This window comes from Nocardioides sp. cx-169, assembly GCF_021083605.1.
Lineage (GTDB): Bacteria > Actinomycetota > Actinomycetes > Propionibacteriales > Nocardioidaceae > Nocardioides.
On sequence record NZ_JAJNRO010000016.1, the window covers coordinates 1 to 55,496 of the forward strand.

General features: G+C 71.1%; 59 protein-coding genes (1 of these 59 running past the window's edge). 23 read left to right on the forward strand and 36 right to left on the reverse strand.

The features are described from left to right. Positions 1-17: 17 nt before the first annotated feature. Genes LRP67_RS18500 through LRP67_RS18510 form a run of 3 tightly spaced genes read right to left on the reverse strand, consistent with a single transcriptional unit; the run spans position 18 to position 2,946 of the window. Positions 18-725, reverse strand: a complete 708-nt coding sequence (locus LRP67_RS18500) for a class I SAM-dependent methyltransferase (RefSeq protein WP_231271629.1) — start codon at positions 723-725, stop codon at positions 18-20. Beyond that, positions 722-1,567, reverse strand: coding sequence for an SDR family oxidoreductase (locus LRP67_RS18505; RefSeq protein WP_231271630.1), 846 nt, complete (start codon positions 1,565-1,567; stop codon positions 722-724). Before LRP67_RS18505 ends, LRP67_RS18500 begins: the two co-directional genes overlap by 4 nt. Beyond that, the gene (locus tag LRP67_RS18510; protein WP_231271631.1) at positions 1,564-2,946 is read right to left on the reverse strand and encodes an aspartate ammonia-lyase; all 1,383 of its coding nucleotides are present in this window, start codon (positions 2,944-2,946) and stop codon (positions 1,564-1,566) included. Before LRP67_RS18510 ends, LRP67_RS18505 begins: the two co-directional genes overlap by 4 nt. Positions 2,947-2,997: 51 nt before the next feature. Between LRP67_RS18510 and LRP67_RS18515 the strand changes: the two genes are divergently transcribed. Together LRP67_RS18515 and LRP67_RS18520 are read left to right on the forward strand one after the other, a co-directional pair. Continuing rightward, positions 2,998-3,366: a helix-turn-helix transcriptional regulator gene (locus tag LRP67_RS18515; protein WP_231271632.1), complete on the forward strand. Its 369-nt coding sequence runs from the start codon at positions 2,998-3,000 to the stop codon at positions 3,364-3,366. Then, complete coding sequence (locus tag LRP67_RS18520) at positions 3,363-3,884, forward strand: SRPBCC family protein (RefSeq protein ID WP_231271633.1); 522 nt, start codon at positions 3,363-3,365, stop codon at positions 3,882-3,884. Before LRP67_RS18515 ends, LRP67_RS18520 begins: the two co-directional genes overlap by 4 nt. On the opposite strand, the gene LRP67_RS18525 is transcribed toward LRP67_RS18520, so the two are convergent. Together LRP67_RS18525 and LRP67_RS18530 are read right to left on the reverse strand one after the other, a co-directional pair. Beyond that, positions 3,863-4,552: a hypothetical protein gene (locus tag LRP67_RS18525; RefSeq protein ID WP_231271634.1), complete on the reverse strand. Its 690-nt coding sequence runs from the start codon at positions 4,550-4,552 to the stop codon at positions 3,863-3,865. The genes LRP67_RS18520 and LRP67_RS18525 overlap by 22 nt on opposite strands. A 70-nt stretch (positions 4,553-4,622) precedes the next feature. Then, the gene (locus tag LRP67_RS18530; protein WP_231271635.1) at positions 4,623-4,985 is read right to left on the reverse strand and encodes a zf-TFIIB domain-containing protein; all 363 of its coding nucleotides are present in this window, start codon (positions 4,983-4,985) and stop codon (positions 4,623-4,625) included. 20 nt (positions 4,986-5,005) lie between these two features. Here LRP67_RS18530 and LRP67_RS18535 point away from each other — a divergent pair, with 20 nt between their 5' ends. From LRP67_RS18535 to LRP67_RS18545, 3 genes are all read left to right on the forward strand, one after another. Further along, positions 5,006-5,623: a hypothetical protein gene (locus tag LRP67_RS18535; protein ID WP_231271636.1), complete on the forward strand. Its 618-nt coding sequence runs from the start codon at positions 5,006-5,008 to the stop codon at positions 5,621-5,623. A 51-nt stretch (positions 5,624-5,674) separates the two neighbouring features. Further along, the gene (locus LRP67_RS18540) at positions 5,675-5,878 is read left to right on the forward strand and encodes a hypothetical protein (RefSeq protein WP_231271637.1); all 204 of its coding nucleotides are present in this window, start codon (positions 5,675-5,677) and stop codon (positions 5,876-5,878) included. A gap of 108 nt (positions 5,879-5,986) precedes the next feature. Further along, positions 5,987-6,844 carry an SDR family oxidoreductase gene (locus LRP67_RS18545; protein WP_231271638.1) on the forward strand — a complete coding sequence of 286 codons (858 nt, stop codon included), beginning with the start codon at positions 5,987-5,989 and terminating at the stop codon, positions 6,842-6,844. A gap of 23 nt (positions 6,845-6,867) precedes the next feature. Here the strand turns inward: LRP67_RS18545 and LRP67_RS18550 are convergent, their stop codons facing one another. Beyond that, the gene (locus tag LRP67_RS18550) at positions 6,868-8,571 is read right to left on the reverse strand and encodes a fumarate hydratase (protein ID WP_231271639.1); all 1,704 of its coding nucleotides are present in this window, start codon (positions 8,569-8,571) and stop codon (positions 6,868-6,870) included. A 130-nt stretch (positions 8,572-8,701) separates the two neighbouring features. Here LRP67_RS18550 and LRP67_RS18555 point away from each other — a divergent pair, with 130 nt between their 5' ends. After that, positions 8,702-10,417, forward strand: a complete 1,716-nt coding sequence (locus LRP67_RS18555; protein ID WP_231271640.1) for a sulfatase-like hydrolase/transferase — start codon at positions 8,702-8,704, stop codon at positions 10,415-10,417. Here LRP67_RS18555 and LRP67_RS18560 read toward each other — a convergent pair. Then, the gene (locus LRP67_RS18560; RefSeq protein ID WP_231271641.1) at positions 10,414-11,580 is read right to left on the reverse strand and encodes a hypothetical protein; all 1,167 of its coding nucleotides are present in this window, start codon (positions 11,578-11,580) and stop codon (positions 10,414-10,416) included. The two genes, LRP67_RS18555 and LRP67_RS18560, sit on opposite strands and share 4 nt — an antisense overlap. Before the next feature lie 146 nt (positions 11,581-11,726). Here LRP67_RS18560 and LRP67_RS18565 point away from each other — a divergent pair, with 146 nt between their 5' ends. From LRP67_RS18565 to LRP67_RS18590, 6 genes are all read left to right on the forward strand, one after another. Next, positions 11,727-12,848 (forward strand): ABC transporter substrate-binding protein, encoded by a 1,122-nt coding sequence (locus LRP67_RS18565; protein WP_231271642.1) that lies wholly within the window; start codon positions 11,727-11,729, stop codon positions 12,846-12,848. Between the two features lie 2 nt (positions 12,849-12,850). Beyond that, positions 12,851-13,777, forward strand: a complete 927-nt coding sequence (locus tag LRP67_RS18570) for an ABC transporter permease subunit (protein WP_231271643.1) — start codon at positions 12,851-12,853, stop codon at positions 13,775-13,777. Continuing rightward, positions 13,774-14,559, forward strand: a complete 786-nt coding sequence (locus LRP67_RS18575; protein WP_231271644.1) for an ABC transporter permease — start codon at positions 13,774-13,776, stop codon at positions 14,557-14,559. Before LRP67_RS18570 ends, LRP67_RS18575 begins: the two co-directional genes overlap by 4 nt. 2 nt (positions 14,560-14,561) lie before the next feature. Next, on the forward strand, positions 14,562-15,638 hold the full coding sequence (locus LRP67_RS18580) for an ABC transporter ATP-binding protein (RefSeq protein WP_231271645.1): 1,077 nt from the start codon (positions 14,562-14,564) through the stop codon (positions 15,636-15,638). Between the two features lie 10 nt (positions 15,639-15,648). Then, positions 15,649-16,305: a DUF1707 domain-containing protein gene (locus LRP67_RS18585; protein WP_231271646.1), complete on the forward strand. Its 657-nt coding sequence runs from the start codon at positions 15,649-15,651 to the stop codon at positions 16,303-16,305. A 159-nt stretch (positions 16,306-16,464) separates the two neighbouring features. After that, positions 16,465-17,439, forward strand: coding sequence for a type IV toxin-antitoxin system AbiEi family antitoxin domain-containing protein (locus LRP67_RS18590; protein WP_231271647.1), 975 nt, complete (start codon positions 16,465-16,467; stop codon positions 17,437-17,439). A 223-nt stretch (positions 17,440-17,662) separates the two neighbouring features. On the opposite strand, the gene LRP67_RS18595 is transcribed toward LRP67_RS18590, so the two are convergent. The 5 genes from LRP67_RS18595 to LRP67_RS18615 all read right to left on the reverse strand — a co-directional run bounded on the left by LRP67_RS18595 (position 17,663) and on the right by LRP67_RS18615 (position 23,082). Next, complete coding sequence (locus LRP67_RS18595) at positions 17,663-18,934, reverse strand: ABC transporter ATP-binding protein (protein ID WP_231271648.1); 1,272 nt, start codon at positions 18,932-18,934, stop codon at positions 17,663-17,665. A gap of 4 nt (positions 18,935-18,938) precedes the next feature. Beyond that, positions 18,939-19,778, reverse strand: a complete 840-nt coding sequence (locus LRP67_RS18600; protein WP_231243279.1) for a carbohydrate ABC transporter permease — start codon at positions 19,776-19,778, stop codon at positions 18,939-18,941. A 4-nt stretch (positions 19,779-19,782) separates the two neighbouring features. After that, positions 19,783-20,733: a carbohydrate ABC transporter permease gene (locus LRP67_RS18605; RefSeq protein WP_231243280.1), complete on the reverse strand. Its 951-nt coding sequence runs from the start codon at positions 20,731-20,733 to the stop codon at positions 19,783-19,785. Further along, positions 20,730-22,064, reverse strand: a complete 1,335-nt coding sequence (locus LRP67_RS18610; protein ID WP_231271649.1) for an extracellular solute-binding protein — start codon at positions 22,062-22,064, stop codon at positions 20,730-20,732. The genes LRP67_RS18605 and LRP67_RS18610 overlap by 4 nt, the downstream gene beginning before the upstream one ends. Positions 22,065-22,149: 85 nt before the next feature. Next, positions 22,150-23,082, reverse strand: a complete 933-nt coding sequence (locus LRP67_RS18615) for an alpha/beta fold hydrolase (RefSeq protein ID WP_231271650.1) — start codon at positions 23,080-23,082, stop codon at positions 22,150-22,152. A gap of 89 nt (positions 23,083-23,171) precedes the next feature. On the opposite strand from LRP67_RS18615, the gene LRP67_RS18620 reads away from it, so the two are divergent. Beyond that, the gene (locus LRP67_RS18620; protein WP_231271651.1) at positions 23,172-24,008 is read left to right on the forward strand and encodes a triacylglycerol lipase; all 837 of its coding nucleotides are present in this window, start codon (positions 23,172-23,174) and stop codon (positions 24,006-24,008) included. Here the strand turns inward: LRP67_RS18620 and glpX are convergent. Genes glpX through LRP67_RS18650 form a run of 6 tightly spaced genes read right to left on the reverse strand, consistent with a single transcriptional unit; the run spans position 23,973 to position 29,186 of the window. Beyond that, the gene (gene glpX / locus LRP67_RS18625) at positions 23,973-24,989 is read right to left on the reverse strand and encodes a class II fructose-bisphosphatase (RefSeq protein ID WP_231243284.1); all 1,017 of its coding nucleotides are present in this window, start codon (positions 24,987-24,989) and stop codon (positions 23,973-23,975) included. The two genes, LRP67_RS18620 and glpX, sit on opposite strands and share 36 nt — an antisense overlap. 21 nt (positions 24,990-25,010) lie before the next feature. Continuing rightward, the gene (locus LRP67_RS18630; RefSeq protein WP_231271652.1) at positions 25,011-25,994 is read right to left on the reverse strand and encodes an ABC transporter ATP-binding protein; all 984 of its coding nucleotides are present in this window, start codon (positions 25,992-25,994) and stop codon (positions 25,011-25,013) included. Beyond that, entirely contained in the window at positions 25,976-26,776 is an 801-nt protein-coding gene (locus tag LRP67_RS18635) for an ABC transporter permease (RefSeq protein ID WP_231271653.1), read from the reverse strand. Before LRP67_RS18635 ends, LRP67_RS18630 begins: the two co-directional genes overlap by 19 nt. Further along, entirely contained in the window at positions 26,773-27,510 is a 738-nt protein-coding gene (modA, locus tag LRP67_RS18640) for a molybdate ABC transporter substrate-binding protein (protein WP_231271654.1), read from the reverse strand. The genes LRP67_RS18635 and modA overlap by 4 nt, the downstream gene beginning before the upstream one ends. After that, positions 27,510-27,905, reverse strand: coding sequence for a molybdopterin-binding protein (locus tag LRP67_RS18645; RefSeq protein ID WP_231271655.1), 396 nt, complete (start codon positions 27,903-27,905; stop codon positions 27,510-27,512). The genes modA and LRP67_RS18645 overlap by 1 nt, the downstream gene beginning before the upstream one ends. A gap of 24 nt (positions 27,906-27,929) precedes the next feature. Then, complete coding sequence (locus tag LRP67_RS18650) at positions 27,930-29,186, reverse strand: SLC13 family permease (protein ID WP_231271656.1); 1,257 nt, start codon at positions 29,184-29,186, stop codon at positions 27,930-27,932. A gap of 34 nt (positions 29,187-29,220) precedes the next feature. Between LRP67_RS18650 and LRP67_RS18655 the strand changes: the two genes are divergently transcribed. Further along, entirely contained in the window at positions 29,221-29,775 is a 555-nt protein-coding gene (locus LRP67_RS18655) for a DUF4245 family protein (protein ID WP_231271657.1), read from the forward strand. Here LRP67_RS18655 and LRP67_RS18660 read toward each other — a convergent pair. Further along, positions 29,772-29,990: an exodeoxyribonuclease VII small subunit gene (locus tag LRP67_RS18660; RefSeq protein ID WP_231271658.1), complete on the reverse strand. Its 219-nt coding sequence runs from the start codon at positions 29,988-29,990 to the stop codon at positions 29,772-29,774. The genes LRP67_RS18655 and LRP67_RS18660 overlap by 4 nt on opposite strands. Next, positions 29,987-31,237, reverse strand: coding sequence for an exodeoxyribonuclease VII large subunit (gene xseA, locus LRP67_RS18665; protein ID WP_231271659.1), 1,251 nt, complete (start codon positions 31,235-31,237; stop codon positions 29,987-29,989). Before xseA ends, LRP67_RS18660 begins: the two co-directional genes overlap by 4 nt. 192 nt (positions 31,238-31,429) lie before the next feature. Here xseA and LRP67_RS18670 point away from each other — a divergent pair, with 192 nt between their 5' ends. Beyond that, positions 31,430-32,431: a 4-hydroxy-3-methylbut-2-enyl diphosphate reductase gene (locus tag LRP67_RS18670; protein ID WP_231271660.1), complete on the forward strand. Its 1,002-nt coding sequence runs from the start codon at positions 31,430-31,432 to the stop codon at positions 32,429-32,431. Here the strand turns inward: LRP67_RS18670 and LRP67_RS18675 are convergent. Together LRP67_RS18675 and LRP67_RS18680 are read right to left on the reverse strand one after the other, a co-directional pair. After that, positions 32,409-32,843, reverse strand: coding sequence for a GtrA family protein (locus LRP67_RS18675; protein ID WP_231271661.1), 435 nt, complete (start codon positions 32,841-32,843; stop codon positions 32,409-32,411). The two genes, LRP67_RS18670 and LRP67_RS18675, sit on opposite strands and share 23 nt — an antisense overlap. Positions 32,844-32,869: 26 nt before the next feature. Next, positions 32,870-33,931 (reverse strand): glycosyltransferase family 2 protein, encoded by a 1,062-nt coding sequence (locus tag LRP67_RS18680; protein WP_231271662.1) that lies wholly within the window; start codon positions 33,929-33,931, stop codon positions 32,870-32,872. A 171-nt stretch (positions 33,932-34,102) separates the two neighbouring features. Here LRP67_RS18680 and LRP67_RS18685 point away from each other — a divergent pair, with 171 nt between their 5' ends. Then, positions 34,103-34,723, forward strand: coding sequence for an L-threonylcarbamoyladenylate synthase (locus LRP67_RS18685; RefSeq protein WP_231271663.1), 621 nt, complete (start codon positions 34,103-34,105; stop codon positions 34,721-34,723). A 2-nt stretch (positions 34,724-34,725) separates the two neighbouring features. On the opposite strand, the gene LRP67_RS18690 is transcribed toward LRP67_RS18685, so the two are convergent. The 4 genes from LRP67_RS18690 to LRP67_RS18705 are packed head-to-tail and all read right to left on the reverse strand — an operon-like array spanning position 34,726 to position 38,272. Further along, complete coding sequence (locus tag LRP67_RS18690; RefSeq protein ID WP_231271664.1) at positions 34,726-35,154, reverse strand: DUF6542 domain-containing protein; 429 nt, start codon at positions 35,152-35,154, stop codon at positions 34,726-34,728. 19 nt (positions 35,155-35,173) lie between these two features. Further along, positions 35,174-36,259 carry a DNA recombination protein RmuC gene (locus LRP67_RS18695; protein WP_231271665.1) on the reverse strand — a complete coding sequence of 362 codons (1,086 nt, stop codon included), beginning with the start codon at positions 36,257-36,259 and terminating at the stop codon, positions 35,174-35,176. A gap of 35 nt (positions 36,260-36,294) precedes the next feature. Further along, positions 36,295-37,071, reverse strand: a complete 777-nt coding sequence (locus LRP67_RS18700; protein ID WP_231271666.1) for an exodeoxyribonuclease III — start codon at positions 37,069-37,071, stop codon at positions 36,295-36,297. Between the two features lie 4 nt (positions 37,072-37,075). Continuing rightward, positions 37,076-38,272 carry a cysteine desulfurase-like protein gene (locus LRP67_RS18705; RefSeq protein WP_231271667.1) on the reverse strand — a complete coding sequence of 399 codons (1,197 nt, stop codon included), beginning with the start codon at positions 38,270-38,272 and terminating at the stop codon, positions 37,076-37,078. A 68-nt stretch (positions 38,273-38,340) separates the two neighbouring features. Here LRP67_RS18705 and ychF point away from each other — a divergent pair, with 68 nt between their 5' ends. Both ychF and LRP67_RS18715 read left to right on the forward strand, forming a co-directional pair. Then, positions 38,341-39,417: a redox-regulated ATPase YchF gene (gene ychF, locus LRP67_RS18710; RefSeq protein WP_231271668.1), complete on the forward strand. Its 1,077-nt coding sequence runs from the start codon at positions 38,341-38,343 to the stop codon at positions 39,415-39,417. A 158-nt stretch (positions 39,418-39,575) separates the two neighbouring features. After that, positions 39,576-39,755, forward strand: a complete 180-nt coding sequence (locus LRP67_RS18715; RefSeq protein ID WP_231271669.1) for a hypothetical protein — start codon at positions 39,576-39,578, stop codon at positions 39,753-39,755. Positions 39,756-40,311: 556 nt separating this feature from the next. Here the strand turns inward: LRP67_RS18715 and LRP67_RS18720 are convergent. The 5 genes from LRP67_RS18720 to LRP67_RS18740 all read right to left on the reverse strand — a co-directional run bounded on the left by LRP67_RS18720 (position 40,312) and on the right by LRP67_RS18740 (position 45,720). Then, positions 40,312-41,343: a serine hydrolase gene (locus LRP67_RS18720; protein ID WP_171896708.1), complete on the reverse strand. Its 1,032-nt coding sequence runs from the start codon at positions 41,341-41,343 to the stop codon at positions 40,312-40,314. A gap of 2 nt (positions 41,344-41,345) precedes the next feature. Beyond that, entirely contained in the window at positions 41,346-41,576 is a 231-nt protein-coding gene (locus LRP67_RS18725) for a hypothetical protein (RefSeq protein ID WP_139071059.1), read from the reverse strand. Positions 41,577-42,921: 1,345 nt separating this feature from the next. Continuing rightward, on the reverse strand, positions 42,922-44,220 hold the full coding sequence (locus LRP67_RS18730; protein WP_231271670.1) for a hypothetical protein: 1,299 nt from the start codon (positions 44,218-44,220) through the stop codon (positions 42,922-42,924). 580 nt (positions 44,221-44,800) lie between these two features. After that, positions 44,801-45,007: a hypothetical protein gene (locus LRP67_RS18735; RefSeq protein ID WP_231271671.1), complete on the reverse strand. Its 207-nt coding sequence runs from the start codon at positions 45,005-45,007 to the stop codon at positions 44,801-44,803. Beyond that, positions 45,004-45,720 carry a hemerythrin domain-containing protein gene (locus LRP67_RS18740; protein WP_231271672.1) on the reverse strand — a complete coding sequence of 239 codons (717 nt, stop codon included), beginning with the start codon at positions 45,718-45,720 and terminating at the stop codon, positions 45,004-45,006. The genes LRP67_RS18735 and LRP67_RS18740 overlap by 4 nt, the downstream gene beginning before the upstream one ends. A 346-nt stretch (positions 45,721-46,066) precedes the next feature. On the opposite strand from LRP67_RS18740, the gene LRP67_RS18745 reads away from it, so the two are divergent. Then, positions 46,067-46,381 (forward strand): hypothetical protein, encoded by a 315-nt coding sequence (locus tag LRP67_RS18745; protein WP_231271673.1) that lies wholly within the window; start codon positions 46,067-46,069, stop codon positions 46,379-46,381. 10 nt (positions 46,382-46,391) lie between these two features. Here the strand turns inward: LRP67_RS18745 and LRP67_RS18750 are convergent, their stop codons facing one another. After that, complete coding sequence (locus LRP67_RS18750) at positions 46,392-48,410, reverse strand: BTAD domain-containing putative transcriptional regulator (protein WP_231271674.1); 2,019 nt, start codon at positions 48,408-48,410, stop codon at positions 46,392-46,394. A gap of 361 nt (positions 48,411-48,771) precedes the next feature. Between LRP67_RS18750 and LRP67_RS18755 the strand changes: the two genes are divergently transcribed. From LRP67_RS18755 to LRP67_RS18770, 4 genes are all read left to right on the forward strand, one after another. Further along, positions 48,772-49,746, forward strand: a complete 975-nt coding sequence (locus LRP67_RS18755) for an RDD family protein (protein ID WP_231271675.1) — start codon at positions 48,772-48,774, stop codon at positions 49,744-49,746. A gap of 763 nt (positions 49,747-50,509) precedes the next feature. Continuing rightward, complete coding sequence (locus tag LRP67_RS18760) at positions 50,510-51,094, forward strand: ArsR family transcriptional regulator (protein WP_231271676.1); 585 nt, start codon at positions 50,510-50,512, stop codon at positions 51,092-51,094. After that, positions 51,085-51,543, forward strand: coding sequence for a hypothetical protein (locus tag LRP67_RS18765; protein WP_231271677.1), 459 nt, complete (start codon positions 51,085-51,087; stop codon positions 51,541-51,543). The genes LRP67_RS18760 and LRP67_RS18765 overlap by 10 nt, the downstream gene beginning before the upstream one ends. A 266-nt stretch (positions 51,544-51,809) precedes the next feature. Then, a complete protein-coding gene (locus tag LRP67_RS18770) occupies positions 51,810-52,148 on the forward strand; it encodes a hypothetical protein (protein ID WP_231271678.1) in 339 nt (112 codons plus the stop codon). 731 nt (positions 52,149-52,879) lie between these two features. On the opposite strand, the gene LRP67_RS18775 is transcribed toward LRP67_RS18770, so the two are convergent. From LRP67_RS18775 to LRP67_RS18790, 4 genes are all read right to left on the reverse strand, one after another. Continuing rightward, a complete protein-coding gene (locus LRP67_RS18775) occupies positions 52,880-53,590 on the reverse strand; it encodes a GAF domain-containing protein (protein ID WP_231271679.1) in 711 nt (236 codons plus the stop codon). A 39-nt stretch (positions 53,591-53,629) separates the two neighbouring features. Continuing rightward, positions 53,630-54,298, reverse strand: coding sequence for a LuxR C-terminal-related transcriptional regulator (locus tag LRP67_RS18780; RefSeq protein ID WP_231271680.1), 669 nt, complete (start codon positions 54,296-54,298; stop codon positions 53,630-53,632). A 219-nt stretch (positions 54,299-54,517) separates the two neighbouring features. After that, entirely contained in the window at positions 54,518-55,204 is a 687-nt protein-coding gene (locus LRP67_RS18785) for a response regulator transcription factor (RefSeq protein ID WP_231271681.1), read from the reverse strand. Positions 55,205-55,445: 241 nt separating this feature from the next. Beyond that, positions 55,446-55,496 carry the final stretch of a DUF2243 domain-containing protein gene (locus LRP67_RS18790; protein ID WP_231271682.1) on the reverse strand. It continues 483 nt past the right edge of the window, so only the last 51 of its 534 coding nucleotides appear in the window; its start codon lies beyond the right edge, outside the window; the stop codon is at positions 55,446-55,448.

Consider the following 55,496-nt stretch of genomic DNA (forward strand, 5'->3'; position numbering starts at 1 on the left):
GGTGAAACTCACGGCCCTCAGCGGCACACGAACACCGTGACGTGGCCGGCGTACTCGCGGGGGCCGTCGAACCACGGGAGGTCGCGCTGGCTGGGCTCCTCGGAGGAGGCGAGGTACGCGAGGGCCGCGGCGTGGTCGGGGAAGACCGCGCGCGGGCGCAGGTCCTCACGCCGTACGTCGGAGAAGTGCCGGCCGAGCGCCGCCTCGCCGTTCTCGCTGCTGAAGTGCGTGACCATGGGTGGCCGGCCGACGGCGCGGCGGAGCTCGGCCACGTGCTGGTCGCCGTTGGTGACCGCGAGGAACGTGCCGCCGGGGCGGAGCACCCGCCGGACCTCGGCGAGGCCACGGTGCAGGTCCGGGACGTGGTAGAGCATCCACAGTGCGGCGACGAGGTGGAAGGAGCTGTCCTCGAACGGCAGCGCCTGGGCGTCAGCCACGTGCGCGGTGACACCGCGCGCACGGGTCAGCTCGACGAACCGCTCCGAGGAGTCGATGGCGACCAGGTCGGTGGCGGGCAGGACCTCGCGGACGCGCGCCGCGAACGCGCCGGTGCCGCAGCCGACCTCGAGCATCCGTGTCGGCGCGGCGCCGACCACGGCGTCCAGGGCGAGGGCGGAGGGGTCGCGGCCGTCGGCGTCGGGGTGCCACACGGAGGATCGGACCTGCAGGTTGCCCTCGGCCGCGTACTGACGGCGCACCGCGTCGGGGCTGGTCATGTCGGTCATGCCGGCAACCCCACCAGACGCTGGCTCTCCGCCCACAGCCGACACGCCACCGCCTCGTTGCGCGCTACCGTCGACGGCTCGGTGAGCCGTCCCTCGTCGTAGTAGCCGCCGGTGCGACCCTCGACCTCGGGGCCGACGGCCAGGTACGCGAGGTGAGCACCGCCCTCCTCGGGGGAGATCATCGCGACCCGTTTGCCCAGCGCCAGCACGGGCCGCGCCCACCAGGGGGCGCCGCTCCAGATCGAGGTGGCGACGGCGCCGGGGTGCAGGCAGTTGACGGTGACGCCGGTGCCGTCGAGCTGCCGGGCGAGCTCCCGGGTGTGCAGCACGTTGGCGAGCTTGGAGCGGCTGTACGCGCGCAGGATGGAGTAGCCGCGCTCGAAGCCGAGATCGGTGAAGTCCAGGGTGCCGGAGTAGTGGCCGCGCGAGCTGGTGATCACGATCCGGGCCGGAGCGCCGGCCACGATCCGCTCGCGCAGCAGCTCGGTCAGCAGGAACCCGCCGAGGTGGTTGACCGCGAAGGTCGCCTCGATCCCGGCGTCGGTGAGGGTACGGCGCTCGAAGACCGAGCCTGCGTTGCTGACCAGGACGTCGATCCGCTCGCAGGCGGCCAGCAGGTGGTCGGCCAGCGCACGGACCGAGTCCTGGGAGGCGAGGTCGACGAGCGCCTGCTCGACCACCGCCCCGGGCGCGGACGCGCGCACCGACGCGACCGCGGCGCGGGTCTTGTCGGGGTTGCGGCCCACCATCACGACCCGGTGACCCAGCGCGGCCACCTGCCGCGCGCACTCCAGCCCGATGCCGTCGCTGGCGCCGGTGACAACCACCGTCTTGGGCGTCACGGGTGGGTCATGCTCTCCAGGTCGAGCGCCTCGTCGAGCTGCGCCTCGGTCAGGTCGCCGCGCTCGACGAAGCCCATCTCGAGCACGGTCTCGCGGATCGTGGCGCCCTCGGCGAGCGCCCGCTTGGCGATCTTGGCGGCGTTCTCGTAGCCGACGTACTTGTTCAGCGGCGTGACCACCGAGGGAGACGAGGCCGCGTAGCGCCGCATCCGCTCGGCGTCGGCGGTGATCCCGTCGACGCAGCGCTCGGCGAGCAGGGTCATCGACGTCGACAGGATCCGCACCGACTCGAGCAGGTTGCGCGCCATGACCGGCATCGCGACGTTGAGCTCGAAGCTGCCGCTGGCCCCGGCCACGGCCACCGCGGCGTCGTTGCCGATCACCTGCGCGCACACCATCAGCGTGGCCTCGGGCAGGACCGGGTTGACCTTGCCGGGCATGATGCTGGACCCCGGCTGCAGGTCGGGCAGGTGGATCTCCGCCAGGCCGGTGGTGGGGCCTGAGGACATCCAGCGCAGGTCGTTGCAGATCTTGGTCAGCCCGACGGCGAGCGTGCGCAGGACGCCGCTCAGCTCCACCAGCGAGTCGCGGGTGCCCTGCGCCTCGAAGTGGTTGCGGGCCTCGGTGAACGTCTCGCCCGTGAGCTCGTTGAGGGCGGCGATCGCGGCCTGCGCGAAGCCGGGCGGGGTGTTGATGCCGGTGCCGACCGCCGTACCGCCCAGGGGCAGCTCGCGCACCCGCGGCAGCACGGAGTCCAGCCGCTCGGCGGCGTAGCGCACCGTCGCGGCGTAGCCGCCGAGCTCCTGGCCGAGCATCACCGGGGTCGCGTCCATCAGGTGCGTGCGGCCGGACTTCACCAGGCCGGCGAACTCGTCGGCCTTGGCCTCCAGGCTGGATCCGAGCACGTCGATCGCCGGCAGGAGGTCGCCCACGACCGCGCGCGTGACCGCGACGTGGATCGCCGTGGGGAAGGTGTCGTTGCTGGACTGGCTCGCGTTGACGTGGTCGTTGGGGTGCAGCTCGACACCGGCGCGCGTGGCCAGCGAGGCGATCACCTCGTTGGTGTTCATGTTCGAGCTCGTGCCGGATCCGGTCTGGAACACGTCGATCGGGAAGTGCGTGTCGTGCTCGCCCGCAGCCACGGCTGCGGCGGCGTCGGCGATCGCGGCGGCCTGCTCCTCGGGCAGGATGTCGAGCTCGCGGTTGGCGCGCGCGGCCGCGCCCTTCACCAGCGCCAGCGCCTCGATCATCCGGCGCTCCAGCGGGGTGCCGCTGATCGGGAAGTTCTCGACCGCGCGCTGGGTCTGCGCCCGCCACAGGGCGTCGCGGGGGACGAGGACCTCGCCCATGGAGTCGTGTTCGGTGCGGTACTCGGTCATGGGGTCACGCTAACCCTTGACTAATTGGTAAGGAAGCAGTTACCAATAGGTATGGACGTCTTCGCCGCGCTGGCCGACCCGGTGCGCCGGGAGCTGCTGCGGGCGCTCGCCGCCGGCCCGGCGCGCGTGGTCGACCTGGCGGCGGCCCAGACGGTCAGTCGCCCGGCGGTCAGCCGGCACCTGCGCGTGCTCACCGAGGCCGGGCTCGCCGCGGCCGAGGACCGGGGTCGGGAGCGCCACTACCGGCTGCGCGCGGAGGCGATGGCGCCCGTCCTGGCGTTCGCCGCCGAGCTGCGACACGCTCCGCCCTTCGCGGAGTCCGCGCTGGACGGCCTCGAGCTCGAGGTCCGCCGCACCGGACGCGAGCACCGCGCCGACCGCGCCGGCGCCGGACCGGCCATCACCGAGGAGACCGCATGAGCCGCATCGCCCCCACCGGCCGTCGAGAGGCCCGCGACGGCACGTCGTACGTCGCCTACACCCGCACGTTCGCCGCCCCCATCGAGGACGTGTGGGCGGCGGTGACCGAGCCGGAGCGGCTGGCGCGCTGGATCGGGACCTGGTCGGGCGACCCGGCGTCGGGCGCGGTGTCGTTCCGGATGACCGCGGAGGGTGAGGACGTCGCGGCGGAGACCTACCGGATCGAGGTCTGCGAGCCGCCGCGGCGACTGGTGACGCACTCGGGCGGCACCGGCCCGGAGGACCCCGACGGCATGGTGTGGCAGCTCGAGTTGGACCTCGTGGAGAGCGACGGCGTCACGACCTTGACCTTCGCGCAGGTGATGAGCGACCCGTCCGTCGCCGAGAGCGTCGGGCCTGGCTGGGACTACTACCTGGACCGGCTGGTCGCCGCCGAGACCGGTCGCGACGTGGCCGGGGTCCTCTGGGACGACTACTACCCAGGCCAGGCCGGCTTCTACCGCAGCGCATTCTCCTGAGCGCGGCCGACGTAGATCCAGTAGTGCTCCTCGCGCCCCTGGAGCAGCACCTCCAGCGGCTGCGCCTGCACCTGGCCGAACACGCCGGTGAGGACGTCGGCGAGCTCGGGCGCCGGGCTCGCCGACCAGATCGCGAGCGCGCCACCGGGTCGCAGCGTCTCCCGCGCGGCGCGCAGCAGCGGCTCACGGTAGAGCTCGGCGTTGCGCTCGTGGACGAGGTAGCCGGGGCCGTTGTCGACGTCCAGCAGGATCAGGTCGTACGACGCCGGGCGGGCCTCGGCGAGCGCGACCGCCACGTCGGCGACCACGAGGCGCACCCGCTCGTCGGCGAGCAGCGCCGGGCCGTGGGGGATGGTGCCGTCGCGCATCCAGCCGACGAGGGCCTCCTCGATCTCGACCACCGCGCAGGTCTCCACGCGGGAGTCGGCCAGGACCTCGTGCATCGTGAACCCGAGCCCGAGCCCGCCGACCACCACCGCCTTCGGGTCCTCGACCAGCGCGAGCGCCGCGGTCGCGAGCGCGCGCTCGGTGCTCACCTCGAGGGTGTCCATCACGAAGGCGCCGTTGGACCGCAGCTCGATGACGGAGGGGCCATCGGCGGGGCGCCGCTCTCGCAGCACCAGCTCGCCGCGCTCGGACTCGGCCCGGGCGAGCTCGACGTACTCCATGGCCTCATCCTGCCAAGAGATGCCGGCGGGACGGGACCGGGCCCGCGGGCACGCCGTGGGCGCGGCCGGGTCAGTCGAAGATCTCGCTGAGCCAGCTCTCCTTGCGCTTCTTCTTGTAGCCCTGCTGCTGGTAGCCCCGCTCGTAGCCCTGCTCGTGGTGGCGCGGCTCCTCGTAGCGCTCGTAGCTGCGCTCGCGGGAGGGTTGCTGCGGCGCGGGCGCGGGGGGTGCCTGCTGGGCGACGGAGCGCTCGATGAGCTTGTCGAGCTCGCCCCGATCCAGCCAGACGCCGCGGCAGCTCGGGCAGTAGTCGATCTCGATACCGCTGCGCTCGCTCATCGTCAGCGTGGTTCCGTCGGTGGGGCACTGCATGATGCGCTCCTCTGGGTGGGCCTTCTCCTCGGCCAACGGACGAGGCAGGATCGGGGTTCCCATTCCCTCGTAGGGAGCACTTCATGCGCCTGGTCCCAGCCGTCGCCGTCGCCATCCTGCTCGCGGTCCTGGGCGGCTGTGCGGGCGAGAGCGAGAGCAGCCCCGAGGTCAGCGACGAGGCGCGGGAGACCTGCGATCTGCTGTCGGCCGACGACGTGGTCGCGCTCGCCGGCAAGGACCTCGGCGAGCCCGAGGCCGGGGAGGTCACCGGGCTGCCGACCTGCCGCTGGGGCTCGCCTGCCGACACCGGCGTCCAGGTGATCGACGTGCCCGTCGCCGACTGGGTCGCCAACCTCGGGCCCGCCCTCGACGCGGTCGAGCAGGAGCTCGGCGACGACCCGGGGACCGGCGCCAAGATCGAGGAGGCGCGGCGGATCCTGGCCTCCGACGAGGTGGACGACGCGGAGGGGTGCGAGCTGTTCTCGCTGTTCGTGGAGCTCCAGGGACTGGGGCCCGGGCTCGAGCGCGTGGTCAACGTGATCCCCGACCGGGAGGCGCCAGAGGCGATCACGGCTCAGGCCTGCGGCGGCGGGCGGTTCACGTCCGTGCTGCTGCAGGGCCCGGGGGTCACCGGCTCCGACGAGGAGGTGGACCGGACGGACGCCGCGCTCGACGCCGCGCTCGGCCGGTCCGGTGAGTGAGCCCGGCGCGCGGCGGGTACCGGTTCGTCCCACGACGAGAGGAGCCCGACGATGGACGACGGTACGCAGGACGAGGGCCAGGTCTCGGAGGTCGCCTCGATGGACCCGGACGTGGCCGACGTGCCGATCTCCGACGACCAGGCGGTCGCCGGCAACCCCGACGACCAGAGCGGCGAGGCCCAGGAGGGCACCGCGGGCCCCAACGCTCTGCCGCGGCACAACCCGCCCGAGGAGGGCAACGAGTCGTCGCGCTGACGAGGCGCACCGGCTCGTCGCACCGGCCGCGCGGGCCGGGGGAAGGATCCGCCGCGACCAGCGGTTCGGTCGAGTGACCCCCGTCCGCACGACCGCGAAGGACCACCCATGACCCTCCTCGTCACCGCCGCCTCCGGGCACCTCGGCCGCCTCGTCCTGGACTCGCTACTGGACCGTGGCGTCGACCCGGCCACGATCCGCGCCGGCGCGCGCCGGCCCGAGTCGCTGGCGGCGTACTCCGAGCGCGGCGTGCAGGCCGTCCCGCTGGACTACGCGGTCCCGGCCTCGGTGACGGCGGCCGTCGAGGGCGCGGACCGGGTGCTGCTGATCTCGGGCTCCGAGGTGGGCCAGCGCATCGAGCAGCACGCTGGCGTGATCGACGCGGCCGGGGCCGCCGGGGTCCAGCAGCTCGTCTACACGAGCGCCCCCCAGGCGACGACCAGCCCGTTGGTGATCGCCCCCGAGCACAAGGCGACCGAGGAGCACCTCGCCGCGCCGGGCGTCCCCGCGACGGTGCTGCGCAACAACTGGTACACCGAGAACTACGCCGATGACCTCGAGGTCGCGCGGGAGCACGGTGTGCTGGTGACCAGCGCCGGCGACGGCCGGGTGCCGAGCGCCTCGCGTGCGGACTTCGCGGAGGCCGCGGCCGTGGTCCTCACCACCGACGGCCACATCGGCCAGGTCTACGAGCTGGCCGGCGACGTCGCGTGGGACTTCGCGACCCTCGCGCAGGCGATGTCGGAGGTGCTGGGCCGCGAGGTCGCGCTGCAGCAGCTCACCCCCGAGGAGCGCCTCGCCCAGCTGCAGTCGGTCGGTCTCGACGCCGGCACCGCGGGCTTCGTCGTCGCGCTCGAGGGCAACATCCGTGACGGGATCCTCGAGCACACCGACGGCAGCCTCTCCCGCCTGATCGGCCGCCCCACCACCCCGCTCGTCGACGGGCTGCGCGCCCTCGCCTCCTGACCGACCGGTGACGGGTCGATCGGCTACTGGGCGCTGCGGACGCGGAGGCCGCTGCCGAGCAACGAGCTGAGCGGGACGGTGACGGCGCCGGAGGGGTCGGTGAAGAAGTCGTTGCCCTGGTCGTCGACGACGATGAAGGCGGGGAAGTCCTCGACCTCGATCCTCCAGACGGCCTCCATGCCGAGCTCCTCGTACTCCAGCACCGACACCGAGCGGATGCAGTCCTGGGCGAGGCGGGCCGCGGGGCCGCCGATGGAGCCGAGGTAGAAGCCGCCGTGGGCGTGGCAGGCGTCGGTGACCTGCTGGGAGCGGTTGCCCTTGGCCAGCATGACCATCGAGCCGCCGGCCGCCTGGAACTGCTCGACGTAGGAGTCCATCCGGCCGGCCGTGGTCGGACCGAAGGAGCCGGAGGCCAGGCCGTCGGGGGTCTTGGCCGGACCGGCATAGTAGACGGGGTGGTCGCGCAGGTACTGCGGCATCGGCTCCCCGGCGTCGAGCCGCTCCTTGATCTTGGCGTGCGCGATGTCGCGGGCGACCACGAGCGGGCCGGTGAGCGAGAGCCGGGTCTTGACCGGGTGGCGGCGCAGCTCGGCGAGGATGTCGGCCATCGGCTGGTTGAGGTCGATCGGTACGACGGCGCCGCCGGCGATGTCCTCGGCCACGCCCGCGTCGGGCATGTACTGCGCCGGATCCATCTCGAGCTGCTCGAGGAACACCCCGTCGGGCGTGATCTTGCCGAGTGCCTGCCGGTCCGCCGAGCACGACACCGCGATCGCGACCGGGCACGAGGCGCCGTGGCGCGGCAGGCGCACGACGCGGACGTCGTGGCAGAAGTACTTGCCACCGAACTGCGCACCGATCCCGAACGACTGCGTGAGCTTGAAGACCTCCTCCTCGAGCGCGAGGTCGCGGAAGCCGTGGGCGCTCATCGAGCCCGCGGTGGGGAGGTTGTCGAGGTAGTGCGCGGAGGCGTACTTGGCGGTCTTGAGCGCGAACTCCGCCGAGGTGCCGCCGATCACGATCGCCAGGTGGTACGGCGGACAGGCCGCGGTCCCGAGCGAGCGGATCTTCTCGTCGAGGAACTCCAGCATCCGCGTGGGGTTCAAGACGGCCTTGGTCTCCTGGAACAGGAACGACTTGTTGGCCGACCCGCCGCCCTTGGCCATGAACAGGAACTTGTACTCCGGGCGGCCCGAGGTCTGCGGCGTCGAGTACAGCTCGATCTGCGCCGGCAGGTTGGTTCCGGTGTTCTTCTCCTCCCACGTCGTCAGGGGCGCGAGCTGGGAGTAGCGAAGGTTGAGCTTGGTGTAGGCGTCGTAGACGCCGCGGCTGATCGCCTCGCCGTCGTCGACGCCGGTGAGCACGCCCTCGGTCTTCTTACCCATGACGATCGCGGTGCCGGTGTCCTGGCACATCGGCAGCACGCCGCCGGCGGAGATGTTGACGTTCTTCAGCAGGTCGAGCGCGACGAAGCGGTCGTTGCCGGACGCCTCAGGGTCGTCGATGATCCGGCGCAGCTGCGCGAGGTGCGCGGGACGCAGGTAGTGCGAGATGTCGTGCATCGCCTCCGCGGTGAGCCGCTGGATCGCCTCCGGCGAGACCCGCAGGAAGCTCTGCCCGTCGGCCTCGAAGGTGGACACCCCCTCGGTCGTGAGCAGCCGGTACGGCGTGTCGTCACGGCCGGTCGGCAGCAGGTCGGAGTAGCGGAAGTCGTCGCCGGTGGTCACCGGGGCAGGCTATCGCCGCGCCTCCACGAGACGGCCGCCGACCTCGGGCAACCTGAGTGTGCCCCCCATGCGTCTGAAAGGCAGGGGCATGTGAGGCCGGACCGCTCGGGGACCGGCCGGAGGAGGGATGATGGCCGGGTCCAGGCGTCTCGCGGCCGTGGCGGCAGTGCTGGCGGTCACGATCTCCGGCGTGCTCGCCGTCGGCGCGATGGCCGACCGGGACACCCGAGGGACCCGGTCCCCCGCGGCGGACGGCGAGCGCCCGACGGTCGTCCCGGCGCAGGCCGTCGGCACCGACGGACGCGCTGACATCGTCCTGATCCTGATGGACGACTTCTCCCTCGAGCTGCTGGCGACGATGCCGCACGCGCAGCGGATGGCAACAGAAGGCGCTACCTACGACAACGCGTTCGTCGTCGACTCGCTGTGCTGCCCCTCGCGCGCGGCGATGGCGACCGGACAGCTGCCGCACCAGACCGGCGTACTGACGAACACGCCGAACGACCCCGAGGACCCCATCGGCGGCTACGAGGCCTTCGTCGCCCACGGCAACGAGCAACGGCAGTTCAGCGTGAACCTGCAGGACGCGGGCTACCACACCGGCTTCGTCGGGAAGTTCCTCAACGGCTACCGGGGGGAGTCGGTCGCCGGGGTCGAGCTGCCCGCGCCGACGGTTCCCGGCTGGAGCGACTGGCAGGCCCTCTCGGGTGCGGCCTACAACGGATGGGACTTCCAGAGCACCTATCTCGACGCCGACGGGGAGGTGCAGCTCCAGGACCACCCCAAGCCGCCGCTCTCGGCGCCGGCGGCCCGACGCGACCGGGCGTACGCCACCACCGTCACCGCCCGCAAGGCCGTCGAGTTCCTCAAGGAGCGGCGACCGGGCGACCCGCCGTACTTCCTCGAGGTCGCGACCTACGCCCCCCACAGCTCGATGGGGGCGGCCTATCCCGGCGGCACTCAGTTCCCCGCCGCCTTCCGCGACCGGCCTCGGGGGGGCGGGACCACCGGCGGCAACTGCGGCACCCGCCCGTGCGGTGAGCTGACGCTCGACGACCTGACGGGCTACGGCGACCCGCGCGAGGACAACGCGCCCACCTACCTGCTGCCCGACGGCTCGACCGCCCCGGCGCCGCCCTGGCGCACCAACGAGATCACGCTGACCGACCAGCAGGCGCTGACCCGCTACCGCGACCGCGCGCGGATGGTGCAGTCCGTCGACCGGCTGGTCAAGCGGGTGCGCAAGGCCGCCGGCCCGGACGCCTACGTGTTCCTCACCTCCGACAACGGATTCCACCTCGGCCAGCACCAGCTCAACGGCGGCAAGGGCACGCCGTACGACTCCGACAGCCGGGTACCCCTGGTGGTGGTCGGGCCGGGCGTGGTGCCCGGCACTCGTCACCAGTTCGTCAGCAACATCGACCTCGCGCCGACGTTCGAGGAGCTGGCGGGCGTGCGGACGCCGCGCTTCCGCTCCGGGCGGTCCTTCGCCGCGACGCTGACCCGTCCCGAGGCGCCGGGCGCACGCTACGCGTTCTTCGAGCACACCTACGCCAAGTCGCAGCCGGGCGAGGTGGACACCGACGAGGGCTCGGGGGGGACCATCGACCTGATCCCGTCGTTCGTGGCGGTGCGGGGCGAGCGGGGGCTGCTCGTCCGTCTCGACCTGGACCCGTCGTGGTCCGGCACCGACCCCGCCTTCGAGCTGTACCGCTACGACCGGCCGTGGGAGGACGTCAACGTGTTCGCCGAGGACCACGACAAGCCCTACGCCCGTGACCTGATGAGGCGCCTGCTGCGGCTCGACGGGTGCCGCCCGGCGCAGTGCCGCGCCGCCGTGCGTTAGCCGGCGGGCCAGGACGCGCGCCAGACCCGCCCGGCCAGGCCGTCGTCGGCGAGCAGCAGCAGGGTCTCGTCGGTCGCGGCCACGGTCAGGACCCGTCCGCCGCCGGCGGCGGGGTTGACCGGGACCTCGACGGGGCGCCAGGAGGACGAGTCGAGCGTCGCCCAGGCGGCGTACGACGTCCCGTCGCTGGCCGTGGCCAGCGCCCGGTCGCCGGATGCGACCAGGCCCGACGGCCCGGCGAACGCGGCGCGGTCGGGGTCCAGCGGGCCGAACGACTCGCCGGCCACCCAGTCGGAGCCGGTGCGGCGCCAGCTGCCCACCGCGCCGTCGCGCAGGCCGACGGCGAGCACCCCGTCGCCCGTCGCGGCGACGCGCTGCAGCTCGGTGAACGTCTGCCCGGCCGGGACCTCCTGGCGCGACCAGGCGCGGCCGTCGGGGGAGACCCAGGCCATCGGCACGATCCGGCCCTCCACCTGGCCGCTCCCCACCACCGTCCAGCCCTCGCCGTCGTGCACCTGCGCGATCGCGAGGGTGTCGACGCGCTCGTCGCGGCCCAGGGCGGGGTCGTCGTCGACGAGCTCGAACTCGCGCTCGTCCTGCGACACCCAGACCGCCGCCCCCGAGGTGCGGTTCCCGGCGATCAGCCATTCGGACGGCCCGGCAGCCACCCGCTCGACGCTGACCGCCTCGACACCGCCGAAGAGCGGGAACGGCGCGATCACGTCGACGAAGGCGCCGTCGCCGCGCTGGTACCAGGTGCTGACCCGCGGGTTGCCGTGTGCGCCCCCGGACTTGGCGCCGACCATGACCACCCGGTCGCCGCGGCACGCCACCGAGGAGAGCACCGCGCGCCGGGCCCAGTAGGCGCGCGGCGCGAACCGCAGCGGCCGCCAGGTCCGGCCGTCGTCGTCGCTGCGCCAGGCCGCCGGCCGCGTCCCGTCCCCACCGGTGAACACCGTCCCGACCAGCCACCAGGTGCCCTCGCACGCCACGGCGTCGCGTACGCCGACCCGCCCGGCCGGTCCGTCCGGCACCGGCAGCGAGACCTGCTCCCACCCGACCGCGACCGGCGTCGGGTCCTCCGGTGGCTCGTCCGGTGAGGTGCACGCGGAGCCGCCCAGCAGCACGAGGACCCCGACGAGGGCGGTCACGGCACGGCGCACGTCCTCAGGCTAGTGCGCTGCGGCGCACTGCCCGAGATGTTCGGCAGCGTGACCGGCTGCAGTCGCGTGGGAGTAACGTCAGGGCAGGCCTCACCTGGAAAGGTGGGCGTCGACGCGCGGCCTCTCGCGCTTGAACAAGGAGAAACGTGAAGCCCAAGATCTCACTACTGGCCGTCATGGCGCTGCTCTCGACCGCCGCTCTCGCCGCGTGCGCCCCGCCCGAGGACGATGACAAGGACTCCGGCTCCTCCTCGGAGGCTGCGACCGCGACCTCGCTCGACGACTTCGGCTCGATGGAGGACCTCGTCGCGGCCGCCGAGGAAGAGGGTGAGCTCAACGTCATCGCCCTGCCGCCCGACTGGGCCAACTACGGCGAGATCATCGAGACCTTCGAGGAGAAGTACGACATCAAGGTCAACTCGGCGCAGCCTGACGCGGCCAGCCAGGACGAGATCAACGCCGCCGAGCAGCTCGCCGGCACCGACCGCGCGCCCGATGTGTTCGACCTGGGTCAGTCCGTGGCCCTGGCCAACACCGACATGTACGCGCCGTACAAGGTCGAGAAGTTCGACGAGATCCCCGAGGAGTTCAAGGACCCGAACGGCGCCTGGGTCAACGACTACGGCGGGTTCATGTCGGTGGGCTACGACTCCAGCGTGGTGCCCGAGGTGACGTCGCTGGACGACCTGCTCGGCCCCGACTTCAAGGGCAAGGTCGCCCTCAACGGTGACCCGACGCAGGCGGGCGCCGCGTTCAGCGGGGTCGTCATGGCGGCCATCGCCAACGGCGGCTCGGTCGACGACATCAAGCCGGGCGTCGAGTACTTCGCCGAGATGAAGAAGGCCGGCAACTTCCTGCCCGTCGACCCGACCTCGGCCGCCATCGAGTCCGGCCAGACCCCCGTCGTCATCGACTGGGACTACCTCAACGCCATGGAGTCGGCCAAGCTCGACACCTGGGAGGTCTACGTCCCGGACGAGGCGGCCGTCGCCGGCTACTACTTCCAGGCCATCAACGCCGACGCGCCGCACCCCGCGGCCGCCCGGCTGTGGCAGGAGTTCCTCTACAGCGACGAGGGCCAGAACCTCTGGCTCGCCGGAGGGGCGCGCCCCGTGCGCGCCGAGGCGATGGTGGAGGCGGGGACGATCGACCAGGAGCTGTACGACGCTCTCCCGCCGGTCGGCGGTGAGCCGGTGATCCCCACCAACGAGCAGACGGAGAAGATGGCCGGCTACCTCGCGGACAACTGGGCGAAGGCCATCGGCTGACCATGTCGGCAGCCGCACCGCTGGCCGCAGCGGCGACCGCCGCCCCGGAGACGGTCCCCGGGAGAGGACGGCGCCCAGGCGCCGGGCTCTCCCTGGGGCCGGCACTGGGGCTGCTCCCGTTCCTGGTCTTCATCGGGATCTTCCTCATCATCCCCACCATCACCGTCGTGGTCGGTGCCTTCCAGGCCGAGACCGGCGGCTTCAGCCTGGAGAAGATCCGGGCGCTGGGCGAGGGCACGCCGCTGCGCGCGCTGCGCGAGAGCGTGATCTTGTCGTTCACCTCGGCCGCGGTCGGTGCGGTGCTGGGCGCGCTGCTGGCCTACCTGGTCGTCACCGCCCCGCCCACCAGCGTGATGCGCCGCGCGGTCACCGCCGTGTGCGGCGTACTGGCCCAGTTCGGCGGGGTCACCCTCGCCTTCGCGTGGATGGCGACGCTCGGCTTCGGCGGACTGCTCACCGGCGTCCTGGCCGACGTGTTCGGCGCGAGCGAGACGGGGGCTAGCTGGCTCTACGAGCTGCCAGGCCTGATCCTGGTCTACTCCTACTTCCAGATCCCGCTGATGGTGATCGTCTTCATGCCGGCCCTGGAGGGCCTGCGCCCGCAGTGGCGCGAGGCGGCGGTCAACCTCGGCGCCACGACCCGGCAGTACTGGCTGCAGGTGGCGTTCCCGCTGCTGCGACCGGCCTTCCTGGGCTCGGCGCTGCTGCTGTTCGCCAACGCGTTCGCGGCCTATGCCACCGCGGCGGCGCTGGTCAACCAGGGCGCCCCGATCACACCGCTGCTGATCCGCTCCGCCCTCACCAGCGAGATCGTGCTCGGCCAGGCCAACTTCGGCTACGCCCTCGCCCTCGAGATGGTCGTGGTCGTCGCCGTCGTGATGTCGCTGTACGCCTGGCTGCTCCGCCGTACGTCGCGGTGGCTCTCGTGACCGGGGGACTGGTCTGGCGCGTGCTCCGCTGGCTGCTGCTGGCGGCGTTCGCGGTCTTCTTCCTGCTGCCCTTGGTGGCCCTGCTCGACTTCAGCACCAAGGTGCCGCGCACCGGCGAGCGCACCGGCGAGGCCTGGCGCGGGCTGCTCGAAGACCCCGCCATGACGGAGGCGATCACCACCTCGCTGCTGCTGTCGTTGCTCACCGTCGTGGGCATGGTGGTGCTGCTGGTGCCGACCATGGTGTGGGTGCGGCTGCGGGTCCCGCGGGCCTCGCGGCTCGTGGAGTTCCTGTGCCTGCTGCCGCTGACCATCCCGGCGCTGGTGATCGTCGTGGGCATCAAGAACGTCTACGCCTGGGTCGACTACCTGATGGGCGACTCCGCCTTCACGCTGACGTTCGTCTACGTCGTGCTCGTGCTGCCCTACGCCTACCGCTCCATCGACGCCGCGCTCTCGTCGATCGACTCCCGCACGCTCTCGGAGGCGGCGCGCTCGCTCGGCGCCGGATGGCTCACGGTCATCGTCCGGGTGATCTCGCCCAACATCTGGACCGGTGTGCTCAGCGCCGCCTTCATCTCGGTGGCGCTCGTGCTCGGCGAGTACACCGTCTCGTCCCTGCTCAACTACGACACCCTGCCCGTCGTGATCGTCCAGCTCGGCAAGAGCGACGCGCCGCAGTCCATGGCCGCCGCCCTCGCCTCGATCCTGTTCGCCGCCGCCCTGCTGGTGGTGCTGTCGTTCCTCGACCGCCGGCGGCGTACCCCCGGAGGAAGTAGATGACCGTGTCCCCGTCTCCCAGTGAGACCTCCCGTGAGACCTCCACGCCACCCGGCCTCGCCGTCGAGATGACCGGGCTGCGCCGTACCTACGGCGACGTCCAGGCGCTCGACGGCCTCGACCTGCGCCTGGAGCCTGGGGAGATGGTCGTGCTGCTGGGGCCCTCCGGCTGCGGCAAGACCACCGCGCTGCGGCTGCTGGCGGGCCTCGAGCGCCAGGACGCCGGCACCATCAGCGTAGGCGGCAAGGACGTCACGCGGGTGCCCGCCAACAAGCGCGACATGGGGATGGTCTTCCAGGCCTACAGCCTGTTCCCTCACCTCACCGTGCTCGACAACGTCGCGTTCGGGCTCAAGCTCCGCGGTCGCCCCCGAGCCGAGCGGCGCAGGCGGGCCGGCGACATGCTGGACCTGGTCGGGCTCGGGGAGCAGAAGGACCGCTACGCCAACCAGCTCTCGGGCGGCCAGCAGCAGCGGGTCGCGCTCGCGCGGGCGCTCGCGGTGGAGCCGGCGGTGCTGCTGCTCGACGAGCCGCTCTCCGCCCTCGACGCCAAGGTCCGCGTGCAGCTGCGCGACGAGATCCGCCGAGTTCAGATGGACGTCGGGACGACCACGCTGTTCGTCACCCACGACCAGGAGGAGGCCCTGGCGATCGCCGACCGGGTCGGGGTCATGAACGCCGGACGGCTCGACCAGATCGCGCCGCCGGCCGAGCTCTACTCCGCCCCGGCCACGCCCTTCGTCGGGGAGTTCGTCGGGCTCAGCAACCGGATCCCGGCCCGGGTCGTCGACGGTCGCGCCTCGTTGCTCGGCACCAGTGTGCCGGTGCTCCCGGGGTCGGCGGCCGAGGCGGGCGTCGCCCTGGTGCGCCCCGAGTCGATCTCGGTGGTCCCGGACGACGCCGGACACGGGCACGTCGCCTCGGTGTCGTTCCTGGGCCCGGTGACGCGTGCCGGGGTGATGCTGGACGACGGCACCCTCGTGGTCGCCCAGCTCATGAGCAGCGACGCCGCCCGGCTGGAGCCGGGTGTCCGGGTGCGGCTCGAGGTCGCGCCGGCGGCGGTCCTGGTCGTTGCGCCGTAGGATTCCTCGCATGGGTGAGATCGAGCGCCCCGACGCAGACCCCAGGCAGCTGCGGGTCTCCGACGCCGAGCGCCACGAGGTGGCCGAGCTGCTGCGCACCGCCGCGGGCGACGGCCGCATCGACCTGCAGGAGCTCGACGAGCGGCTCGAGGCGACGTACGCCGCCAAGACCTACGCCGACCTCCTTCCGATCACCTCGGACCTGCCGGCGCATCGCGACGCGGCCCGGCCGCCCGCGCCCCGCCCGGCCCCTGCCTCCTCGCAGATCACCCCCGGAGGTCCCCGCGAGCAGCGTCACCTGGCGATCATGAGCGGCCTGGACCGCTCGGGGGTGTGGACCGTCCCGGAGCGGCTCACGATCACCTGCTTCATGGGTGGGGCCAACCTGGACCTGCGCCAGGCGACCTACGCCGCCCAGGAGGTCGTGATCACGGTCAACGCCTTCATGGGTGGCGCCTCGATCGTCGTCGGCCCCCACACCCACGTCGTCATCGAGGGCGTCGGCATCATGGGCGGCTACTCCGGCCCCTCCGGCCTCGTCGACCCCGAGCTCGACGACAGCTCACCCACCGTGCGGGTCAGGGGCATCGCGATCTGGGGCGGCGTCTCCGTCGAGCGCAAGCCCCGCCCCGACCCCCGCCCCACCCGCCACCACCGCCTGCACTGAGTCGCGGCGCTGCCCTGAGATTCACCGGGTGCCCGGTGAATCTCACGGCTTCACGGCTCCCGTACGAAGCTTCATACGGGAGGCACCAGTTTCGTCCGGAGCGTGTGAACCGCACGGGTCTGCCCCGCTCGGCGATATCCACAGGCAACGTCGAGGCGGGTGCGCGACCGGCGAAGAACGGGCAACGTCGGGGGCATGTTGGATGCACTTCTGGGGACGGGCAGTACGCAGGGCTTCCTGCTCAGACGCGATGCCGTGGCGCTCGGTATCGACGACAACGCACTTGCTCGGCTCGTCAGGATCGGCGAGCTCGTGCGCATTCGTCAGGGGGTGTACGCCCCACGACGGGAGTGGTCGACGATGACGAGGCGACAGCGGCACGGCGTACTGACCCGCGCCGTCCAGGCGCTGTACCGCGACCATGTCGTCGTGTCGCACACGTCCCAGGCGATCGCCGACGGCGCGCCCGATTGGGGCGTCGACCTCTCATCGGTCCACCTGACTCACCTGAGTGGGGGTGGGCGACGGAGCGCGGGCGTCGTTCATCATGAGGGGTCGCTGCGGGTCGTCGACGTGACCCGCTCCCCGGAGGGCTGGCGTACGACGCCGACCCGCACGGTCCTGGACTCTTGCAACCTGGTGGGCACGGAGGCTGGCCTCGTCCTCGCGAACTGGTATCTGCATGAAGGGCTCACCTCGGTCGACCAGCTCGAGGCTCGGTACGTCGAGATGCAGCGGTCGCGGCGGATGCTCGCTGTCCGACTCGTGCTGAGGCTGGCCAACGGGCGGGTGGAGTCCGTGGGGGAGAGCCGTCTGCTGTATCTGATCTGGCGGGCCGGTCTGCCGATGCCGATCGTGCAGTGGGAGGTGTGGGACGGCGATCGGCTGGTGGGGACTGTCGACTTCGCCTGGCCGGAGCTCGGGCTGATGGCAGAGTTCGACGGAAAGGTGAAGTACGGCCGGCTGTTGCGACCGGGGCAGGACGCGGGCGACGCGGTCTTCGCCGAGAAGCGCCGGGAGGACGAGCTACGTGAGGTCACCGGATGTCGGATGATCCGGCCGATCTGGGTTGATCTCGACCGACCCGACACCACGGCGGAGCGCATCCGCCGCATGCTCAAGCGCGCGGCGTAGGCGCCAGCGATGCCCGCGCCTGCCACCGGCACTGGGGTCCTGCGCCGTTCACTCCTGTGACACCACTGGTGCCAATCTCTCGGCTCCCGTACGAAGCTTCGTGGGGGAGGCGTGAGATTCACCGGGTGCCCGGTGAATCTCAACCCGCTCGCGCTCCCCGCGGAAACGCGAGAACCCGGCCACCACGAGGGCGACCGGGCTCGCGAGGGGGGTGCGAGGGGGGTCAGCCGTCGGCGGCCTCGGCGGCGGCGGTCTGCTGGTCGGCCACCTCGTGCTCGGAGCGCGCCTGGGCGGCCGGGTCCTGGCCCTGCTCCAGTGAGGGCACCCGGCCGGCGTGCTCGAGGTCGATCGTGAGGTTCTCCCCGGTGGACGGGTCGAAGAGGTGCATCTGGGAGGTGTCGACCCAGATGTCGGCCTCGTCGTCCTCGGCGATTCTGCTCGACCCGTCGAGGGAGATGACCAGCTGGGTACGCACGGTCTCGCCGTCCAGGTCGCGCTCGAGCTGCTGCAGCTGCTCCTGCACCTCGGGCGGGGCCTCGAACGGGATGTAGGCGTAGGCGGTGTTGCCGAGCCACTCGACCTGGTCGACCTTGGCGCGGAACGTCGAGCCCTTGCGGGACGGGTCTACCACCGAGGCGTCCTCGAACGCCTCGGGGCGGATGCCCGCGATCAGCAGGCCGCGCCCGGCCGCCGCGGACGCCTTCTCGGGGGAGATCTCCACCTTGCCGAACGGCAGCTCGACCGTCGTGCCCTCGACGGTGGCCGGCAGGAAGTTCATCGGCGGGGAGCCGATGAAGCCCGCGACGAACAGGTTGCCCGGGTTGGTGTAGAGCTCACGGGGGGACGCCAGCTGCTGCAGGATGCCGCGCTTGAGTACGGCGACCCGGTCGCCCAGCGTCATGGCCTCGGTCTGGTCGTGGGTGACGTAGACCGTGGTGATGCCGAGCTTCTTCTGCAGCCGCGCGATCTCGCTGCGCATCTGTCCGCGCAGCTTGGCGTCGAGGTTGGACAGCGGCTCGTCGAACAGGAACGCATCGGCGTCGCGGACGATCGCGCGGCCCATCGCCACGCGCTGGCGCTGGCCGCCGGAAAGGTTGGCCGGCTTGCGCTCCAGGTGCTCGTCGAGCTCCAGGGTCTTCGACGCGGCCCGCACCTTCTCGTCGACCGTCTTGTCGTCGACCTTGGCCAGGCGCAGCGGGAAGGCGATGTTCTCGTAGACGGTGAGGTGGGGGTAGAGCGCGTAGTTCTGGAAGACCATGGCCAGGTGGCGGTCCTTGGGGGGCAGGTCGTTGACGCGCCGGTCCCCGATGATCATGTCGCCGGACGTGATGTCCTCGAGCCCCACGATCATCCGCAGCAGCGTCGACTTCCCGCAGCCGGACGGGCCGACCAGGATCATGAACTCTCCGTCGTGGACGTCGATGGAGACGTCGTTGACGGCCGGGAACCCGTCGCCGTACTTCTTGACGATGTTCTTCATGTCGATGGCAGCCATGAGCTCAACCCTTCACTGCGCCGGAGGTCAGACCGGCGACGATCTTGCGCTGGAATATCAGGACGATGATGATGATCGGGACCGTGGAGATGACGGCGCCCGCGGCCAGCAGCGAGGCCGGCCGGTTGAACGGATCGGCTCCCACGAAGAAGGACAGCGCCGCCGGGATCGGCCGGGCGTTCTCCGTCGAGGTGAGCGAGATGCCGAACACGAAGTCGTTCCAGGCGAAGAAGAACGTCAGGATCGCGGCGGTGAACACACCGGGCGCCGCGAGCGGGACGATCACCTTGCGGAACGCCTGCCACGACGTGGCGCCGTCGACCTGGGCCGCCTGCTCGAGCTCCCACGGGATCTCCCGGAAGAACGCGGACAGGGTCCAGATCGCCAGCGGCAGCGTGAAGGACATGTAGGGGATGATCAGCCCCGGCCAGGTGTCGTAGAGGCCGAAGGTGCGCCACATGTCGAACAGCGGGCCGACCAGCGAGACCACCGGGAACATCGCGATGGCCAGCGCCATCGTCAGCACGAGCTTCTTGCCCTTGAACTCCAGGCGGGCGATCGCGTAGGCGGCCAGGGTCGCGATGATCACCGACAGCACCGTGGCGATCAGGCTGATGCCGATCGAGTTGAGGATCGCCCGACGGAACTGGGCGTACTCGTCACCCGTGAGCAGGTCCTTGTAGTTCTGCCAGCCGGCGCTGTCGCCGTCGGCCGGGAAGAACCCCGGGCTGCCGTTGGTGATCGCTTCCTGCGACTTGAAGGACAGCGAGATGATCCAGGCGACCGGCAGCAGGCACCACAGGAGGATGAGCAGACAGCCGATGGCGGTTCCGAGCTTTCTCATGCCCTCATCCCTCCTGCCGCGCCGCGGCGAGGTCGACCCGGAACAGCTTGACGATCAGGAACGCGATGAGCAGCACCGAGAGGAACAGCAGCACCGACAGCGCCGAGCCGATCCCGAGCTGGAACTGCTCGATGGTCTGGCGGTAGGTGAGGAACGAGATCGACTCGGTGTTCACCGCTCCCGCCGTCATCACGAAGATGTTGTCGAAGATCCGGTAGGCGTCGAGCGCCCGGAACAGCACCGCGACCATGATCGCCGCACGCATGTTGGGCAGGATCACCTTCCACAGCCGCTGCCACCACGTGGCGCCGTCGACCTTGGCGGCCTCGATCATGTCCTCGGAGACCTGGGCCAGGCCGGCCAGGAGCAGCAGCGACATGAAGGGCGTGGTCTTCCAGATCTCGGAGACCATGATGGCGATGACCGCCGGCGTGGTCTCGCCGAACCAGTTGAAGGTGGCGTCCAAGCCCGGGATCCAGGAGTTGACGAAGCCGTTCTGGTAGCTGAAGGCGAACTGCCAGGCGAAGCCCGAGACCACCGTGATGATGCCGTAGGGGATCAGGATCGAGGTGCGGATGACCCCGCGGGCGAAGATCACCCGGTGCATCACCATCGCGAAGATGAAGCCGATCACGAGCTCGACGGCCACCGTGACGACCATGTAGAGGACGGTGATCCCCGTGACCTTCCAGAAGAGCGGGTCGGTGAGGGCGGTGAGGTAGTTGCTCAGCCCCACGAACTCCTTGTCCTCGGGGGCCGTCAGCGAGTAGTTGTACAACGACAGGTAGAGCGCCCGGAGCATCGGGAACGCGGTGACGATGAGCATCACGACGATCGCGGGCGCCACCAACTTGCGGCCGAGGGAGTTCTCGGCCCGGGCCCGCTGGTTGTCCGGCGGCGTCGTCGTGTCCGGCCTGGCCTTCTCGCCGGCCGTGGCGACGTAGGAGGTGGTCACAGCAGGGCCTTCCCTTCGAGGACGTCCTTGAGGAACCGCGCCGACTCACGGGGCGTGGACTCGGGGTCGACGGACCGGGGCGAGTGCCAGACGCTCTGCAGCGCCGCCGAGATGGTGGCGTAGTAGGAGCTCTTCGGTCGCGGCCCACCGGAGTCGACGCTCTGGCTGAACAGCTCGAGCAGGTCGGCGGGGTAGGCCTCGGTCAGCTCCTTGGCGTCGTATGCCGACTGGCGTGCGGGCATCAGGCCCGACTCCACGGCGAGCGCGACCTGGGACTCGCTCGTCGTCACGCACTCGGCCGCCTCCAGCGCGAAGTCCGGGTGCTTGGAGAACGCGCCGACGCCGATGTCGATCCCGCCGATGGGAGGCTTGGACTCCTCGCCCTCGACCGTCTCGGGGTAGCGGGCCCAGCCCAGGTCGTCGAACTGCTCCTGGGTCAGGCCTCCGGTGTCGACCAGCGTCTTGTAGTTCTGGTAGACGAAGGTCCAGTTGACCATGAACTCCCCGGGGCCCTCGAACATCAGCCCGAGGCTGGTGCCCTCGTTGGAGGTCGTCAGGTCGGGCTGCGCGGCCTTGGAGTCCGCGAGCTTCTCGATGACCGCCGCCGCGGCCTTGCCGGCCTCGGAGTCGATGTCGACCGAGGCGTCCTTGCCGGCCTCGTTGTTGCTGATGATGTCGCCGCCCGCGCCTTGGATCAGGGCGTTGATCCACACGACGTAGGCCTCGTACTTGTTGGCCTGGACGCCGACCGTGCCGCCGTTCTCAGCGGCGGCGTCGATGACCTGGTCCCACGTGACCGGCTGGCTCATGTCGAGACCGGCGGCCTCGGCGAGCGACTTGCGGTACCAGAGGACCTGGGTGTTGGCCCACTGCGGGAAGGCGTAGACGCCGTCGTCCCACTTGACGGTCTCCGCCGCGCCCTCGAGCACGTCCTCGTCGGTCGCGATGGCCGCGCTCTCCTCGGGGAGCTGCTCGAGCCAGTTGGCATTGGCGAACTCCGCCACGAAGACCGGGTCGAGGCTCATCAGGTCGGTCGAGGAGTCCTCGGCCGCGAGGCGACGGGCCAGCTGAGTGCGCTGGTCGGTGGCGCCCGAGGGGAGCAGCTGGACCTCGATGTCGTACTCGTCGGTGCTGCACTGCTCGGCCAGCTTCGTCAGGGTCGGGACACCGTCGGGGTTGACGTACCAGTTGAGCGTCGGCTTCCCGGAGCCGCCGGAGCACCCCGCGAGGAGACCGCTGGCCAGGGTGGCGGCAGCGAGGACCGCGATGCCGCGGCGACGCCGACGTCCCCCACCTCTGCGATCTCTCGGTGGTGCGGATGCGAACGTCATGCGGCCCCTCCCGAATCATGTGGCTGTGCTCACATGGTCTAGTCCTGACCGACGTTTGTCCACTGCCCACACGGGCGTGGCGGGCTCAGGCTCGGTCGGCGGTTCGCCGGATCCCGGTGGCGAATGTCTCGAAGAGGTCACGCGGGAGGTCGTGGCCCATTCCGTCGATGAGCAGGAGCTCGGCGCCAGGGACGGCGGCCGCGGTGGCGCGCCCTCCGGACACGTGCACCATCCGGTCGGCGAGCCCGTGCACCACGAGCGTGGGCACCCGCACCGACTTGAGGCGCGGGCCGCGGTTGGGCTGGTTGAGGATGGCCAGCATCTGGCGCAGCACGCCCTGGGGGGTGACGCCGCGGTCGTAGGTCTCCTCGGCCCGGGCGCGCACCTCCTCGTCAGTCTGCGGGAAGCCGGGGGAGCCGATCAGCTTCCACAGCGCCGCACTGGCCTTGACGTAGGCCTCGCGCCCCGCGCCACGGTTGGCGAGCAGCGACGGCAGCAGGCTGGGGTGCTGCCAGCCGACGGTGCGCTTGCCGGTGGTCGACATGATGCTGGTCAGGCTGCGCACCCGCGTGGGCTTCGCGATCGCCATCGTCTGCACGATCATGCCGCCCATCGAGACGCCGGCGACGTGCGCGGACTCCACGCCGAGGTGGTCGAGCAGTCCGAAGGCGTCCTCCGCCATGTCGTCCAGCGTGTACGGCGGTCGGCTGCGGCCGCCCGTGAACGCGCGCACCAGTGCCGCGCGGCCCACCCGCCCGCCGACCCGGCTGGACCGGCCGGTGTCGCGGTTGTCGTAGCGGATGACGTAGAAACCGCGCGCGGCGAGCATCGAGCAGAGCTCCGGGTCCCACCACGTCATCGGGCCGCCCAGGCCCATCACCAGCAGCAGCGGCTCGTCGTCGGGGTCACCGAAGGTCTGGTAGCAGAGCTCGACGCCCTTGCCCACGGGGGCGAACAGCTCCCCGGAGACGGCGACATCGGGGGCGTCCGGGGTGCTGCGGCGAGGTCGAGAAGGCATGACGGAAGTCTCTCGCACCCGACAAGAGGTGTCGTCGAACGTGGCCGGGTTGCCCCCTGGAATCGTTACCTGCGCGTAATCTCACGCAGATGAGCGCCCCGACCCTCGCCGCCTTTCTGCTGCCGGAGGGCTTCGCCCGGCCGGCCGTGGCGGCGGTCGTGCGCGAGGGCAGCGTGCTCGGCGAGGCCGGTCGCTATGTGCTGCGCACGGCGGGCGACCGGCGTGCCCGCCGCAGTGCGCCGTACACCGGGCGGACCCGGCCCCGCGCCTCGGACCCCGTGGTGCTGGTGCCCGGGTTCCTGGCCGGCGATGCGTCGCTCGCGCTGATGGCGCGCACCCTGCGGGGACAGGGCTTCCGGACCTACCGCTCCCACATCCGCGCCAACGTCGGGTGCACCCTGGACGCCGCCGCCCAGCTGGAGGAGCGGCTGGAGTCCATCGTCATCCGGCGCGGCACCCGGGTCCAGATCGTGGGGCACAGCCTGGGCGGGATGCTCGCGCGCGGGATCGCCGTACGCCGCCCCGACCTGGTCGCGGGCATCGTCACGCTCGGCAGCCCGATGCTGGCGCCCGGCGCGCACCACCGCGCGCTCACGGCGAGCGTGGACGTGCTGGTGCGGCTGAGCCGGGCCGGCCTCCCCGGGCTGATGGCGGAGGAGTGCGTCGCCGGCGGCTGCGCGCGCCAGAGCTTCGATGAGAGCCAGCAGCCGATGCCCCGGAACGTCGGGTTCACCGCGGTCTACTCCAAGCGCGACGGGATCGTCGACTGGCGCGCGTGCGCCCCGGCCGCCGCGCACGCCGTCGAGGTCACCGCCTCGCACGTCGGCATGGCGCTCGACCCCCGGGTCATCGACCACGTGGCGGCGTCGCTGCGACGCCACGGGCTCGACTCAGTGGTCGAAGTCGATCGAGGAGTAACTGCGTAGCTTCTGCAGGCGGTGCTCGGAGGTGATCGAGCGGATCGTGCCGCTGCGCGAGCGCATGACCAGCGAGTGCGTGGTGGCACCGCCGCCGGCGTAGCGGACGCCGCGCATCAGGTCGCCGTCGGTGATGCCGGTCGCGACGAAGAAGCAGTCGTCGCCGGTCACCAGGTCGTCGGTGGACAGTACGAAGTCGGGGTCGAGGTTGTGGCCGGCGTCGAGGGCGCGCTGGCGCTCGGCGTCGTCCTGGGGCCACAGCTGGCCCTGGATCACCCCGCCCATGCACTTCATCGCGCAGGCGGTGATGATCGCCTCGGGGGTGCCGCCGACGCCCAGCAGCAGGTCGACGCCGCTGTCGGGGCGGGCGGCCGAGATCGCGCCGGCCACGTCGCCGTCCACGATGAACTTGATCCGCGCGCCGGTGGCGCGGATCTCCTCCGCGAGCCGCTCGTGGCGGGGCCGGTCCAGGAGCACGACGGTCACGTCCTCCGCCTTGCCGCCCTTGGCCTTCGCGACCTGGTGGATGTTCTCCGCGACCGGGTAGCGGATGTCCACGACGTCGGCCGCCTCGGGGCCGGTGGCCAGCTTGTCCATGTAGAAGACCGCCGACGGGTCGTACATCGAGCCGCGGGGCGACACCGCGAGCACCGCGACCGCGTTGCTCATGCCCTTGGCGGTGAGCGTGGTGCCGTCGATCGGGTCGACGGCGACGTCGCAGTCCGGCCCGGTGCCGTCGCCGACCTGCTCGCCGTTGTAGAGCATGGGCGCGTTGTCCTTCTCGCCCTCGCCGATCACGACGGTGCCGTTCATCCCGATCGTCGAGATCATGACCCGCATCGCGTTGACGGCCACGCCGTCGGCGCCGTTCTTGTCCCCGCGACCCACCCAGCGCCCGGCCGCCATGGCCGCCGCCTCGGTGACGCGCACCAGCTCCAGTGCGAGGTTGCGGTCGGGAGACTGGGGGGCGACGTCGAGGGAGGGATCCATGAGCGCATGGTATCGGTGCGATCAGGGTGCGCCGTACGTCTGCACGGCGGTCTCCTTCACCGAGAGCCAGACCTCGCGGCCGGGAAGCAGGTGGAGCTCGCCCATGGAGGCGGGCGTGACGTCGGCGAGCAGGTCGGTGTCACCCGAGACCAGCAGCCGTACGGCGTCGCCGTGCGGCGCCGCGCTGACGACGGTTCCTCGCCAGCGGTGCCGCGCGGACCCCTCGGGCCTGAGTAGCGAGACCGTCACCGCGCTCGGGCTGAACGAGCGGAACGTGTCGCCCTCCCGCAGCACGTTGAGCCCGACCAGGCGGGCGACGTGGTCGGTGCGCGGGTGGGCGGCGACCTCGTGCGGCGTGCCGTCCTGCGCCACCCGGCCCTCGTCGAGCACCAGCACGCGGTCGGCGAGGGTGAGGGCGTCGATGGCGTCGTGGGTGACCAGCAGGGCGACGCCGTCGTAGCCGGCGAGGTGGCGGGCCAGCTCCACCCGCAGGGCCGACGCGACACCGACGTCGAGTCCCGCGAACGGCTCGTCGAGCAGCAGCAGCGCGGGCTCGGTGGCGAGCGCGCGGGCGATCGCCACCCGCTGCGCCTGGCCGCCCGACAGCTCGGCCGGCCGGCGTGCCGCCAGGTCCGCGACGCCGAGGCGGTCGAGCCAGCCCTGCGCGGTGGCCTCGGCGGCGGCGCGGCGGGCGCCTCGCGAGCGGGGGCCGAAGGCGACGTTCGCGAGCGCGGCGAGGTGGGGGAAGAGCGACTGGTCCTGGAAGACGAAGCCCAGATGGCGCTCCCGGACCAGCCGGGCCGGGTCCGTCCAGCTCTCGCCGGCCACGGTGACCGAGCCGGTCATCTCGACCAGCCCGGCCAGCGCCCGCAGCAGGGTGGTCTTGCCGGCGCCGTTGGGGCCGATCACGGCCACGACCGAGCCGGGCTCCGCGGCGAGCGCCGCCTCCAGCCGTCCGGGGACGTGGATCCGCGCCTCCAGGCCGCTCACGGGCTGGTCAGCCATCGGTTGCGCAGGGCCGCCAGGATCGCCACGGAGGCGAGCAGCAGGATCATGCTGAGCGTGCGGGCGACCTCGGGGTCGCCCTGGAGGGTCGTGTAGATGAGTGAGGGCATGGTCTGCGTGGTGCCGGGATAGTTGCCCGCGAAGGTGATCGTGGCCCCGAACTCCCCGAGCGAGCGCGCCCACGCCAGCACCGCCCCGGCCAGGATTCCCGGCATCGCGAGCGGCAGGGTCACCCGGCGGAACGTCGTCCAGCGGGTGGCGCCAAGGGTGGCCGCCACGACGTCGTAGCGCTCGCCGGCGCTGCGCATCGCCCCCTCGACGCTGAGCACGTAGAAGGGCATCGACACGAAGGTGTGCGCGATGACCACCGCCGGGGTCGTGTACGGCAGCGAGACCCCGCCCTCGCGCAGCAGGGGGCCGAGCAGGCCGCTGCGCCCGAGCGCGGTCACGAGCGCCACGCCGGCGACGACCGGTGGCAGCACCAGAGGGACGGTCACGGCGGCGCGCAGCAGGGCGCGACCGCGGAAGTCCACTCGAGCCAGCAGCCAGGCCAGCGGGGTGCCGAGGACCAGGCAGGCCACGACCGTCGCGCCGGAGGCGACCGCGGTGAGGCGCAGCGCCTCACGCACCTCCTGGCTGCGCAGCCGGTTGAGGAACGTGCCCCACGGCGTGTCCAGCACGAGGCTGACCAGAGGCAGCACCAGCAGCGCCGCGGCGAGCGCGGCGGGCACGAGCAGGACCAGCGGAGGTCGGCCGAGGGCACGGCCGGAGGCGTCGGTCACGGCGGACCGAACCCGGCGTCCCGCAGGAGCCGCCTCCCGGCGTCGGAGAGCACCAGGGCGACGAAGTCCTGGGCCAGGCCGGGGTCCGTCGCCTGCTCGAGCGGGGCGATCGGGTACGCCGTGACCACGTCCTGAGCGCCGGGAACCTCGAAGCGGCGTACCTCCTCGCCGGCCGCGACCGCGTCGGTGGCGTAGACGAGCCCGGCGTCGGCCTCTCCGCTGGTGACCTTGGCGAGCACCGCCTTGACGTCGACCTCGAGGCTGGCGGGCTGGGCGCGCTTGTCGGTGGCGTCGAGCAGGGCGGTCGCGGCCCTGCCGCACGGCGCGGTCGTGACGCAGACGACGTAGGTGACGTCGCCGGAGGCGAGGTCGTCGTACGACGTGATGCCGGCCGGGTTGTCGGCCGGGGTCACGAGCACCATCGTGTTGGTGGCGAAGACGACCGGGTCCGCCGCGAGGGCGTCGCCGGCGCGGTCCATGGTCGTCGTGTCGGCGGTGGCGATCACGTCGGCCGGCGCGCCGCCCACCGCCTGCTCGGCCAGCGTCGCCGAGGAGTCGAAGGCCAGCCGGACGGTGACGCCGTCGTGCTCGGCCTCGAAGTCCTCGGCGAGCGCGGTGAAGCTCTCGGTCAGCGAGGCGGCGGCCAGGACGGTGATCGTCGTGTCGTCGTCCCCGCCGCAGCCCGCGAGGGGGAGGAGCAGGGCGAGGCAGGCCAGCGCGGGCAGCGCCCTCATCAGGGACGCTCCACGACCACGTTGGTGGACTTGACCGACGCGACGGCGCGCACGCCGGGGGCGAGCCCCAGTTCGTCTGCGGCCTCGGCGCTCATCAGCGAGACGATCCGGTACGGGCCGCAGATCAGGTCGACCTGCGCCATCACCGTGTCCTTCTTGACCCGGACGACGATGCCGGTGAGCCGGTTGCGGGCGCTGACCGCGGCGGCCCGGCCGGGGTCCGGGTCGCGGGAGTCGGCCAACGACTCCGCCAGGACCGCGAGGTCGGCGCCGTCCACCACGGTGCGACCGTCGGCGACCGAGGCCTCGACCCGGCCGGCCTCGATCCAGCGCCGCAGCGTGTCGTCGCTGACGCCGAGGATCTCGGCGGCTTCCGCAACTCGGTAGGTGGCCACGTCGAGAGTCTGCCGCAGTTGCGGTCAGGTGACCAGCCACAATGCCGCGACTGCGGCGGCCAGGCTGAGCGGGGTGAGCGCGAGGGAGACCCGGTGGAAGCGGCGCAGGTCGGGGCGCTCGCCGTACCGGCCCAGGTGGCGTGCCCACAGCAGGTTGGCCAGGGAGCCGCTGTAGGTGAGGCCGGCGCCGATGTTGAGGCCGAGCAGCGCGGCGAGCACGGCGGTGTCTCCGAGGGGTGCGAGCAGCGGCACCAGGAGCAGGGTGGCCGAGAGGTTGGTGAGCAGGTTCGCGAGGACGGTGGCGAGCGCCGCGATCAGGGCGAGGGCACCGAGGGTGGTCGCGCTCGGGATGGCCCGCGCCACCAGGTCGCCGAGGAAGCCCTCCGAGATCGCGGCCACGACGACGCCGAGCGCCAGGACGAAGCAGGCGAAGCCGGGGTGGGCGGCGCGGAGCACCTCGCGTGCGCCCCCCAGGCGACGGCGGCGCCCCCAGAGGACGAGCACCAGCGCCGCCACCGACGAGACGGCGTACGGCTCGAGTCCGAGCGGCGAGGTCACCGCGAAGCCGGCGAGCATGAGCGCCACGACCGCGACCGGGAACGGCTCCACGGCGGGCGCACCCACCTCGCCGCCGTCGGACGGTGGCTTGGACAGCTCGCGGCGGAACACCACCCGCAGGGCGACGTACTCCACGACGAGCACCGCCGCCAGCACGGGGGCCATCGTGAGGGCGAAGCCGGCGAAGGTGAGGTCGAGGTGGGGCATGGCCAGCAGGTTGGTGAGGTTGGAGACCGGCAGCAGCAGCGAGGCGGAGTTGGCCATCCGCAGGCAGGCGTAGGCACCCGGGGTGGGCGACGTGCCGATCGCGACCGCGGCGCCGACCACGACCGGGGTGAGCAGCACGACCGTCGCGTCGAGGCTCAGCACGGCGGTGACGCAGGCGGCCACCAGGAACGCCGCGGTGAACAGCCGGCGCGGGCCGTGGGCACGGTCCGGCCCCGGGCGAAGCAGGCGGCCGAGGGCCGCGAACAGCCCGGCGCGCGCGCAGACGTCGGCGACCACGAGGATCGTGGCGAGGAAGGCGACCACCGGCGCCAGGTGTCGCAGGGCCTCGCCGGCCCGGTCGAGGGTGATCAGACCCGTGGCCAGCACCGCGCCGGTCGCGACCGCCGCTACCAGGGCCTCGACCCGTCCGGAGGGGTGCCGGTAGGCCGTGACCAGCAGCGTCAGCAGGGCCGCGACAGCGACCAGTTCGGCCGACAGCTGGGCGAGGGTCGGCACGCGCGCAATCTACGACACCTGTGAGGATGGGCCCGTGAGCGACAGCGAGAAGCCGGGCCGGTACCCGCGCTCGGCCAACAGCCTGATCGCCTCCCTCGTCGTGACCCTGCTGGTCGTCGCCGCGTTCGTGGTCTTCCGGGCCGTCACGCGCGACAACAAGGAGATCGAGCCGGAGGCGGTCGACTACCTCGAGACCGTCGAGCAGATCCAGGGCTCCGGCGCCCGCGTCGCCTACCCGCCCGAGCTGCCCCAGGACTGGAAGGTGACCGGCGTGGCGTTCACCCCCGGTGAGCGGGGCGCCTTCGGGTTGTCGATGCTCACCGACGACGGGACCTTCGTCGGCCTGCGCCAGGAGGACGAGGGACTGGACGACCTGCTGGCGACCTACGTCGACGAGGAGACGGTCGAGGGCGAGCCGGTGACCTTCGACAGCCCGATCGCGACCACCTGGGAGAGCTACTCCGACGAGGGGGGCGACCGCGCCTACGCGACCGAGCTCGGCGAGGACACCCTGCTGGTCTTCGGGTCCGCCGACGAGGATGACCAGCGGCTGCTGATCGAGTCGCTGACGACCGAGCCGGTCTCCTAGTCCTCGTCCTGCTGGTCGTTGTGCTGGGCCAGCACCGCGTCGAGGCGCTGCCGGGCACCGTCGAGCCACTCCTGGCAGATCGTCGCGAGCTGCTCGCCGCGCTCCCAGAGGGCCAGCGACTCCTCCAGGGTGGTGCCGCCGGTCTCGAGGCGGCGTACGACGTCGAGCAGCTCCTCGCGGGCTGCCTCGTAGGAGGGGGTGGCGTCGTCGGTCATGCGGGCTCTTCTTCCTGGTGCGGTGCGGGGTCGGGGACGGTCGAGTCGACCGTGGCGGCGATGCGGCCGTCGGCCACCCGGACGCTCACGGCGGCGCCGGCGCCGACCGAGTCGATGGTCGTGACGACGTGGCCGTCGGCGTCCTGGAGGACGGCGTAGCCGCGTTCGAGCGTGGCGAGCGGGGACAGGGCGCGGGCGCGGGCTCGCTGGTGGCCGATGTCGTCGGTGGCGCGGTCCAGGGCATGGCGCAGCGTGCGGCGGCTGCGCTCGAGCAGCGCCGTGAGCTCGGCCCCGCGGTCGTCGATGAGGGTGCGCGGGTCGGCCAGCGACGGTCGCTCGCGCAGGGCGTCGAGGCGGTGCTGCTCGTGCTCGACGCGGGTGCGGACGGACTGTCGCATGCGCAACCGGGCCTGCCCGAGGCCGGACAGCTCCTGGTGGACGTCGGGGACGACCAGCTTGGCCGCGTCGGTGGGCGTCGAGGCCCGCACGTCGGCGACCAGGTCGAGCAGCGGCGAGTCCGGCTCGTGGCCGATCGCCGAGACGACCGGCGTACGGACCCGCGCGACGGCGCGGATGAGCCCCTCGTCGCTGAAGGGGAGCAGGTCCTCCACCGCGCCGCCACCGCGGGCGATGACGATGACCTCGACGGCCGGGTCGCGGTCGAGCCGCGCCACTGCCTCCATCACCTCGGCTGCGGCGCGGGTGCCCTGCATGGCCGCGTGGACCACCTCGAACGCCACCGCGGGCCACCGGCGGCGGGCGTTGTCGAGGACGTCGCGCTCGGCGGCGCTGTTGGGCGCCGTCACGAGCCCGACCTTGCCCGGCAGGAACGGCAGTCGGCGCTTGAGCTCCTGCGCGAAGAGGCCCTCGGCGGCCAGCAGCTGGCGGCGCTGCTCGAGGCGGGCCAGCAGCTCGCCGAGTCCCACCATCTTGATCTCGCGCGCATAGAGGGAGAGCGTGCCGCGATTGGCGTAGTAGGACGGCTTGGCGTTGATGACCACGCTCGCGCCCTCGACCAGCGGCGGGTTGAGCCCGTCGAAGAGCTGGCGCGAGCAGGTGACCGGCACCGACACGTCGGCCACCGAGTCGCGCAGCGTCAGGAACACCGTCCCGACCCCGGGCCGGCGGCTCACCTGCGCCACCTGCCCCTCCACCCAGACCGCGCCGAGCCGCTCGACCCACCCGGCGATCGCGTTGGCGATCTGGCGAACCGGCGCCGGGGACTGCGCAGACGTCTCCAGGGCCATGCCGCGACCCTAGGCCACGCCTCCGGCCGGGTGGCGGGGTGCGCCAGTTTCACCGGGTACCCGGTGAAACTGGCGCCACCCGGCCCAAACATCGGTGGGGTGGCGTGTGTTTAACCCCGCGCCCGGTGAAACTCCTTCGGCCGGGACCGCGCCGACTCGGCGACGCACCGCGCCGCCCGTAGACTGGGCGCCATGACGATCGACCTGGGCACGCCGAGTCTGCTCTCGCCCGAGGAGGCCGACAAGGCGGTCCTGCTGGCGGCGCCGCGGGGCTACTGCGCCGGGGTGGACCGGGCCGTGGTGACCGTCGAGAAGGCGCTGGACCTGTACGGCGCGCCGGTCTACGTCCGCAAGCAGATCGTCCACAACAAGCACGTCGTCGCCGACCTGGAGTCGCGCGGGGCGGTGTTCGTCGAGGAGCTCGACGAGGTGCCGGCGGGGGAGACCGTCGTCTTCTCGGCCCACGGGGTGTCGCCCGCGGTCCACCGTCAGGCGCAGGAGCGCGAGCTCAAGACCATCGACGCGACCTGCCCGCTGGTGACCAAGGTCCACCACGAGGCCAAGCGCTTCGCCGACGACGACTTCGACATCCTGCTGATCGGCCACGCGGGCCACGAGGAGGTGGAGGGCACGGCGGGCGAGGCGCCGGAGCACATCCAGCTCGTGCAGAGCCCCGCCGACGTCGCCAACATCGTCGTACGCGACCCGGCGCGGGTCGCCTGGCTCTCGCAGACGACGCTGTCGGTCGACGAGACGCTGGAGACCGTGGCCGCGATCCGCGAGCGCTTCCCGCTGCTGCTCGACCCGCCCAGCGACGACATCTGCTACGCCACCCAGAACCGCCAGCTCGCCGTCAAGGAGATCGCCCGCGACTCCGACCTCCTGATCGTCGTCGGCTCCGGCAACTCCTCCAACTCGGTCCGCCTGGTCGAGGTGGCGCTGGAGGCCGGCGCCAAGGCCTCCTACCGGGTCGACGACGCCTCGGAGATCGACGAGACCTGGCTCGACGGCGTGCGCAGCGTCAGCGTCACCTCGGGCGCGAGCGTCCCGGAGGCGCTGGTCGAGGGTGTGCTGTCCTACCTCGCCGAGCGCGGCTTCCCGGACGCCAAGGCCGTGCACAGCGCGGAGGAGTCGCTGATCTTCTCCCTGCCCAAGGAGTTGCGCCGCGACCTCAAGGCCGCGGGTCGGAGCTGACGCTCCCGGTCCGGTCGGCCTCCCTCGCCTCGGCGGCGGGCCACACCACGAAGCGGTAGGCCACGAAGTTCAGCACGAAGCTGACGCCGATCGCGACGAGCTTGGCGCCGAGCACCAGCAGGTCGTCCGGCCCGCCGACGTCCTCGAGCAGCGCGAGCAGCCCGTGGATGACCAGCGGCTGGACCATCCAGAGGGTCACGGCGTTGGTGGCGAGGAAGAGCGCCGCGTGGCGAAGGGTCAGCCGGTCGGCGCGGAACGTGAACAGCCCGTTGACCACGAAGCTGAACGTCATGCCGGCGATGGTGGACACGCAGTTGGCCGCGAGGATGCCGAGCCGGTCGTGCAGCAGCATGAACAGCACCACGTCGATGAGCGTGTTGGCCACGCCGACCGCCGCGAAGCGCACCAGCACGGTCCCGCGACGCGGAGCGGACTCGCTCAGGACGCACCGTCCCGCCGCGTAGCGCCCTCGGTGGTCTCGGCCCGCGGCGTCCGGGTCAGCGACCGTACGCCGGCGCGCTCCCCCCGCGCCGCGAGGGCGAGCGAGTACAGCGGCCGGTCCTGCACCTCGACGTAGACGCGTCCGAGGTAGCTGCCGATCACGCCCATCATGATCAGCTGCAGCCCGCTCAGGGCGAACATGCCGACGCCGAGGAAGGCCCACCCGGGCACCGCCTGCTCGGGCACGAACAGCCGCACCACCAGCACGTAGACGGCCAGCAGCAGGCTCAGGAACGAGATGACGTAGCCCAGGCGGGAGATCCACCGCAGCGGGGCGGTCGAGAAGCCGAGGATGCCGTTGGCGGCGAACGCGATCATCTTGCGGAACGGGTAGCCGGACTTCCCGGCGTAGCGCGGGTCCCGGTCGAAGAGCAGCGCCTCCTGGCGGAAGCCGACGTGCGCCACGATGCCGCGCAGGAAGCGCTCGTGCTCGCGGTAGCGGGAGACCTCGGCGACGACCTTGCGGTCCATGAGCCGGAAGTCGCCCACGTTGCGAGGGATCTTGATGTCGGCGAGACGGTCGAGCAGCCAGTAGAACCCGTAGGCCGTGGTCCGCTTGAACACCGAGTCCTGACGGCTGCGGCGCTGTGCGTAGACGACGTCCACGCCGTCCTCCCACATGGAGATCATCTCCACGCTGACGCGCGGCGGGTCCTGGAGGTCGGTGTCCATCACGATCACGGCATCGGCGTCCGTGGCGGCGTCGAGGCCGGCCGTGACGGCGATCTGGTGGCCGCAGTTGCGCGAGAAGCTCAGGACGCTCACGCGGGTGTCGGCGTCGCGGAGCTCGAGCAGCTTGGCCAGCGAGTCGTCGCGGCTGCCGTCGTTGACGTAGATGAACTCGAAGTCGAGGTCGCCGCGAGCCTCGGTGGCCCGGACCAGCGCGCTGTGGAAGGCCGCGATGTTCTCGACCTCGTTGTAGACGGGCAGGACGTAGGCGATCTTCGCCCGGGCCTCGTCGCGCGCGTGCTGCTCGGTGGGCTGGTGCTGCTCAGACATCGGTTCGCTCTCAGGTCCTCGATCGGCTCCGCGGGCTCCGGCCGCGGCAGGCATCCGGCGTTCCTACCCGTCCCGCCTGCAACGACGCTGTGGATCAGCCACGACGATGCTACGTGGCCGCGCGCCGCTCGCCCCGCATGGTCCGCCGTCCGCACGTCGTAGAGTGGCGCGATGGCCCGGTTCGTCGACATCCACCCCGACAACCCGCAGCCTCGTCTGCTCCAGCAGGTGGTGGACGCCCTGCGCGACGACGCCCTCATCGCCTACCCGACGGACTCCGGCTACGCCCTGGGATCCCGCATCGGCAACCGCGACGGTCGCGACCGGATCCTCCGAATCCGCGGGCTCGACGACCGGCACCACTTCACCCTGGTGTGCAAGGACTTCTCCCAGCTCGGCCAGCTGGTGCATGTGGACAACTCGGCGTTCCGCGCGATCCGGGCCGCGACCCCCGGCCCCTACACGTTCATCCTGCCGGCGATGCCCGAGGTGCCGCGCCGGCTGATGCATCCCAAGAAGCGGACCGTGGGCGTGCGCATCCCGGACCACAAGGTCGCCCAGGCCCTCCTCGAGCTGCTGGGCGAGCCGCTGCTCAGCAGCACGCTGATCCTCCCGGGTGAGACCGAGGCCCGCACCATGGGCTGGGAGATCAAGGAGGAGCTCGACCACGAGGTCGACCTGGTCATCGAGGCCGGCGAGACCACCTCGGAGCCGACGACGGTCGTCGACTGGTCCTCCGGCGCGCCCGAGGTCGTACGGCGCGGCGCCGGCGACCCCGACCGCTTCGGCTGAGCTCAGCGGGCCGGCGTACGCCTGGTGTCCGGGACGGCCGACACCGCGCGCTGCCGGACGAAGAGCACCGCGAGGCAGAGCAGGTAGCCGACGACGAGCGCCACGCTGTGCTGCGACATGCCGGTGATGACGGCCTGGACGGTGCCGTCCTCGGGGTGGCCGAGCACGCCGGGCCGGCTGACCGCGACGAGCACGAAGACCCCGACCAGCAGCAGCGGCGGCAGCACCCCGACCGTGAAGAAGTCGGCGGGACGGACGCTGAGCGCGAGGGCGACGCACAGCGCCACGAACGTCAGGTCGAAGAGCAGCCCGACGTCGTCGGTGAGCCAGAGGTCGAGGACGGCGACCGTGAGCGAGGCGGCCGCGCCGAGCGCGGCGACCTCCCGGCCCGGCTGTCGCCCCTCTTCCCAGAGCGTCCGGGCGTGCGTCACGAGACTCTCGCCACTGCGGTCACAGCGCCACCGTATGGTCCCGATCCGGCTCATCCGGGGCGGCGCGCCGGGCGACCGCGCGGAGCTCGACCGCCCGCGGGGCCGGCAGGTCGTCGTCGGTGACCGAGAGGTCGGTGAACCGGCGGGCGGCCACCAGCACCCGTGACTCCAGCGACCCGACCGCCTGGTTGTAGTGGCCGACGGCCGCGTTGAGGGAGCGCCCGACCGCGTCGACGTGGGCGCCGAGGGTCCCGAGCCGGGCGTGCAGATCGCGGCCGAGCCGGTGGATCTCGCGCGCCTGGTCGGCCAGCGCCTCGTGGCTCCAGCCGTGGGCGACCGTGCGCAGCAGCGCGATCAGCGTGGTGGGCGTGGCCAGCACGACCTGCCGTGCGGCGGCGTAGTCGATCAGGTCGCCGTCGCTCTCCAGCGCGGCGGCGAGGAACGACTCGGCCGGCATGAAGAGCACCACGAACTCCGGGCTCTCCTCCAGGGAGCGCCAGTAGGCCTTGCCGGCGAGCGTGTCGACGTGGGCGCGCACCTGGCGGGCGTGCCGGGCGAGGTGGCCCTCGCGCTCGTCGTCGTCATCGGTCGTCGTGGCGTCGAGGTAGGCGTCCAGCGGCACCTTGGCGTCGACCACGAGCCGCCGGCCACCGACCAGGTGCACCACCAGGTCGGGGCGGCGGGCGCCGTCGTCGAGGCGCACCTGCTCGGAGAAGTCGCAGCGGTCGACCAGCCCGGCCAGCTCGACCGCGCGCCGCAGGTGCAGCTCGCCCCAGCGTCCCCGCACCTGCGGCTTGCGCAGCGCCGTCGACAGTGACTGGGTCTCGCGGCGCAGCAGGTCGTTGGACTGGCGCATGTCGAGCACCTGCTGGTGGAGCTGGCTCTGCCACGCCACCCGGTTGTGCTCCAGGTCGCGCATCTGGTCCTGCAGGCGCTCCAGGCCCTCCTTGACGACGGCCTGGTCGGCGGCGCGCTGGTCGAGCGCGGCATGAGTCCGGTCCTCGTACGGCGCACGGTCGCGGCCGCGCAGCAGACCGGCGGCGAAGCCCAGCCCGGCGCCCGCAGCGAGGCAGACGAGCAGCGCGAGCAGTGTGGTCAGGTCCATGGCTGAAGCATGGACCCGACCACCGACAGGCGCTCTCAGTCGAGCTCGACGACCACCGGAGCGTGGTCGGAGGCCCCCTGGCCGGCCCGCTCCTCGCGGTCGATGAACGCGCCGGTCACCCGCTCGGCGAACGGTGCCGAGCCGAGGACGAAGTCGATGCGCAAACCGCGGTTGCGCTCGTAGCGCTGGCGGTAGTAGTCCCAGTAGGTGTAGACCTCCGGGCCGGGCGCGTGCGGGCGCACGACGTCGACGTACCCATCGTCGAGGAAGGCCTGGAAGGCCGCGCGCTCGCGGGGCGTGACGTGGGTGGACGTGGCGAACTGCCTCATGTCGAAGACGTCCTCGTCCAGCGGCGCGATGTTCCAGTCGCCGACGAGCGCCGTGGGCTCCTGGCGCCACGCGAGCGCGGCGTCGCGCAGGGCGGCGAGCCACTCGAGCTTGTAGAGGTAGTGCGGGTCGTCGACCTTGCGGCCGTTGGGCACGTAGAGCGACCACACCCGCACGCCGCCGCAGGTGGCGCCGATCGCCCGCGCCTCGGACGTCAGCGGATCGCCGAACCCCGGCATCCCGTCGAAGCCGACCTGGACGTCTTCGAGCCCGACGCGGCTGATGATCGCGACGCCGTTCCACTGGTTGTAGCCGGCCGTGGCGATCTCGTAGCCCATGGACTGCAGCCCCATCAGCGGCAGCTGGTCCTCGCGCGCCTTGGTCTCCTGCAGGGCCAGGACGTCGAGGTCGTGGCGCTCCAGGAGCCGCTCGACACGGTCGATGCGGGAGCGGAGGGAGTTGACGTTCCAGGTGGCGAGGCGCACCCGCTCAGCCTAAGAGCGCGCGCAGGCGCTCCAGCAGGCGGTCGACGTCCTCGGGCGACGAGTACGCCGCCAGCCCGACGCGCACGCCGCCCTCGTCGCCCAGCCCGGCGTGCCGCGAGGCCTCGATGGCGTAGAAGTGCCCCGACGGCGCGTTGATGCCGACCCCGCCGAGGTGCTCGTGCAGCTCGCGCGGTGAGCGGCCGGTGACGGTGAACAGCACCGTCGGGGTGCGGCTCGCAGGGCGCCCGTGGACCGTCACGCCGTCGATCGCCGCCATCCCCTCGAGGAGCCGCCGCATCAGGCCGGCCTCGTGCGCCGCGACCGCGCTCATGGACGCCAGCACCCGCTCGCGCCGCTGGCCCGCGCCCGGCACCAGCGAGGCGATGAAGTCGACCGCCGCGGTGACGCCCGCCAGCAGCTCGTAGGGCAGCGTGCCGAGCTCGAACCGCTCCGGCACCGCGTCGCTCGAGGGCAGCAGCTTGTCGGGCCGCAGCCCTTCCAGCAGCGCCGGGTCGGCGACGAGCGCGCCCAGGTGGGGACCGAAGAACTTGTACGGCGACACCGCCAGCAGGTCGGCCCCCAGCGCGGCGACATCGACCGGTGCGTGCGGCGCGAGGTGCACCGCATCGACGAAGACCAGCGCGCCCACGGCGTGCGCCTGCTCGGAGATCGCCGCAACGTCGGGACGGGTGCCGAACAGGTTGGACGCCGCGGTCACCGCGACCAGGCGGGTGCGCTCGGAGAGCAGCGGCCCGAGGTTGTCGAGCTCGGCGGCGACCGGGTCGAAGCCCAGCCATCGCACCGTGGCGCCCGCGCGCTCGGCCGCGACCACCCAGGGCCTGATGTTGGCGTCGTGGTCCAGCCCCGTCACCACGATCTCGTCACCTGGGCCCCACCCGCTCGACAGCGTGCGCGAGAGGTCGAACGTCAGCTGGGTCATCGAGCGTCCGAACACCACCCCACGCGAGTCGCCGCCCACGAGGTCGGCGATCGCCCGGCGTGCCTCGAGCACCACCTCCTCCGTACGGCGCTCGGTCGCCGACGCCGTACCTCGCTGGCACAGGCCCGAAGTCATCGCCTCGGCCACCGCCGCCGCCACCGCCGAGGGGACCTGAGAGCCGCCGGGACCGTCGAAGTGGGTGACCCCCAGGGCCAGCGAGGGGAAGGCGGCGCGGACGCGTTCGAGATCGAGGTCGCTCACCGCTCGACCATAGGACGCCTCCGCGCTGATTGGGAGCGCGGTCGCGCGCGCTCGTAGACTCGCCGCTCGTGGCACTCACCATCGGCATCGTCGGTCTCCCCAACGCGGGTAAGTCAACGCTCTTCAACGCGCTCACCAAGAACGACGTCCTCGCGGCGAACTACCCGTTCGCGACGATCGAGCCCAACGTCGGCGTCGTGGCGGTGCCCGACGACCGGCTGCCGCGGCTGGCCGAGGTCTTCGGCTCCGCGAAGATCCTGCCCGCCACGGTGGAGTTCGTGGACATCGCCGGCATCGTCAAGGGCGCCTCGGAGGGCGAGGGCCTGGGGAACAAGTTCCTCTCCCACATCCGGGAGGCGTCCGCGATCTGCCAGGTGACCCGCGTCTTCCGCGACGAGGACGTCACCCACGTCGACGGCGAGGTCAACCCCGCCAACGACATCTCCACCATCCAGACCGAGTTGATCCTCGCCGACCTGCAGACGGTCGAGAAGGCGATCCCGCGCCTGGAGAAGGAGGCCCGCGGCAACAAGGGCGTCGTGGCCAACCTCGAGGCCGCCAAGGAGGCCCTGGGCCACCTCGAGGCCGGTACGCCGATCAGCTCGACGTCGGTCGACCGCAGCCTGGTCCGCGAGCTCTCCCTGCTCACGGCCAAGCCCTTCATCTACGTCTTCAACTGCGACGCCGACGAGCTCGCCGACGAGGCGCTCAAGGACCGGATGCGCGCGCTGATCGCCCCGGCCGAGGCGATCTTCCTGGACGCCAAGTTCGAGTCCGAGCTCGTGGAGCTCGGCGACGACGACGAGGCCCGTGCGATGCTCGCCGAGATGGGCGTCGAGGAGCCCGGCCTGGACACCCTGGCCCGCGTCGGCTTCGACACCCTCGGCCTGCAGACCTACCTCACCGCCGGCCCCAAGGAGACCCGCGCCTGGACGATCCCGAAGGGCGCCACCGCCCCCGAGGCCGCCGGCGTCATCCACACCGACTTCCAGCGCGGCTTCATCAAGGCCGAGATCGTCTCCTTCGACGACCTGATGGCCGCCGGCTCCATGCAGAAGGCCAAGGAGGCCGGCAAGGTCCGCATGGAGGGCAAGGACTACGTCATGGCCGACGGCGACGTCGTGGAGTTCCGCTTCAACGTGTAAAGCCGCAGGTCAGAGGCCATTTATGGCCGATCTGCCCTCACAGTGCCCTCAGTAGAGCGGTTGACTTCAACAACTAAAGACGCGGTCGCTTCGCGGACCCGGTCCTCAGCCGAGGGCCACAGGTGGGCGTACGTCGTCAGCGTGGTCGTCGACTTCGCATGGCCCAGAGCGCGCTGAACGGCCACCACGTCGCAACCAGAAGCGATCAGGTCGGTGAGGTAGTCAACGACGTACTCGACATTCCTGTACCGGCCGTCACGCGTGTCACTGAAGTGGATGGCGACGGTGCCTTCACTGGGGTTGATGGCGAAGTCGCCCTCGCCGAAACCCGCCAGTAGGGGCGACTACGTCGCGACACTGGGTGAGCCTGGGAACTGCGGCGGGGGCCGCGCGCGGTGTCGCGGTGCGATCGGCCGCATCGGAGTTCGCGGGGACGGAGTGCGAGGCGGGGGTTGCGGTGCTTCTTCTTGCTCGTTGCCATTCGTATTGCACGCGCTGAGCGCTACGCCGCTGACGAATAGCACGAGGACACACGTTCCTGCCCGACCCGACATCATCCTCATGAGATGCACCGCCGCACGACTTTGTTGCCTGTATGCCGCCGCCTAGTGGTTCCGCCCGACCGTGCCGTACATCGGGCTCCGCTCGACCATGCGCTGACGGTGCGCTTGCGTGCCGAGATCCGGTCGACTTGTGGGCGATCTTGCTCGTGCAAATGGCTGCGCTTGACCCCGGCCGCCCACGATCGGCGTCGGTTAGTTGAGGCGATCATCCGTTGCATCCGGAGTCGTGCGCCGCAGGGCGGGAGCACGTGAATGCGCGGGATCCGTTGGCTGACTCCGCCGACTGCGACCGGTCGCTACTTCGCCGAGCTCTCTACCCACGTCAGGTCGGTCAGGCGGCGGCCGGGACGGGATCGGACCCGAATCCGGGTCCGGAGTCGATGATCTGCCCGAGCAGCTTGAGGCCGGGACGATCCACGGGTCGGTTGTTGGCGTTGAGGATCACGACTGCGGCGCCGTGTTCGGGGGCTATAGCCAGCAGGCTGCGATATCCACCCGTGCCGCCACTGTGGAACATGACTCGATGCTGGGTGCGGGGCAGGTTGGCTGCGATCCAGCCGGGATGGATCGCAGCTCGTGCGTTGATGCGGTGCGCGGTCGTGCGGTTGAGAGCGATCGCTTCGGCGAGTTCTTCGGGGGCGGGGCCGAGGTGGGCCCGCGCGAGCCTGAGCAGGTCGGGAACCGTCGAGTGAAGGCCGCCGGCACCGGCGAGGGCGGCCAGGTGCCACGGTGGGCGTGGTCGTCCCGTGCGGGAGTGACCGGGGGCCAACCGGGCTGCGCCTTCGAGATCGAGGACCACGCGGGTGTCTGTCATGCCCAGATGCCGGCAGATCTCGGCCTGGACGAGCGAGTCGTAGTCGGTCTCGGTGTGGCGTGCCAGGACGAATCCGAGCAAGCCGGCGCCGAGGTTGGAGTAGCAGAAGCGGGTGCCGGGCACCGATCGCAAACGGGTGCGCCGCAACCCGTCCATCAGGAGCTCGCCGGTGCATCCGGCGTAGGGGTCTGCTCGCAACAGGCCCCGTGGCAGGGTCCCCTTGGGAAGCCTTGGTAACCCAGAAGTGTGGGAGGCCAGGTGCCTCAGCCTGATGACCTCGCCGCCGCGCTGGGGGGCCGTGATGTCACGAGGTAGGAGGTCGCTCAGGGGTTGGTCCAGCCCCACGACGCCGCGCACGGCGAGCTGGGCCAAGGCGAGCGCGGTGAACGTCTTGGTGATGGAACCGATCTCGAACTGCGTGCCGGGATCTGCGCCGTGCACTGCGGACTGCCTGCCGTGCAGCGCACCCACCACCACGACACCACGCTGTCCAGCGCCGAGTCGTTGCGCTGTTCGTCCTGACAGATCGTCAAGGAGCGAGTTGATCATCGTCATGCCTCCGTGCGGCCGAACAGGTGCCGGCCCCCGTACTTCTTGTGGACGGCTTGCTTCGAGACGCCGAGCGCCTCGGCAATCTGCGCCCACGTGGTCCCTGACACGCGGGCACGGTGGACCAGGACCTCTTCGTGTCCTTCCAGTCGGCGGCGCAGCGCGGTCGCTTCGCGCAACGCTTGGAGGGGATCGGTGTGCTCGGTGATCCATGCAAGATCAACATCGGCCATGCGGTCAACCCTAGTTGACTTCTCTATGGTCGTCAACTTACGTTGACTGCCCGCAGCGGCACATCCTTCTACCGCGGTCGCCCGATTCGCTCGCCCCACGACACCGACGGGTTCGCTGACCGACTCGTTGCCTGGGCTCCCAACTGGTCGGATGGTTCCTGAACGCACTCCACGGCCGCCATACGGGCTCTGCCCGACCATTCCGCCCAGCGGGCATCCGCCCGACCATGCCGCCCAGCGGGCGCACTTCGTTCGCCCCAAGGGATAGGTGCCGCGGTGCCTCCCACCGGCAGAATTGACGGTAGTTAAAGAGCGAACCAGCGGTCGTCTGCCCTCAATCTGCCCTCACCAGAACGGCCAGAGACCATAACTATGGCCAGTTGACGAGACTCAACGAAGTGCTGTTCGTGCAGGTCAGAGCACGTTTTCGGTCAGTTTCGAGAAGAGTCCGAAACCGTCGTCAACGTTCCGCTTCAACGTCTGAATCGGCGCGTTTGCGCAGGTCAGATGAGGTGTAGTCCCTCCCAGCCCGCACAGAGTCCGCAAGAATTTCAGTAAGTCGGAGCGTCTCGGGTTCGCAAGAGGAGCCCGTGCGCCGGAGGCGCAGCTTCGAAGCCGGTGCGGTCGGCCGGCGCTGATGGGCTCGGCCAAGGGGCGTCGAGCTACTGGTCCAAGAGGTGGCGAACGTCGCTTGCTGGGGTTGCCGACGCTGGAGGTACTTCTCTCGTACTTCGTACTCCCCACTCTGGCTCAAGCCAGCGGATAGGGTCCTACTGTGGCGCTGAAGACCGAGACGATAACCACCCTTGGTGAGTACATGGCTCGTTGAGCAGTTGATGGAGCCCGGCGCTCCTGTCTGGTACCGAGGCGCTGGTAAGGCGAGCCACACGCTCACCCCGTCGCTATATCGACACCCGACCAAATCCTCCGGCGAGGACTACGGCGAACTCGAGGCCAAGATCCTGCAGAGGTTTCGGGAGAGGAGCATCCCGTACGGGCAACCTTTGGATACCGGTCGAGTCCACCTGCCGCCGGCCTCTACGGCCGGCAGCACTGCGACCACGGAGAGTCGCGACGGACCCGACCCGGGCGTGAACACCTGTGTCGTGTTCACGAGACCCACCTTGCTACTTCCCGACGGGCACTGGACGCTAGACCGCCCGCTCCCCGGGAAGGGTCTGGGGCCGAAACCATCTGCGGTTCCGACCCCATGGCGATGGACTCAGCCCAGCGTCACTGCCCGGAGACGGGCCGATCCGGCCCACCTGGTGACGTGCCCGGTCGGGGGGAGACGACGATGGCCGCACGCTGTGCGCGTGCGGCCATCGTGGGGTTGTTCGGGTGACTACTTCCTGACGCGCACCGCCTTCGAGGTGAGGGCCTTGGTGGTGTAGCCCTTGCGGATGGCGACGACGCGGACCTTGAGCTTGTGGCCGCGATCCCGCTTGGTGATCTCGTAGGTCGCCCGCTTCGCGCCCTTGATGGCCTTGCCGTCGCGGTACCACTGGTAGCGCAGCGAGGTCGGCCTCGGCTGGAGCACCGGGGCGGCCGCCCGAAGCTTCTTGCCGAGCTTGGCGGTCCCCTTGACCTGGGGGGCGGCCTTGGTCACGAACGGTGCCGGCGGGTAGGTCGGCCGGGTCGTCTGCAGGGCGGCGCGGGACAGTGACGGCGAGGACCCGCCGGGGATGATCAGCACCGGCTGGAGGCCGGGCTCCATGCCGAAGGTCGAGATGCCGGCCGCCTCGTGCCAGGCAGCCAGCTTGCCGTCGGCCGAGATGGTCGGGGAGCCGAGACCGGATTCCGGATTGGTCTCTCCCATCTGCCAGTCCGGGGGGGACGGCACCCCGGTGCGGAAGTCGCCGGTGCCGCTCAGGTCGTAGAACGTGATGCGCGCCTGGTCGTAGGAGCCGCGGACAGCCACGCCGTACGGCGATCCCAGCGACACCTCGAGGTCGAAGAGGTCGAGGTCGTCGGTGTGGATGTTGGCGTCGTCGAACCAGTAGTAGCCGACCGTGCCCCGCCCGACCTCGTAGAGGTAGAGGTTGTCGAAGCCGGTCCGAGCATCGAGCGCGACGCGGGTGTTGGTCACCCACGAGGGGGTCTGTCCGTACGATGTGCCGTAGTCGTCCGGGGTGCTGAGCTTCGTGGACGAGGTGAAGCCCGTGACCGGCCAGATCTTGCAGACGTTGATGGTCGAGCAGTAGTTCTTCGAGTACGTGTAGGCGATCGTCGCCCCGTCCGGCGAGACGGCGAGGCTGGACAGGCGACCGCCGAGCGTCTGCCCGCCGCCGCTGCGCAGGTCGGGCGGGTCCATGGTGGTGAGCACCTTGCCCCACTGGTCCATGCGGTAGATCAGGTCGCCGCGGCCGGCCACGATCTGCCCCGCGTCCGACTCGGTCGGGGAGTACCACGGGGTCGACGCGGTGCCTCCCGAGGTGACCTGCCGGGCGCCGCTGCCGTCGGTGTTGGCGACCCAGACGTTGTTGGCCCGGACGTAGGTGATGGTGCCTGAGGCGGTCGCCCGGGCGTGGTCGTGTCCGGCACCGGTCGCGTCGGCGGTGGCGCCGAGGCTCGAGGCCAGGAGTGCGGAGGTGGTCAGGCCCGTGAGCAGGGCCGCCCGCACCTTGTTCGCGCGTGAGGTCATGGTTGTCCTTCCTGTTGTGGCCTGACCCTCCCTCCCACTACCGGGACGCGGGCGGGAGCCGACAGGGACCCCACGCCTCGTCGAGGGAGTAGCGGCCACGTGCGTCGGTCCAGGTGCGGAAGGCGACCGAGTCGTTGAACCGCATCAGGCGCAGTGCCGCGCGTCCACGAGTGGCTGCGCGACCTGCGCCGGGTCTACGACTTCTGACCCACCACCAGGACCCGAACGGTCCCCCGCGGGGCGGCCCCTCGCCGTGGGCTCGGGAGGTCCCAGCGAGCGTTCACCGGTCTTCGAGCACGGGTGCGAGGGCCCGCAGCAGCTCGACCCCGCCGCCATGACCGAGCAGTGGTGCCGCCGTCCGGCAGCGGACGGGGTCGGCGAGGAGGCAGCGCAGGCGTTCCGAGGCGGCGGCCTCGAGGAGCGAGGCGACGCTCTCCCAGAGGTCGCGCGGCGGGCGAGATCCCGGCATCGAGCGGCCGGGCCAGTCGCGGAAGTGATGGTGTCTCGCGGCGCAGGCAGACGGATGGGGATCAGCAGTGAGGGCGCAGGTGACTGGCTCGTGCTCCCCGATGAGGGCCGCTCAGACCGGTCCGGCCGTGGTCGACGGAGCCGCTGCTGCGACGCGGAGGATGTGCAGGATGGTGTCGCGGCTCGGCACGCCGGGGAGTGCAAGCAACATGGTGCCGCCGCTGAACACGACGACGCTCGGCACCACGCTGATGCCGTACGCCGTGGACGTCCGCGGTGCAGCGTCCACGTCGACCCGCACGGTTCCGACGACGCTCACGCGCCCACACCCGCGGGCACGTAAGCGAACGCGGCGCGCTGCAGGCGCTGAAAGCGAGGGCGTCCCAGCCGAAGCATCAGCCGGAACGGAGCAGGCGCCTCGGAGAGCAGCGGAGCGACGACGCTGTCGGGCACGCCCTCCACCACCCAGGGGAGCATGTTGAGCAGCACGCTCGGCTTGAGGCCGCCGCGGAACTTGCGGCGCTCGATGTCGGCCCACTCCTCCCCGCCGACGTACTTCTGGAGGATGGCGATGGCGTCACGCTCCTCGTGCGAGAGGTGGTCGCCGAGCTCCGTCGCGGTCTGCTGGAGGACCGCCACGAGCTCGTCGCGACGCGTCTCCTCCGGGCGAGCGACCAGCTCGGCGAGCGACCGTCGCGCAGCCTCGAGCAGCGGGTCGATGATGCTGTGCTCGGCCTCCATGTCATCCAGCAGCTTGAGCGCCGGCAGGTCATCGGCCTGCGCTGCGCGGTCCCGTAGGTAGGGCCAGAGGACGGCGTCCTCCTTCTCGTGGTGGTCGTGGAGGAGTACAGCGAACAGATCCCAACGGCGCAGCAGCGCCTCCCAGGTGGCGCTGTCGTCGACCGGGACGTGCAGCGCGGCAGAGACGAAGCACGCCAGGTCGCGGCGGAATCCGTGGTGCAGGAGGTACATCATCCGCAGGTCGGTGGGCCCTTCGGGCGCTGCGGCCTGGCCGGGGAGAAGTGCGGTCATGGGGTTCCTCCTGGCGTTCGTGTCGTGGGAACCCACACGATCGACTCCCCAAGTGGGAGCGGAGCGGGACTTCGACGGGACCTGCCCAAGTCCTCTCGTCGTGTGCACCCTCGGTCCGGCTCCAGGTCGCTTCCCGGTGCACTCCCGCCCGGGCCGGGGACAACTGGGCGTCCCCAACAGCCGCACCCCCAGAGGAACCCGTGACTTCAGCTCCCGCGCCAGAGCTGCCGTTCTTCAACCTCTCCGTGCCGCCCCGGCCGGCCCGGATCCAGGCGCTCGCTCCGAGTGACGACCTGGACGCGGCGGACGTCGCGGCACCGCGCGCGAGGCTTTCGACCCCGACCGGTTGCACGCGTTGATCGACCGCGAGCTGGCGTTCTCCAGCCCTCTGCCTTGCGCGGCAGCCGCTGCCCTCTACCTCGACGACCCCGAGCTCGGGCGGCACGCGTACCGCACGCTCGTGCCGTACGCCGGCCGCAGCTCGGGTGCCGACGGCCTGTTCTTCGGCCCGGTCGACGCCTTCCTGGCGCTCGCTGCGCGAGCCGGTGGCGATCTGGTAGCCGCCTCGGCGCACGCCGACCGCGCGGCCGAGCTCATCGAGGCCTGGCGGTTGCCGCCCGCCAGGGTGTGGCTCGAGCGCCTGCGGACGTACGGGTTCTGAGCGTCCGGCGTCAGGAGGCTCGGGTCTCCTCGACCGGGGCAGTGCTCCGCATCAGCTCCGCGATGGTCGACCAGTGATCGGCCGCCTCGCTGTGGGCAGCGCGCCGTGAGTCGCGGCCGGACTGGGTGGTGGCGGAGCGATGCGTGGTCGGGGAGAGGCGCTCGGTCCGCTGCCGGCACAGCATGCGGGTGCGAACCGGGAGGTCGGTGCGCAGCACCTCGCGCACCACCTCGTGCTCGAACGTGTAGCAGGTCGGATGGGGGCCGTCGCCGGACAGCAGGCCCGCGCGCAGCGCTGCGTCCAGGGCCGTCTCCGCGTCATCTCGGGCACACCCGGCCAACGTCGCGATCGTCTCCGGGTCGACGGGCCCGTCCGCGGCGCTCGCCAGCTCGAGCGCGGCGCGCACCTCGGGCTCGAGGTCGCCGACGCGGGCACGGACCACGTCCGACAGGCCGCCCGTCACGGTGCCGTTGTCCAGCGCCAGCGCGGCGATGAAGAACGGGTTGCCCCCCGCACGCCGCGTGATCGCGTCGGGATCGCCTAGGTCGGCGTTCACGCTCAGGGCCAGCTGCCGCCCGTCGACGTCGGGCAGCGGACCCAGGTCGATGCGTAGGCCCGTGGACCGGGCGACGGCCGCGGCCAGCCGGCTGAGCCTGGGGTCGTCGCCGTCCTTGGTGCGACGGCTCATCACCAGGGTGACCGCGCCCAGGTCGTGGTCGGCGACGAGGTGCTCGAGCAGGTGGAGCGTCGCGGTGTCCGCCCGCTGCACGTCCTCGACGACGACGAGGACCGGCCCTGCGCGGACGGCCCTGCGCAGCGCCTCGGCCACCCGCTGCCAGGTGTCGAAGTCGGCCACCGCCAGGGCCTGCGGCCCAAGAGCCTCGGTCACCTCGGCGCCGGTGCCGAGGGCCTCGAGCACCGTTCGGACCGGCCACAGCGCCGGCGCGCTGGCCGAGCACCGGCCGCTGGCCACCGTGACGCCCCGGTCGTGCGCCGTCTGCATCAGCTCGTGGATGAGCCGCGTCTTGCCTGCTCCGGCCTCGCCGGTGACGAACGCCGACCGGCTGTGTGTCCGGGACTGGTCGAGCAGCTCCGTCAGCGTGCCGCTCTCGGCGTCGCGTCCGACCAGGGTCCACCGCGGACGCGGCGGACGTGACTGGTTGACCCGGTGCGCCTGCGCGCTCGGCGCGGCCGTCCAGGCGAGCGACGTCGCCTGGCGGAGGATGTCGGCGTACAGGTCCTGGAGCGGCGGCGACGGGTCGACGCCGAGCTCGTCGGCGAGGAGGGAACGCATCGTGCTCAGGCCCTCGAGCGCCTCGGCCTGGCGGCCACAGCGGATGAGCGCGACCGACCGCAGTGCCCACCAGCGCTCGTGCAGCGGGTGCAACGACGTGATCGACTCCAGGTCCCCGATGATCTCCGCGTGCCGGCCGAGCGCGAGCAGACCGACTAGGCGCAGCTCCTGGGCGCCGTCTCGGAGGTCGTGCAGCCGCGCCCGCTCGGCTGCGACCTGACCGTCGTGGTCGCCCAGGTCGGCGTACGGCTCACCTCGCCACAGCTCGAGAGCGTCGTCGAGGAGGTGGACGGACGCAGCTATCTCAGCAGCCTGATCGCGTGGTGCCACCGGTCGAAGGGGGTCGGGGATGCAGGCCAGGAGTCGGCGCGCCTGGGCGACGGCGTCCTGGAAGCGGTCGACGTCGCGGTGGCCACCACGGACCAGGAGGGCGTACGCCGTGCCCTCGGTCACCAGGACTGCTGGCCCCTGGTCCGGCGCCCGGTCCGGCTCGATCGCCTGCCGCAGGGTCGCGACGTAGCGCTGCATCGTGCCGACCGCGGTCGGCGGGGCCGCCGCACCCCACACCCGGTCGACGATGGCGTCGAAGGTGACCGGTCGGTTCTCGGCGAGCGCCAGGGCCGCCATGATTGTCCGCTGCCGCGGCGTGCCGAGGTCGATGAGCTCGCCGCCGCGACGTACTTCGATCCGCCCGAGCACCGATACGTCGATGTCCGGAACCGCTGCCTTCTGCACGATGTGTCCCCCCAAGTCGGTGGTCGCTCCTGGCCCCACAGGCCTCCAGCGGAGCGTTGAGTCCATCGTGTGCGGTGCCTCTGGGACGGCTCTGGGACGGCTCTGGAACGGTTCTGGAACGCTCCTGTCAGGGCCGTCCCCGCCGGACTCCCGGCGTGGTGACCGAAGGCGGCCGAGGGCGGCGTCCCGCCGGTCCCGATGACGTCGAGAGAAGTAGTGGTGGTCAGCGACGACGCGACTTCGCGGACTACCTCGCCGCCCGGTCCCCGCCGGCTCCCACCGCGCTCCCCACGTCCGGAGCCACGCTCTGACCCGTGGACGAGACCAACAACGACCTCTGCCTGCTCATCCTGCGTGCCGCATGACGGGCGTCGTGCGGGTCGTCACCGACGCGACGTTCGCCGATGTCGTCCTGGGCTCGGCGCTGCCGTGCCTCGTCGAGTTCCGCGACGATGCGACGGTCGTGGTTGACGACATCGACTGGCTGACCTCCTTTGCGCGGGTCAACCGCGAGCTGTCATGTGCCCGCCTCGACGTCGCGACCAGTCCGCACACGGCGCGGACGTACCAGGTAAGCACGGTGCCCACGTACCTCCTCTTCCGGCTGGGCGCGGTCGTATCGACCGTGGACAGCATCGAGGAGCTGCCGATGTTGCTCGCCACCCTGGCCGACCCCCCGGCGGAGGACGCCCCCCGTCTCGCCGACCAGGCGCCAGCCCGTCCTGATCACACCGAACCTCGGCCCGACCGGCCGAAGCACTTCGAGGAGAACCTGATGACCGAGATCCCCGACTACGCCGCTGAAGCGGCCCAGCCAGCCGCCCTACCGCCCGTCGCCTCCGTAGGCGTCCGAGCCGTGGCCCGCCTGATCGACTTCGTGCTGCTGGGCGTCGTCAACGCCATCATCGTCGGTGTCGTCGTGGTGGGTGCCCTCCTCGGGCAGTCCGGCGGCATGTTCGTCGCGACCGGAGCCTCGAGCATCGTGGCCGGTGCGATCAGCGCCGTCCTCGGCGCCGCGCTCAACCTCGGCTACTTCGGCTTCCTCGAGTCCCGGGACGGCCAGACGATCGGCAAGACGCTCATGAAGCTGCGGGTGGTCGACGCGTCCGGCAACGTCCCGACCCTGGAGCAGGCGCTGCGGCGCAACATCTGGGTGGCGTTCGGCATCGCGGGGGTGGTCCCCATCATCGGTGGACTCATCGGGAGCCTGGCCCAGCTCGCCGCGGTGATCACCATCGCGATCGGCATCGCCGACGACAAGCGCGGCGGCCGCGCCTGGCACGACCGTTTCGCTGGCGACACCCTCGTCGTCGGCCCCGCTGGGGCGGGTCGGTGAGTGCTCGCGGGCGCGGTGCAGTCGGCGATGCAGGACCTGCGGCCGTTCACGGGGGACAGGTTCCCCTTCAACGTCTGAATCGGCCTGTTTGCGCAGGTCAGAGGGGGTGCGACCCCTGCCAGTCCGCACACAGTCCGCAAGAAATTTAGCGGCATGGTCCACGATGTAGCCGTTTTGGGGTCAGATCGATCGGTCGGCGTACGTCGTACCGGACACCCCTGAGCTACCTGCTCTGTCGGATTGCGGCGACGACGGGCATCACCGTCACGATCCCGAGTGAGGCTTGGATCGGTCGGTTGAAGCGACGGCCGCGTGACCCTTTGGCGGCGGTAAGACGTAGCTTGCTACCGCGCGGATGGCGGCGTGTGCGGGCGCACGTGGTGGCGCTTGGTCGGATCGTGGTCAGTCGTCGCGCAGGGCTCGGTGCTGGTCCACGTTCCGTCCCGCTTGGGGGTCCGGCACCGGCTCGGCATCGACACTGGTGATGGTCTCGTCAAGCCGCACGTGTGGCGGAAGGCTGCTGTAGTCCTTCGTGACCCCGGCTCCGCTCGGGCGGCTGTCGTCTGCGTGCATCCTTGGAGCTTAGTCCCGCAGTCCGGTCTCGAATCGCATCTTCGGCCCATTAGCTCGTCGCCATGTGGCAAGCGCCCGTCCAAGAACGTCCAGGGGCTCCTCGACCACATCGAGACCAGCGGCGACCCGAAATTCTGGGGTTAGTCCGGCGCCGTTGACTGTCGATATAACGGAGGATATTCTCAGTTAAATGAGAACCGAGGCGCCGCTTCTCGCTCCGATCTTCCGGTCGGACGGTCAGGCGCGTCTGCTCTCCACGTTGTTGCTGACCGGCGACGAGCTGAGCGTGACCGATCTGGCCAGGCAGGCCGGCCTGGCCTACCCGACCGCGCACCGCGAGGTCGCGCGCCTGGTGGACGCCGGCATCCTGAGCGAGCGACAGGTGGGCCGCACGAGGCTGATCCGCGCCAACGACGAGAGCCCGCTGGTGGACCCCCTGCGCGAGATCCTCACGGTCGTGACCGGCCCGGTGGTGATCCTGGCCGAGGAGCTCGGTCGTATCGACGGGATCGAGTCGGCGTTCCTCTACGGTTCCTTCGCTGCACGGATGCTCGGCGATGCCGGTCCGGCACCGCACGACATCGACGTGATGGTGCTCGGTGAACCCGACGTGGACACGGTCTACGAGGCGTGCACTCGAGTCGAGGCCGCGGTGCACCGTCCGGTGAACCCGACGATCCTCACCTCAGCGGAGTTCGCCGCACGCTCAGGCTTCCTGGACAACGTGCGCAACGGCCCGGCGGTCGCCGTGATCGGAGGCCTGCCGTGGCACTGACCCCGCTCACTCGCGTCCAGCACGCGACGGTCCTCGCGCTGGTCGAGGCGCGACGTCTCGACGTCGTGCCCGCCGACCTCGCGCGTGCGACCTCATTTCTGCGTCAGGCCGAGGAGCGGCTGAACCAGCTGCCGCTGCTCACCAGCGTCGTCGTCCGGTACGGCATTGCCTACGACGTCTGCCACGACACCGGCGAGGCGCTGCTGGCGGCGTACGGCTTCCGGACGACCAACGGGCCGGGCCAGCACGAGGCGCTCGGCCGCTATCTGCGTGCCGTCCTCGACAGGCCGCCAGCGGACCGGGCGGCGCGGGAGTTCGACCGCCTGCGTCGCGCTCGTAACCAGGACCGCTACGAGGCGAAGCCGGTGGGTGCCGCGGCGACCGAGAAGGCCGAGCAGGTCGCTCGGACGCTGTTCGACGCGGCCCTCGCTCGAGAGCTCTCGCCGTGACCCAGCGGTCCGCAAACAGTCCGCAAGAAGTCCGGCTGAGGCCGATCCCGGCCAACGACGCTCAACGCCCCGCCGACGCGTTTCCGCAGGTCAGACCGTGGTCTTCGGTTCTGGCCAATGATGACCAAGGGCACCCAAAAGCCCCATTTTCGTTCCGCTTCAACGTCTAACGCATCACGGTTTGCGCAGGTCAGAGGCTTGTGGGGCGTTCAGGGACGTTCCGCCCTCACAGTGCCCTCACCAGAGCCCACGACCTCGGTGAACAGGTGCGCCGCGGCGTCGCGCACGCGGTCCTCCGCGGCCAGCGGCACGGCAACAAGTGGCTGACCGCGATGTTGGTCAGCCGGATCCGTGGCGCGGATGCGCCAGTCGAACTACCTGTCGGCTCAGCACGCGCGGATCGCGAAGCAAGGCGGCACCGGTCGGGCGCAGGTCGCGGTTGCGCACTCGATCTGGTGTCGGCCTGGCACATGCTCACCAAGGACGAGCCCTACCAAGACCTCGGCGCTGACTGGCTCGCCCGCCGTGACGACGAGGCCCATGCCCGCCGGTTCGTCGCACACCTCGAACGACTCGGACACACCGTGCAGCTCGACGCCAGGTGACCCACCGCATCACCAACGTGTCGGGCTCCGCCCGACGCACTCACGCGCCTGCGCCGGTACAGGTGATTCACGGGTCTGTGTGGCACTTGGGGGAGCGCGGAAATCTGGAGCGACGCACAGGGTGGGCGACGGCTGGGGCGTCTGCTCCGGATCGACTGGACTGTACGACGAGGAGCCAGATTGGAGGTGTCCGCGCTTCGTGATCGCCCGGGGTGGGGGAGTCGGCGAGGGAGAGTACGAGCATGCATGTCGACTCGCTTGACCCGTGAGCCGGTTGGGCCGGGTCACAGCATGGAGCTCGTGGTGCCGCATCTCCATCACTACGCCAGGCACTCGGCGAAGGTGGCGTGCTAGTCCACCTCGACACTTTCCCCATGACGTACCTTCGTCGCGTCCGGCTCCACAGCACCCACACGGGGGTGGCAGCCGCGCAGCCACGAGACGATCGTGCGGGGGTGGCGCCGCGTCGCGGCATGATGCATCGTGGCCGCTTCGCGATCACCCACCCGCCACGGGTTCGGCGAGAGTCCCTCGGCGACGCTGGCACGAGTGGTGACGCAGCCCTTGGTTCGGGGAAGGGCATGTGGCGGGTCCGCTTCTCACGCGTCGAACGAGCTTCGACGCTCTGGGGTCGAATCCAAAAGGACGTCGCCCAGGACGGTATCGCTGAGAGGGGCAGCATGCTCGGTAGTGGCGACGAGGCTCCCGGGACGAGTCGTTCTTGTTCGTGGTCAAGCGTCGTTGTCAGCGGTCAGTTCTATCAGGATCCGCGCCAGCTGGCCCTCGCTCGCACCTGCCCGCCGCGCGGCCTCGGTCAGTCGTGCTCGGGCCGTCTCGATGTCGATGCCCTCCCGCGTGGCGAGGATGCTCCAGGCCTTGGTGATGTCAAGTTCGTCGCGCAGTATGGCGGGCGCCTGTTCGGCCGTGGTCCGGGTGGCGAACGAGAGATCGGCATTGCTCACCGCCGCCGACGCCCAGGCGCCGAAGATGTCAGCGACGGCCTGGTGATGGTTGTCGAAAGCGTCTGGGGTGGCCGCGTACAGGTTCACCGTGCCCACCACGCGCCCGCCGGCCATGATCGGAAGCGTGAGGGTACTTGCCACGTGCTGGGCGTGGGTTGCCCGTGCGAACAACTGCCACCCTTGCTCGTTCATGAGCTCGTCGTGGTTGTAAGCCAGTGCTTCCTCGCCCTTGGCGCCCTCCACGCAGGGACCGCCCTCAAGGTACTGGACCGCGTCCAGCGCCGCGATCTCTGCCGCGGATGCCACCACGGTGAACGTCACCCCGTCGATACTCGACCCGATGCTGAGCCCGACGCACTCCGGGACCACCTGTTGCACCCGGTGCGCCATCTCCAAGAGCTCAGCCTGCAAGTCGACGTGCTCGATCGCGAACGGTCCGAAATCTTCGATCGCCACGACAGTCTCCGGGATGGGCTCCATGGAGCGCTGGTACCCGTGCCCACCAGGAGCACGCACGCATCAGGGTCCGAGCGGTGCGTCGCTCGACTCGGGGTCGTCTCCGGCCCACTGCTCGTGAGTGCCCTCGACGACGTGGCCTACTCCGCCGCGTCCGAGGCCGTGGCCCAAGGCCCACAAGATGGCGTGCGGGCGGGTAGTGACGCCGATCTTCTTGTAGGCGGCGCGGATGTAGGTCTTGACTGTGTTCAGGCCAAGGAACAGATCCGCGGCGATCTCGTGGTTGGACTTCCCAGCGGCGACGCTCTTCAAGATGTCGAGCTCTCGCCCTGACAGCCCGTCGCTGATGCGCGGAGACGCGACGGCGCGTGCGGCCCGGGTCACCATCGAGGCGCGCAGGGCCGCAGCGACGGCCCCTACGAGCTCGGCGTCCGTTGCCGAGACCGTCACGTAGCTATGGATGGGCGTCTCCCACGTGTCGAAGCCGGGAGCGGCGTCGCGGGAAGTCAGCAGGATCACGGGGGCGAGGTCGTCGATGGTGACGCCTTGAAGCCCAGCCGCATCGGCGTCCGGTGTGCCGGTGGCGTCCACGATGATGAGGTCAGCGGCGTAGGAGTGATCGATCTTGTCCACGAAGTAGACGGGAAGGGGGAGGCGCGCCAGCATCCCTTCCACCCCGTGGCGCACAAGGTCCCGGGAGGTAAGGATGGCGACGCGCAGACCGGCTGGCATAGCCGAGAACCTAGGCGAGCTTGACCTCGTCAGCACCATTCACTGGGGTGAGGAGGCGGGCGGGACAGGCGCCACGGTCGGCAGATGAGGCCCAGGCCGCCAATCCGTTCCGTTGGGGGTGCACATCGCTGGGCATAGCGGCAGCCTTGAGAGCCGGCGCCCTCCCAGCGGAGCGGACAGAGTGGACCCTGGTTCGGGCGAACCTGAGGAGGTCTAGCGTCAGGGCGGCGGGAAGCGGCGGCTGCTGCGCAGCACGAGGTGGGGATCAACGGTACGCAAGGTATCGGGCTGGAAGCCGTTCTGCATGCCCCACAACACGGCCTGGGAGCGTCGGTTGGCTCCAATCTTCTGGTACGCCGTGCGGATGTAGGTCTTGATCGCGTTGACGCTCAGGAACGACCTCGCGGCGATTTCCTGGTTGCTCAGCCCTTGGGTGATCAGGGCGATCACCTCGGCTTCGCGAGGTGATAGTCCTACATCGCGTCCCGGCCAGTCGCCGTCGCCGCCGACGCTCGAGTCCTCATCACCGGGGAGGATCACGATCTCGCCCCGGACGACACGCTCCAACGCCGCCACGATCTGCGGGCCCGGCAGGACCTTCGAGAGGTAGCCACGTGCTCCGGCGGCAATGACCTGCGCGATCAGCTGGGGCGCGAGATTCCAGCTGTAGACCACGACCATGGCGTCGCTGTCGCGCACGAAGTCCTCGAGGTCGATCCCCGCACCCTGCACCTGGGCGAAGGTGTCGAAGAGGACCACGTCCACGTCCGAGAGGACCGTGGTGGACGCGCCGGTCTCGACCACGTCGATGTCTTCACTCGCCAAGAATCCCGCGACCCCGGCAACTACGACCGCGTAGTCGTCTACGATCGCCAGCCTCAAAGGCCGCTTCGATTCCTGATGCACATGCATGAGCCTAGATCAGGTGTCGCCCCCGCGCGCCAGGGAAGCCGCGGGGGCCGACGAAGACAGCGGACGACAAGGGAGACGTGCACCCCGCGGTGCCGATCAACGTGCGGTGTCGCTGGTCGGGGTAGCGCCGTTGCGCGATGATCAGTCCTCGAAACGTCGCCGCGGGGTCTGGCAACTCCGATGGGACCTGGGAGCGACTCGAGGGCGGGGAGCCCGCCGGTCAGAGGGCGACGTTCTAGGCCGACCTGTCAGCCGCGGGTGCGGTCTCCGGGCTGACCGCCCGCGT

Coding starts and splice junctions, on each gene's coding strand:
- LRP67_RS18570 (WP_231271643.1), top strand. CDS start 12,851: ATGTCGGCAGCCGCACCGCTGGCCGCAGCGGCGACCGCCGCCCCGGAG.
- LRP67_RS18695 (WP_231271665.1), bottom strand. CDS start 36,259: ATGGACCTGACCACACTGCTCGCGCTGCTCGTCTGCCTCGCTGCGGGC.
- LRP67_RS18775 (WP_231271679.1), bottom strand. CDS start 53,590: ATGGAGCCCATCCCGGAGACTGTCGTGGCGATCGAAGATTTCGGACCG.
- LRP67_RS18515 (WP_231271632.1), top strand. CDS start 2,998: ATGGACGTCTTCGCCGCGCTGGCCGACCCGGTGCGCCGGGAGCTGCTG.
- LRP67_RS18530 (WP_231271635.1), bottom strand. CDS start 4,985: ATGGGAACCCCGATCCTGCCTCGTCCGTTGGCCGAGGAGAAGGCCCAC.
- LRP67_RS18535 (WP_231271636.1), top strand. CDS start 5,006: ATGCGCCTGGTCCCAGCCGTCGCCGTCGCCATCCTGCTCGCGGTCCTG.
- LRP67_RS18760 (WP_231271676.1), top strand. CDS start 50,510: ATGAGAACCGAGGCGCCGCTTCTCGCTCCGATCTTCCGGTCGGACGGT.
- LRP67_RS18520 (WP_231271633.1), top strand. CDS start 3,363: ATGAGCCGCATCGCCCCCACCGGCCGTCGAGAGGCCCGCGACGGCACG.
- LRP67_RS18600 (WP_231243279.1), bottom strand. CDS start 19,778: ATGAGAAAGCTCGGAACCGCCATCGGCTGTCTGCTCATCCTCCTGTGG.
- LRP67_RS18740 (WP_231271672.1), bottom strand. CDS start 45,720: ATGACCGCACTTCTCCCCGGCCAGGCCGCAGCGCCCGAAGGGCCCACC.
- LRP67_RS18585 (WP_231271646.1), top strand. CDS start 15,649: ATGGGTGAGATCGAGCGCCCCGACGCAGACCCCAGGCAGCTGCGGGTC.
- LRP67_RS18555 (WP_231271640.1), top strand. CDS start 8,702: ATGGCCGGGTCCAGGCGTCTCGCGGCCGTGGCGGCAGTGCTGGCGGTC.
- LRP67_RS18545 (WP_231271638.1), top strand. CDS start 5,987: ATGACCCTCCTCGTCACCGCCGCCTCCGGGCACCTCGGCCGCCTCGTC.
- LRP67_RS18525 (WP_231271634.1), bottom strand. CDS start 4,552: ATGGAGTACGTCGAGCTCGCCCGGGCCGAGTCCGAGCGCGGCGAGCTG.
- LRP67_RS18510 (WP_231271631.1), bottom strand. CDS start 2,946: ATGACCGAGTACCGCACCGAACACGACTCCATGGGCGAGGTCCTCGTC.
- LRP67_RS18685 (WP_231271663.1), top strand. CDS start 34,103: ATGGCCCGGTTCGTCGACATCCACCCCGACAACCCGCAGCCTCGTCTG.
- xseA (WP_231271659.1), bottom strand. CDS start 31,237: ATGGCCCTGGAGACGTCTGCGCAGTCCCCGGCGCCGGTTCGCCAGATC.
- LRP67_RS18755 (WP_231271675.1), top strand. CDS start 48,772: ATGACGGGCGTCGTGCGGGTCGTCACCGACGCGACGTTCGCCGATGTC.
- LRP67_RS18540 (WP_231271637.1), top strand. CDS start 5,675: ATGGACGACGGTACGCAGGACGAGGGCCAGGTCTCGGAGGTCGCCTCG.
- LRP67_RS18670 (WP_231271660.1), top strand. CDS start 31,430: ATGACGATCGACCTGGGCACGCCGAGTCTGCTCTCGCCCGAGGAGGCC.
- LRP67_RS18660 (WP_231271658.1), bottom strand. CDS start 29,990: ATGACCGACGACGCCACCCCCTCCTACGAGGCAGCCCGCGAGGAGCTG.
- LRP67_RS18630 (WP_231271652.1), bottom strand. CDS start 25,994: ATGGCTGACCAGCCCGTGAGCGGCCTGGAGGCGCGGATCCACGTCCCC.
- LRP67_RS18720 (WP_171896708.1), bottom strand. CDS start 41,343: ATGATCAACTCGCTCCTTGACGATCTGTCAGGACGAACAGCGCAACGA.
- LRP67_RS18680 (WP_231271662.1), bottom strand. CDS start 33,931: ATGTCTGAGCAGCACCAGCCCACCGAGCAGCACGCGCGCGACGAGGCC.
- modA (WP_231271654.1), bottom strand. CDS start 27,510: ATGAGGGCGCTGCCCGCGCTGGCCTGCCTCGCCCTGCTCCTCCCCCTC.
- LRP67_RS18725 (WP_139071059.1), bottom strand. CDS start 41,576: ATGGCCGATGTTGATCTTGCATGGATCACCGAGCACACCGATCCCCTC.
- LRP67_RS18615 (WP_231271650.1), bottom strand. CDS start 23,082: ATGCCTTCTCGACCTCGCCGCAGCACCCCGGACGCCCCCGATGTCGCC.
- LRP67_RS18715 (WP_231271669.1), top strand. CDS start 39,576: ATGGCCCAGAGCGCGCTGAACGGCCACCACGTCGCAACCAGAAGCGAT.
- LRP67_RS18620 (WP_231271651.1), top strand. CDS start 23,172: ATGAGCGCCCCGACCCTCGCCGCCTTTCTGCTGCCGGAGGGCTTCGCC.
- LRP67_RS18500 (WP_231271629.1), bottom strand. CDS start 725: ATGACCGACATGACCAGCCCCGACGCGGTGCGCCGTCAGTACGCGGCC.
- LRP67_RS18780 (WP_231271680.1), bottom strand. CDS start 54,298: ATGCCAGCCGGTCTGCGCGTCGCCATCCTTACCTCCCGGGACCTTGTG.
- LRP67_RS18595 (WP_231271648.1), bottom strand. CDS start 18,934: ATGGCTGCCATCGACATGAAGAACATCGTCAAGAAGTACGGCGACGGG.
- LRP67_RS18610 (WP_231271649.1), bottom strand. CDS start 22,064: ATGACGTTCGCATCCGCACCACCGAGAGATCGCAGAGGTGGGGGACGT.
- LRP67_RS18730 (WP_231271670.1), bottom strand. CDS start 44,220: ATGACCTCACGCGCGAACAAGGTGCGGGCGGCCCTGCTCACGGGCCTG.
- glpX (WP_231243284.1), bottom strand. CDS start 24,989: ATGGATCCCTCCCTCGACGTCGCCCCCCAGTCTCCCGACCGCAACCTC.